We start from the raw sequence: 57,671 nt of genomic DNA on the forward strand, positions 1-57,671 counted from the left end.
CCCACTTTTACATGACCAGCTGAGCCGCTTTGTCCGCCCATAACGACGTTTCTGCCTAGTACTGTTGAGCCAGCAAGGCCAGTTTGTGAGACGATTAGGCAGCCATTTCCAAGCTCGCAGTTGTGGCCTATTTGAACGAGATTGTCTATCTTTGTGTAGTTTGCGATCATCGTGCTTTCAAAAACGCCACGATCTATAGTCGTGCAAGCACCGATCTCGACAAAATCGCCTAAAACCACATTGCCATTGTGGTAAATTTTCACATGCTCACCAGTTTTTGTATGCGCATAGCCAAAGCCGTCGCTACCGATGACGCAGTTTGCTAGCAGGTGGCACTCGTTGCCGATGACGCAGTCATTATAGATGACGACGTTTGGGTGGATGATACAGTTTTTGCCGATAGTCACATTATCGCCCAAAAATGCCCCAGCCATTACTACCGTATTTTCGCCTACGCTCACATTTGAGCCGATATAGACATTTGGCATTATCTTTGCACTCTTGGCGATATTTGATGGCTTTGGCTCGCAAAAAAGTGGCTTAGCATAATCTTTACTAAGCAAGGCAAATGCAAGGTGCGGGTTATCACACACAAGTGCGACCATACCAGCTGGCACCAAGTCTAAAAGCGATTTTGTCACCAAGATGGCTCCAGCGTTTGACGTACTTATAAATTTTGCATTCTTCTCGCCGTCGCAATATGTTAGCTCAGCTTTATTTGCATTTTTTAAAGAATTTAGAGCAAAAATTTCTATATCTTCTCCACTAAAAGTAGCATTTACTTTTAAGGCTATTTCACTTAGTTTCATCATATATCCATTATCACAGATCCGCCGCGTACGACGTCAACTGGGTTAAATTTCTTTATCGATTTTAAAAAGCTTTCTATCCTACTCGCATCGTCAGCCACCATGACAACGATGTAGTTTTCGTTTGTATTTGTAACGATACCGTTGTACGACTTTAGTATCGCCTCAAGGCCGGCGAAATTTTCGCCAAGTGGGATTTTCACAAGAGCCATCTCTTTTTCGACAAATTCGCCACTTTCTATGACTTTATATGTTGGTATTAGTTTGTGAAGCTGTTTTACGATCTGCTCTAAAACTCTCTCGTCGCCACTTGTTACGATACTTAGCCTTGAGAAGTTGCTCTCAGGTATTGGAGCAACGGTGAGCGTATCGATGTTGTAGCCCCTGCCCGCAAAAAGCCCAGAAATTCTAGCCAAAACGCCGTGTTCATTTAAAACTATAACCGAAATCGTTCTTCTGATACTCATTTTTCTTCCTTGCTCTTTAATATCATATTATAAATCGCAGCTCCAGCTGGAACCATAGGAAGCACATCCTCAAAGCGGTCGATCCTAACGTCGATCATCGCTGATTTTTTGCTATCGATCGCTTCTTTTAAAGCCTTTCTAAACTCATCCTTACTCTTGCAAACAAAACCAACTCCGCCAAATCCCTCAGCAATCTTTACAAAATCAGGCTGCAAGCTAAGATCAGTCGATGAGTAGCGTTTTTCATAGAAAAATGTCTGCCACTGACGAACCATGCCCAAGAAGTTGTTGTTTAAAATGATGTTTATAACGGGCATATTTATCTCATGAGCAGTCATTAATTCTTGGATATTCATAAGTATTGAGCCATCGCCTGTAAAATTTATAACAAGATTGTCTGGTTTTGCACATTTTGCGCCGATCGCTGCAGGGAGGCCGTATCCCATTGTGCCAAGTCCACCACTTGTGACAAGCTGCCTTGCTCGGTTAAACGGATAAAACTGCGCCACCCACATTTGGTGCTGACCGACATCTGTTGAGATTATTGCATCAGCTCCTGCTATCTTTGCGGTCTCTTCGATGACCCATTGTGGCTTTAAGACCTTGTCGCTATCTGTGTAGCCAAGTGGATTTAGTTTAGAATATCTATCTAAAATTTCTCTCCAAGGTGCGTAGTTTTCAGGCTTTGCATTGACTTCTTCATAAAGCTCAGTTAGCACGTTTGTAAGATCACCAACTATCGGATAGTGAGCGTTTATGATCTTTGAGATGGAGCTTGGATCGATATCTATGTGAATTATCTTTGCATGTTTGGCAAACTCATCCGTCCTGCCAGTGATCCTGTCACAAAATCTAGCTCCAAGCGAGATGAGAAGGTCACACTCACTAAGTGCCATATTTGAAGCGTAGCTACCATGCATGCCTGCCATGCCTAAATTTAGCTCATCTTTTGCATCAAGCACGCCAAGAGCCATAAGCGTCTCAACCGCTGGGATGCCAGTTTTTTTCATAAATTTACGTATAATCTCGCTTGCATTTGATGCGACCGCGCCACCACCGATGTATAGAAGCGGCCTTTTAGCTTCATTTATCGCAACTGCTGCTTTTTTTATCTGTTTTGAGTTGCCTTTATAGGTTGGCTTGTAGCTTGGGATAGAAATTTCTTTTGGATAGACAAAGTCACCAAGCCTTGATGTGATATTTTTTGGGATATCGATATGAACCGGTCCTGGACGGCCTGATCTTGCGATATAAAAGGCCTCTTTTATGATACGAGGTAGCTCTTCGACGCTATTAACTAAAAAGTTATGCTTAACACAGGGGCGTGAAATACCGACTGCATCGATCTCTTGAAAAGCATCTGTACCGATCATAAATGTTGGTACTTGACCGCTTATAAGCACGATCGGAATACTATCGCTATAAGCTGTTGCAAGGCCAGTGACTGCATTTGTAAAGCCAGGGCCACTTGTCACAAAAGCAACGCCAACTTTACCACTAACCCTAGCGTATCCATCGGCCGCATGAACGGCTGCTTGCTCGTGGCGAACCAAAACGTGCTTAAAATAAGTTTGTTTATATGTCTCGTCGTAGATATTTAAAGCTGCACCGCCAGGATAGCCAAAAACTATCTCAACGCCCTCTTCGTGCAAGGCCTCGCTTATCATCTGTGAACCAGAAATCTGTTTTATCATCACTTTAGCCTTTTGATAAATTTATCGCAGATTATATCCCAAAGCATTTTAAATCCATTTTAACTTTCTAGCGAATTTTAGGTATTGCTTTGATTTTATTGAAAAATTTTTAACCAGTTTAAAAGAATAATACAAAATATTTTACATAAAATTAAACATATTATTTTTAGTAAAATTGATAAATTTAAGTGAGCAAAGACTATAAAATTTTAAGAGCTAAAACTCATTTGTATAAATTTTTGGCTTAATTTTTTAATTAAAATAAGCCTAAAATTTTGCTTCATTTTTTATATCATTTAGCTTTTTAACGGCTTCGTCAAAGTCATCAGAATTTATAAAAATATTAATATTTTCATTTTTCTTATAGACTTTATCGTAGTATTTTGTGAGTAAAATTTCAGCTACTTTAGCAATGTCATTTTCATTAAATTTAGCCACAGCTTCATCTCTAGCTTTTTTATCGATAAATGGTGAAATTTTCTTCATACACTCGTCAAAAAAAGCTTTATCCACACTTTTATAGTCATCTACTATACAAGAAATTCTTTTTTCTAAACTTGCACTTACTTCGACATTTATGCCACTACGCATCGCCTCATAAAGACTTTTTGGCAAACTTAACGAGCCTATTCTTCTGCTCTCACCCTCAATAAAGCAAATTTTATCTTTTAGCGTGATGAGCTTTTCAAACAACGCATCTTCAAAGCTTTTTTGGCTTGGCTGCGCGCCATTTATAGCCCCAAAGACAGAGCCTAAATGATTTGCCATAGCTTCAAGATCTATTGACGGGTTTAGAGCCCTTATTAGCTTACTTTTGTAGCAGCCAGTATTGCCAAAAAGAGTGATAAATTTCGTGCTTAAAGGTCGATTTAGAAATTCTAAAACATGATTTCTATAAGCTTTATAGCCACCACTAAGTCTAAAAACTCTATATCCTATCATGCTTAGAACATAGCCAACAGAATTTGATCTAAGCCCGCCTTTAGCGCAGTAGATGCCAATAGCTGAACCAACTTTAGCTCTTTTATAAACCTCATCAATGATATTTTGTAAATTTTTGCAGATATACTTTGCCCCAAGACTCTTTGCAAGTAATCTATCGCTTTTATAGATCGTGCCTACCTCTTTATGTTCCGCATCATTTAAAGCATATAAATTTATGGCATCTTTTATGTGTGAATATAAAAATTCATGTGGCGATCTTGCGTCTATTAAAATTTCAAAAGAGCTTCTTTTCTCTAGCCACTGCTCTGCATCAAGCTCAAATAACGGCACTAAATGCCTTTTTTAGTTTCTCAAAAAGCGGATGAAATGGCGTGCCATTTACTCTAACATCAGAGATGGTGGTTATAAAATTTGTATCACCATTCCACCTTGGCACAAGGTGATAATGCACATGCTCAGCTATCCCAGCTCCTGCGGCCTTGCCTAAATTCATACCTATATTTACGCCATTAGCATAAAGCTCTTTTTTTAAAATTTCAACTCCAAGCCTTACAAATTTACTCATCTCAAACCAAGTCTGCTCATCAAGCTCTTCGATCTTGTCGGTATGCTGATTTGGTATTATCATAAAATGCCCTGGAGAATACGGATATAAATTCATAATCCCAAAACAATGTTTAGCTCGAAAAAGCACACCATTTTTATCATCATCATCTGAGTTTATAACATCACAAAAAACACAGCTATCTTTTTTAGCGCTAAAGTATTCGCTTCTCCAAGGGGCACAAAGGTGCTGCATTACTCGCCCTCCTTTATCTTTTTGACGGCATTTTTTATATCGTCTTGCCTCATAAAATGCTCTCCTATCAAGAAAGCATCTACGCCTATTTTGCTTAGCTCTCTAAGCTGTTCATGCTCGTAAAGCCCGCTTTCAGCGACTATTATCTTGCCATTTGGCAAAAGTGGTATGAGCTTCTCACAAAGGCTCATATCCATCGTAAAATCATCTAAATTTCTATGATTTATACCTATTATATTTGCTCCTGCAAAGATAGCCTTTTTCACATCACTCGCGTCGTGAGTTTCAACCAAAACTTCAAGACCTAAATGATGAGCGTAGTCTAAAAGCTCTTTTAGCTCATTTTGAGTTAACGCTTTTGCGATGAGCAAGATAAAATCCGCCCCATAAACAAGAGCTTCAAGAATTTGATACTTGTCAACGATAAAATCTTTTCTAAGGATCGGCCTTGATGCGTAGCGCCTAACTTGAGTGATATACTCGATGCTACCTTTAAACCAATGTGGCTCAGTTAAAATACTAAAGGCATTTGCGTATGGCTCGTATTCCTGAGCGATTTTTATAGGCTCAAAATCCTCTCTTATCACGCCCTTACTTGGGCTTGCTTTTTTAATCTCAGCTATGATTTTTATAGGCTCGTTTTGACTTGCTCTAAGCGCACTTAAAACATCTCTTGGCACGTATGGATTGTACGCGAGCGAGCGACCAAGCCACTCCTCAGGGAAGTCTGCTTTTCTTTTTTCAAGATCATCTTTAGTTTTTTTAATTATCTCATCAAGTATCATTTTTTAAGCCTTTTATTTAGATTTATTATACAGCGCTCTATTAGGTGCAAATGCTCTTTTGCCTCTTTTGAAGCTCTAAAATCAATATCTTTCATCGCGTGCTGTATAATGCCCTTTGCCTTTTTGCACTCACCAAGCTTAAAATATCCCCACGCTAGCGAATCCTCATAATAAGGCGACTCAGGCGAGATAGCAAGTGCCTTTTGCACAAGCTCTATACCCTTTCTAGGATCTATATCATGATCTATCAGCAAGTAGCCATAATAGTTAAAAAACATATCATTTTCTAGTTTTGGCACGCTAGCTTCAAATTTATCTAAAATTTCAGCCATTTTTTGTTCGTTCAAGTTGTCTTTATTCATCTCGTATTCGTAAATCGCGGCTTTTGCTAAAAAATTTAAATCCCTGCTATCGTTATAAATTTTAACAGCAAGTATATATGCATCACCAAAATTACTAGTCGCCGCATAAAGATCCATAAGCGCCATATCGTTGTAGCTATATTTTTTTAAAATTTCAATTGCTGCTTTGTAATTTTTATCATAGATAAAAAACTGCACGATCTTATCAATATACGAAGTGTCGTGACTTAGCTCATAGAGCTCCTCAAAGAGTTCGATCACCTTTGGGAAATTTCTTTGCTGGGAGTAAATTTCAGCCAAAAGCTCGCAAGTCTTTAGCGTGCAGCCTTGTTCATCTCTAAATTTTTCAAGATATTTTGTAGCGTCTTTTATCTTATCCATGCGATTTATCAAAATATCAACGATACGGAGCAAATTTTCTTCTTCTTGCTTTAGCGAGTATGCCTCTTCAAAGTATTTTAGCGCAGTCGTTGTTTCATTTTGCATCATACAAATAGTGCCAAGCATGAGTAAATTTTGGGCATTTGGCTCTTTTGTGGCAAGCTCTTGCATTAAACTTTTAGCCTCATTTAGCTTTGAAAGATTTACTAAATTTGCCACCTTTATACGGATAAAATCGCTGTCGTCTTTTAAGCTTTTTTCGCCTTCACTTATCAAAGCGTCTAAATTTTCATTTTTTGTAGCAAAGGCGAGTTTGATCGCCTCTTTTAAATAAGCTTTTTGATTTGTATCTTTAAAAATGTTTGAGTAAGCTTGAATGCTAGCATTCACATCTCCGCTATCTTGAAACAATAAAGCTTGCATTAGGCGTAAATTTATACTTTTATTATCGTCAGCCAAAAGTAGCTGCGAGTTAAAAAATACGCTCATAAAAAATACTAAAATTTTACGCCAATGCATTCTGCTTTTAGCTCCTTTAAATTTTTTTTAAAATAATTCCAAAACGGAAAAGTCCTACATTGCTGTGGCCTTAGCTCATAAACTGAGCAGTTTTTATTTTTTTCATCAAAAAATACACAAGCAAAGCCATCTTCATAAGGCTTCTCTTTTATGCTACACCTTAGCCCAACTCTTATTAAAAACTGCTTTTCAAACTCATCTTTACTCATATGAAATGCGGTGCAAAATTTTGAAATTTCTTCTTCGTTTATCCAAATGTAGCCACTCTCTCCCGTGCAACACTTGCCGCCACAGCTCTCGCAAAAGCTGGCATCAAACTCATAGCTAAAGCCTTGCACTCTCACGCTAGCTCCTGATAATCAACGCTGTTTGTATCAGCTTTTTTAAAAATTTCAATCGCCTCTTTTGTATGCGAGCCATTTTCACTCATCACTAAAGGCGGCAAAACTTTTAGCTTTGAGTTTGAATTATTTCTTACCTCAAACAGGGCCAAATTTGCTGGTTTATCAGCCTTTGTATGAATAAATTTTAGGCTTACTAAATTTAGCTTAAACTCTTTTAGGCACGCTACAATCTGACCAAGATCATCAGGTGCATAGCAAAAAAATGCCCTTTTGTGAGGCTTTAAATTTACACTTATAGCTTTTATAAAGTCTTTTAAATCCAAAGAGCTTGTGTATCTACTAGCCTTTATATGCTCATCTTCGCTTTGTTTCGTACCCTCGTGATAAAATGGAGGATTTGATACGATGAGGTCAAATTTCTCGCTATCTTTAAATTTTGCAAAGTCAGTATTTATAATTTCTGCTTTCAGGTTATTTTGGCTGGCATTAAATTTAGAAATTTCACCATTTATCTGCAAGATATCAAGCAAGCTTAGGCTAGAATTTTTAAAGTCGCGTTTAAGCAAAAGCCCAAGTATCCCACATCCTGCGCCAACGTCTAAAATCCTGCCTGAAAAATTTTTCAAACTTGAGCTTATAAAATCATAAAGTACCAGCGTATCGCTGTTGTAGCGATAGCCACTTTTTAGCTGAGCCAAGATCATCTATAAACCTTGATAATAAAGCCGCGCGTGACATCTTTCACGATCACTTCTGAGCTAAAGCTGATCCTTGCAAAATCGCCAAATTCCTCTTTTATAAGCTCGGCTGCTGCCTTTGCGCGCTCTTTACCAACGCCATAATTTACATAGTTGTTTAGCCTGCCAAGATCATCTTTTTTGATGCTTTGAGCCACATTTGATGGGATGACAAAATTTTTCTTATCTACGATCGGAATTATCTCATAAAGGTAGTTTGAGTTAAATCTTTGCAAAAATTCGCTCACTCTATTCTTACACATCACGCTAATCTTATCTTTTGCGTCCATGTCATCACACTCAAGGCTAGAGATCAAAACTAGCTTTGTTGGCGTCTCTGGTTTAGTTGTCGCCTGTAAGATACTTTTTAAATTCACATTTTCATTTTCAAGCTCATCTTGCCTATTTAAATTTTGCTCGATATCTTTTTGAAGTTCGATGATTTTGGCATTTACTGGACTTCCTTTTGCGCTAGATGAGCTAAGTTCGTTTATTTTAGAATTTAACCTTTCAATCGTCTTATTGCTCTCGTTTAACTTATGTTTTGCACTCTCTAGCTCATTTTGTAAGCTTAGTAAATTTTTACCACCACTTTTATTACTATCAGCAAAAAGAGCCGACGTATCGGCTATCTTTTTTTGCAAAATATTTATTTGCTGACGCAAAATTTCATAATTTTGCATATCGATCTTTAGCGTCCTTTTTTGAGCTTCTAGCTCACTTTGCTTTGCTGCTAGCATTTGACTTGTTCGCGTGAGATTATTTTCTAGCTCTTTTATCTTTTCATCTTTTAAGTTTATCTTTGCACTTAAATTTTTTAACTCACTGTCATTTAAACCAAGCTTTTGAGTCTGCAAAGAGATAGTTTGATTTTGCTCAAACAAAGTTTTTAAAAATTTATTCGTCTTTGCATCAAGCGTCTTTAGCTCATCTCGTGCATTTTTAAAGCTCTCTTCACTTAAATTTAGCTTTTTATTTAGCTCACTTAGACTTGCATTTGCATCTAAATTTTGCTTCTCTAGCTTTTTGTTTATCAAATTTATCCGTTCAAGCTCTTTTTTAAGCAAATTTATATTTTCATTTGCGAGTTTATTTTCCTGCTCGCTTTTAAGATTTTTTTCTTTTAGATCATTAAAACTTTTATGAAGTGCCGCAAGAGAGGCGTTTAGCTCTAAATTTTTACCATTATAGTTCTCAACTGCCAAATCTTTTGAGTTTAAATTTTTCTTTATCTCATCAAGTTCATAAATTCTATCTTTTAAGGCAGTCTTGCTTGACTCAAGAGCCTCCTCAAGATCAATTATCTTATTTGCCTTTTTGGAAAGCTCATCCTCCATAACACTCTTTTGCGTTTCAAAGCCATCAATTAGTGCATTTATCTCTTTTTCGTAGCTAAATTTTTGTGTCTTAGCATCACTCTTTGCTCGCTCAATCTCCTCTTTTAAAAGCAAAATTTCTCTTTTTTCGTTTTTATCTTTTTCATTTTGAGTATTTTCGTACTCTTTTATTAGCGCGTCTTTTTGAGCCAGTGTCGTATTTAGCTCTATATTTTGCTCTTTTAAAGCTGTGTAATTTGCCTCAGCCATCTCTTTAAATTTAGCAAAATTTGCTTCGATATCTTTTACCTTACTTTCATCGCCATTTTTTGCCTCATTTATCGCATTTTCAAGGTCTATTATCTTTTTTTCATAGGCTTTTGAGCTCTCAATCATATCAGCTTGAGCTTCATTTAGCCGTTTTGTGAGAGTTTGTATATTTTCAAAGTGTTGCGCTTCAAGCTCGCCTAGTGTCTTTTGATTTTTCTCAACTATCTCATTTTTTTCATTTTCGATATTTTTTTTCATCTCTGAAATTTTGCTTATAAAGTCTAAATTTTTCTCGCTGATATCGACATTATCAGTAGCTAAAATTTTATTTTTTTTACTTAGCTCACGAACTTGTTCTTGAAGTTCATTTACATCATTTGATAAATTTTGATCGTTCGTTTCAGTAAAATTTTGGATATAGCTTTTTGGAGTTATATATCCACCATATTCGTAAAGATCATCTTTGCTGATGTACTTTTGTCTCTCTTCTTCTGGCAAATTGTCAAAATTTATAGAATAAATCGTTTGATTAGTATCTTTTGGCGCTTCATCTTCTTTTGGAGATTTAAAAAACGATAGGCAAAAGCCAACTATCAAACAAAAAATAGCTAGTAAAATTTTATTTATCAAGCTTATACCTTGCCCTTTAAAATGTCTTTTATGACGTGATGAGCGTGATTTAGAGCAACGACTATTGAGCCACCATTTTTTAGCACGATGTCACCGCCCACATAAAGTCCTGGCACGCTACTTTGGTAGTTGCTATCAACTATTGGAGTGCCTTTTTCATCAATTTTTATCTGACATTTTTGTAAAAAATCAACCGGACTTGAGCCACCTATTGCATAGACAACTCTGTCATAAACGCGAATTTTGCCATTTTCGTAATGCACTCTAACTTTGCCTGATTCGTTATCTATCTCTTTTATATCGTGATTTAGTCTAACTTTTATCTTACCGTGCTTTTCTAGCTCCCAAAGCGCGCTTAAATTTGTCTCATTTACGCGGCTAAAATTATCTTTTCTATAAGCGATTGTGGTTTTATTGTATTGGCAAAGCTCGATCGCATACTCAACTGCTGAGTTTCCACCACCTACGACAAGCACCTTTTCGCCGTTCGTACAGCTATCAAGGTTAAAATTTACAACCGCGTTTAGTGAAGGCGGAATTTTATAATCAGGCTTATTTGGTCGTCCCATTTTGCCAATTGATATCATCACATTTTTAGCTTCATAGACGGCTTTTGAGGTAGTTACTTTAAAAATTTCTCCATCTTTTTTCACACTCTCTACTTCAGAGTTAAAAAAAGCTTCAATCTTTTCAGTATCAAGTAGCTTATCAAAATAATCAAGCGTACTCTCTTTCGTGCCATCCTCAAATGAAACTACGCCATGTATCGTACTATCTTGCCCTTTATACTCTTTATCTACGCGTTTATTATCTTTATAAAATTTTCTTATCGTTTGGCTGTGATTATCGCCTTTTTCAAGAAGCAAAACATTATTTAAGCCATTTCTTTTTGCCTCAACTACGCTAGCAATTCCACAGGGTCCGCCACCAACAACGATTAAGTCATAAACATTTACCATCTTCTTCTCCAAATTTTATAAATTTAAGCTTTTTTAACTAGATCAGCCATCAAAAATGCAAGCTCAAGTGCCTGATCAGCATTTAGCCTTGGGTCACATTGTGTTTCATATCTTTGCTCAAGCGAACTTTCAGTTATGTTTAATGCCCCACCCGTGCACTCAGTCACATCTTGACCTGTCATCTCAAGATGCACGCCACCAGCTCTTGTGCCCTCAGCTTTGTGAATTTCAAAAAAGCTTCTAACTTCGCTTATTATCTTGTCAAATTCTCTGGTTTTGTAGTTATTTGATGTTTTTACAGTGTTGCCATGCATCGGATCGATGCTATAAACGATATTTAGCCCTTCTCGCTTTAGCTCTCTTAAAATTTTTGGTAAATTTTCGCCTATCTTGTCAGCGCCCATTCTGATTATCACATTTAGTCTACCAGCTTCATTTTCTGGATTTAGTTTATTTGCAAGTGCGACGACATCTTCAGCCTTTGCACTTGGTCCGATCTTTACACCGATAGGATTTTTCACACCACTTAAAAAATGTACGTGAGCGTCGTTTATACCACGTGTTCTCTCACCTATCCAAAGCATATGAGCCGAACAGTCGTACCACTCACCGCTAAGACTATCAACCCTAGTCAATGCCTCTTCATAAGGTAGTAAAAGTGCCTCGTGAGATGTATAAACCGCGGTTTGATTTATGACTGGCGTATTTGCTGAAGTGATGCCACAAGCTGCCATAAAAGAAAGCGTCTTTGTTAGCTCATCAGCTAATTTTGCGTATTTCTCGCCGATCTCTGGCTTTTTAACAAAGCCTAAATTCCACTTATGCACTTGATGAAGGTCGGCCAAACCACCTCTTGAAAAGGCTCTAAGTAAGTTCATCGTAGATGCGCTTTGATAATATGCCTCTATCATGCGTTTTGGATCAGGTACTCTTGCCTTTTCGTCAAATTCAAAGCCATTTATGATGTCGCCTCTATAGCTTGGAAGCTTAATGCCATTTACCTCTTCAAAATCACTACTCCTAGGCTTTGCAAACTGCCCTGCCACGCGGCCCACTTTTACTACTGGATAGCCACCAGCAAAGGTTAAAACTATCGCCATTTGAAGTAAAACCTTAAACATATCTCTGATGTTGTTTGCATTAAAATTTGTAAAGCTCTCAGCGCAGTCGCCACCTTGAAGCAAAAATGCCTCGCCATTACAAACTTTTGCAAGTTCTTCTTTTAAACTTCTAGCCTCGCCAGCAAAGACCAAAGGAGGAAGCGATTTTAATTTTTCTTCGACCTCTTTAAGCTCTTTTAAATCTGGATAATTTGGTTGTTGCAAGATATTAAATTCTCTCCAGCTATCGCGGTTCCAAGTCATTTATTTTCCTATCTTTTTTGCCTTAAATTAGACGCTGATTATATCACGGCAAACTTAAAAAATAAAAGCCATTAATGGGCTATTAAAGATATTTTGCCTACAATCGCTACTTTAAATTTACCCAAAAAGGAGCAGAATTTTTTCATGATAAAAGGCATATTTTATTCGCTTTTGGCATCTGTTTTGTTTAACTGCATCTACTACATGTCAGTGCTCATGAACCCCATCAGCACGCAAGCTCTTGTTGGATACCGCATGATCTTTGCCATGCCTTTTGTCATCGCAGCCATTTTTTTGTTAAAACAGCAGCGAAATTTCAAATTTTTACTTCTAAAAATAAAGCTAAAACCTAAAATTTTACTAGTTTTACTAGCTACCTCGCTCATTGTCTCATTTCAGATGTGGCTCTATCTCTGGGCTCCAAGCAACGGATCAGCGCTAAAAGTCTCTATCGGCTACCTCATCATGCCAATAGTCATGGTCCTTTTTGGACGGATATTTTTTAAAGAGCACCTCTCTAAAACAAAGCTAGCCTCGATATTTTTTGCAGCCCTTGGCGTCTTTAGCACAGCTATACTAAGCGGCGGCATCTCGTGGGAGAGCGCTGTAGTTTTTTGCCTTTATCCAGTCTATTTTGCCATTAGAAAGTACTACAACCTTGCAAATTTCTCAAGCTTTGTTATAGAGATAATTTTTATGTTTTTATTCTCATTTTATTTTGCGCTCACAGCCGATATGAACTACGTGATGAGCCAAAATCCAAACATCTACTATCTGCTCATCTTGCTTGGTGCTATCAGCGGCATAGCCCTCATCGCCCAGATCCTCTCAAGCACGCTCGTGCCGATAAATGTACTAGGTTTGCTTACATATTTTGAGCCTATAATGATGCTTTTTGTCTCATTTGCTATCGGCGAGAGACTGGAGAAAAGCTCATACTTTTTAATGATCTGCCTAGCCATCTCGGTCACACTTTTGATGATAGATAGTATAAATTCTATAAAAGGCGACAAAAATACCAAGACTAAATGAGAGCCAAAAAGGCGTTATTCTCGCGCTTAGCGCCTTTTTTATGTGGGGGTTTTTGGCGGTTTATTTCAACCTCTTTAGCAAAGATGTCGATGCTTATGAAATTTTAGCCCACAGAGTCATTTGGTCATTTTTCTTAATGGCTGGAGTGCTTTATTTTAGTGGCAGAATGGGAGAAATTTTTACTTTACTTAAAGATATTCGTTCGCTAAAAACCTTATTTTTGAGTGGCATATTTATCACCACAAACTGGGGCGTTTATGTCTATGCGGTTAGCAATGGAAAAATTCTTGACACAAGCTTGGGCTATTTTATAAATCCACTAATAAGCATGCTCCTTGGCGTTATCATCTTTAAAGAAAGGCTAAATAAAAGCGGGATTTTAGCCATTTGTATAGTCGTTTTAGCCATTAGTGTACAAATTTATGCCCAAGGTGGATTGCCATTAGTTTCCATTATTTTGCCACTTTCATTTGGATTTTACGCAGCAGTTAGAAAGATGGCAAAGATTAGCGCATTTAACGGGCTTTTTATAGAGACATTTTTTATGTTCCCATTTGCACTTGCTTACGTCCTTTACATAGCATTTTTAGATAAAAGCCACTTTGGACTAAATGAAGACTCACTTTTAATGATTGCTTCAAGCATCGTAACCATCGTGCCACTTGTCGCTTTTAACGCAGCGGCAACAAGGATAAATTTAACAACGATTGGCTATTTGCAATACATCTCGCCGACCATCGCGATCCTTTGTGCGGTCTTCATTTACGGCGAAAATTTAGACGGCTACAAGGTCATCTCGTTTTGTATGATCTGGCTGGCACTTGCGATAATTAGCATAGATAAATTTAGAAAAAGGAGTAAAAATGAATAATGTGACGATTTATTTGCTGCTTGCGTTCTTTGCAGCGCTTATTTTATATTTTCAGATACAAAAACTAACTAGAAAGCTCGACGAAGAGGGGGCGGTGCCAGCCTATCAAAAGGCCACACAAGAGGTTTTAGAAAATTTAAGCAATGCTGAGAAATATCCAAAATTTTGCAACGTAATATTTAAAAAAATAAACGCTTTAAGGCAAGATATTTTATTTGAAAATGCGTTAAATAGTGAGTCTGAAAAAGATAAAGCATTAGATGCCCTAGAGCAAATAAGAGAAAAATTAGAAACTTTATCAAAGCAAGAGAATTTAAGCTGGGAGAGCGAACTCTTTGCGATCTTGGACGAGCTTGATGGCTTTATAAAGATAAATTTTAAAAACGGCGAAGATAGAGCTGAAGAGCTAAGAGACGAACTAAAAAAAGAATTTGATGGGTTGTAAAAAGATACTTAAAAAGTATAAGCTATAGAATAATGTGAGCAATCAAAAACTACAGGAGAGGAATATGATAAACGATGATTTAAAAAATAAAATTTTAGAAGGGTTTAAGTATTTTACAAATAGATACGCTCAAGATATAACTTATCGCAAAAACGACGAAACAACACGCCGCAAATTAAGTAATTTTTGTGAAAATTTAAAAATTTTTTCTAATAATATATTTAATGGCTTTGAAACCGTAGATCATGGGAAGTGGCAAAATAGCGGAAACATTTCAAAATATATATGGAATAGATATAAGCCCTTTAAAAACGAATCTCATTTGGTTATTTATTTTGCCGTTTTAGCAAAACCAAGTAATTTTTATATATCCATAGGACTAATTGATACAAAACTAAGCGATGCAGAAGAAAAACTAAAAGATGAAATATATAACTTCTTGGAGTCAGAATGCAAAAAGATACATATCGATGGTTTTAAACTTGATAAATTTGAATTTGAATTTGAAAAAAATATATTTTTTGCCATAGAAAATATAGAAACATTTACAGCTCTAGACTACACAAGCTTACTCAAAGCGCTAACAAATATATATCAGCTAGCATATGACAAATTTTATAAAAATATAGAAAACAATCAACATAATAATAGCGATAATGAAGGATATAAAATGACCGATAATGACAAAAAATTAACTTATCCCCTTAATCAAATTTTATATGGCCCTCCAGGAACTGGAAAGACATACACCACAGTAGTAAAGGCTATTGAGATAATAGAAGAAAGAAAAGTTGATATAAGCGAAAACAGAAATGATCTAAAAAATAAATTTGATGAATATATACGAAGTAGACAAATAAAATTTATAACATTTCACCAAAGCTATGGATATGAGGAATTTGTTGAGGGCATAAAGCCTCTATTTGATAGTGAAAACGAAGATGGCGATATAACTTATGAAATATCAAAAGGAATTTTTTATCAGTGCTGCGAAAATGCTTTGCTTCTTAGTAATTATAAGGGCAAACTTAGGGATTTTTGCGATATGCCAAAATATGAGCGACAAAAGTTTTTTAATGAAAACACACCAAAATATGCCATCTTTATCGACGAGATCAACCGCAGAAATATCTCTAAAATTTTTGGGGAGCTCATAACTCTTATAGAGCCGTCAAAAAGGCTCGGAGCGACTGATGAGATAATGGTGGAGCTACCATACTCAAAAGAAAAATTTGGAGTGCCGTCAAATTTATATATAATAGGCACGATGAATACGGCGGATCGCAGCATAGCCCTTATGGATACGGCACTTAGAAGAAGGTTTGAATTTGTGGAGATGATGCCAGAATACAATAATCTAAAAGAAGTTGCTGGCATAGATATCGGACAAATGCTAAAAACGATAAACGAACGCATAGAGTATCTTTACGACAGAGACCACACGATAGGACATGCTTATTTTATAAATGTGTCAGACATGGAAACGCTTGCAAATGTCTTTAAAAACAAAATTTTACCGCTACTGCAAGAGTATTTTTATGACGATTGGGAAAAGATAAGGCTAGTGCTAGGAGATAATCAGAAAAACAAAGATCTTCAGTTTGTTAAAATCAAGAAAAATATGGCTACAAAAGAATTATTTGGACTAAAAATCGACGATATAGACGATAAAGTACTATATGAGATAAGCGATCAAGAAACTTTCAACAACCCTCAAAGTTATATAAAAATTTACGAACAAAACAAAACGCAAGAGCAATGACCAAATACTTAATAGAGTTTGAAAAATTTCGCCCGGAAGACGACCAAGACCTATTTAAAGCCGTAGATAACTTTACTAGAGAAAATTTTGCCACAGTAGAGTTTTTAAAGCCCGGTAGAGACAAAAAGGGCGATTTTTTACAAGCTCAAAACTACGTCGGTATCATCCAGACAAAAAGCGGCGATAGCCTTGAGATACTTCCAAAAATCCATGATAACGACAATGGCAGCAATAAAGAAGCGGTAGAAAATTCTAAAAGAATTTTACTGAGAATGTTAAAAACTTTAAAAAACCATCCATTTAAAAATATAAACATAGCAAATTTAAAAAGCCTAAATTTACCGCTTTTTGAAATTTTTATATCGATGTTCCTAGATGAAGTATCAAAACTCATAAAAATAGGCATAAAAAGCGACTATGTGGAACTGGAAGATAATCTAAAATTTTTAAAAGGAAAGCTAAAAATCTCGGAGCAAATACGTAAAAATATCGTGCATAAAGAGAGATTTTACGTTTACTATCAGGAATTTTCCATAGATAGAGCCGAAAGTCGCCTCATAAAAAGTACGCTCGAGTTTTTATACAGGCGCTCAAAATCAAGCAGAAATCAACGGCTTATCAGGGAATATTTATTTATTTTTGATGAAATTTCATCTAGCTCTGATATAAACGCGGACTTTAGCCGGTTAAAACTAAATCGCCAAACAAAACACTATGAGCAAGCGCTTTTATGGAGTAAGATATTTTTACAAAATAAGTCGTTTAGTCCGTATAGAGGTAACGATGTGGCTTTTGCTTTGCTGTTTGACATGAATGCACTCTTTGAAAGCTATGTTGGAAATTTTATAAAGAAAAAGCTTCCCGGCGTCATACTGCAACACTCCGAAAAGCACCTCGTAGAAAATCCAAAGAGCTTTAGACTAAGGCCTGATATATTTTTAGAAGATAAATTTATAGCCGACACAAAATGGAAGATCGTAAAGTCAAAAGATGATATCTCACAAGCCGACCTATATCAACTCTACGCTTACGGTAAGAAATACGAGTGTGGTAGGCTTTATCTTGTCTACCCAAGAATAAGTGGTGTTGACCAAAAAGCTATGAAATTTAGATATGAAAACAATATGTGGCTTAATGTTTTATACTTTGATTTAGAAAAAGACGAGATTGCTAGAAATTTACTAGTCTAAAGTACTTTTTAAAGTCTCTTAAAATTCCACTCTAATTTTCTATTTCTTAATAAGTGGATTGCAACTCATCAGAGCAACCATTAAAGCTTCGCTTTTAGAGCCATTATCCTCTTATATGAAGCATCGATTCGCTCTTTGCTGATCTTTTTCTCGTTTACTGCATCGACTATGATTTGAGCGACTAGATCGGCCGTTCTTTGGTTGTTTATCTTAAACTCGCTAAAAAGTAAGATATCGCCTCCAGCGTTTATAAATTTCACCACCTTTTGCGCCAAAGCATGGTCGCCAACGCCTTTCATCAGCATATCATCGCTGATAACCACGCCATTAAATTTAAGTTCATTTCGTAACATATCGGTTATTATTTTTTTAGAAAGTGTGGCTGGATTGTCCTCGTCGATGCCTTTTACAAAAAGGTGTCCGATCATGATGATCTGCGCTCTACCAGTGCTTATGGCGTCTTTATATGGTAGCAGCGCATCCTTGCTTAGCGTGACCTCGCTCTTATTTTTATGCGAGTCCTCTTTTGAGCTGCCATGCCCTGGAAAGTGCTTAAGTGTCGTTAAAATGCCCTGCTCTTTAAATGCGTCCATAAAAGCATCAGCATAGATCACTACCTTGCTTGCATACTCGCTAAACGCCCTTTGTTTAGCGGCGATGATCGGCGAGTTTTCGTCGTGTAGATCGACCACTGGGGCAAAATTTAGATTTATACCGCACTCTTTTAAATTTATAGCCATTTTTGAGTAGAGATCATATGCGCTTTTGATATCAAGCGTACTTGCGACCTCGTATGCACTAGGATATGGGCCATCAAAGCTCTTATCCTTCATACGGCTTACATTGCCGCCCTCTTCGTCTATGGCGATGAAAATTTTAGGGCTTTTTTCTTTGATAGCTTTTATGCTTGCTTTTAGCTGGGCTTTGTTGGTGATGTTTCTGCCAAGTAGCATTACTCCGCCAAATCTCTCGTATCCAGCGTCGCTTAGCATCGCACGAAATACAGCATCCTTTGTGCTAGCTCCATTAAAGCCAACCATTATCATCTGCGAGACCTTAGCTCTTAGGCTCACTTCTACGCCATTAAGCTCCAGAGCAAAAATGGCTACAAAAAATATAAATTTTAAAGCTTTCATCTTCTTCCCAAAAGTGATTTTACGCTCTCAAAAACATCTTTGCCATTTAGCATATTTTCAACCTCGCTAGCAATTGGGACATATATACCTCTCTCTTTAGCGATCTTGCTAATAGCCCTTGCAGTATCGACGCCCTCTGCCACTTCGCCAAGCTCATTTAAAATTTTTTCTAATCTCTCGTGTCTTGCGATGCCAAGACCTACGCGGTAGTTGCGCGAGAGTATCGATGAAGCGGTTAAGAAAAGATCGCCTGCACCGCTTAGCCCCATAAATGTCTCATCTTTTGCGCCAAAAAATTTGCCAAATCTAGCCATCTCGACAAGCCCACGTGAAATGAGACTTGCTCTTGCGTTGTTGCCAAGACCAAGGCCGTCACAGATGCCGCCAGCTATGGCGATCACGTTTTTATACGCCCCGCACACTTCAGCACCGATCACGTCATCAGAGGTGTATGCTTTCATGTAGCTTGGGAAAAATGAGGCAAATTTTGAAGCTAAATTTTGGTTTTTAGAATTTACCACCAAGGCGCAAGGCAGCTTTTGCATGATCTCTTTTGCAAAGGTCGGCCCTGAAAGAAAGGCTAAATTTTCTCTATCAACAAAATCCTCGTAAATTTCATTTAAAAATTTAAGATTTGCCGTGTCTATGCCCTTGCTAGCGACTAGGATCTTTTGACCTTTGTTTTTGTAGTTTTGCTTTAGCCATAAATTTGTAGCTTGCGTTGGGATCGTGCAAACTAGGTATTCGCACTCCAAAGCTTCATCCAAGCTTACAAAATTTGGCATCTCTCTTGGCGTTCTTGAGCTGATAACACACTCATTATTTTCGCTAAATGCGTAAAAAAGCGCACTGCCCCACTTGCCAGCTCCGATGACTGCTATACTCATTTTAGCCCTTTTTTAGCCTATTTTGGCCTTTAAAAGCTCATTGACCTTGCCTGGATTAAAGGCACCCTTGCCCTCTTTCATCACCTGACCGACAAAAAAACCAAACATCTTATCTTTACCGTTTTTATACTCTTCTACTTTATCGGCATTTGCAGCTAAAATTTGATCTATGATCGCGATGATCGCTGAGTCGTCGCTCACTTGTTTCAAGCCAAGTTTTTCGATGACACTATCGACGTCCGCATCATTTTCCATTAGATAGTCTAGCACCTCTTTTGCAGCCTTGCCGCTTATCGTTCCATCTTCTATGCGCTTTAGTAAATTTATCATCTTAGCGCTGCTAACTGGGCTTGTCTCGATCGTTACGCCGTTATTTAAGCGGCCAAGAAGCTCGACTATTAGCCATGTAGTAGCAAGCTTTGGCTGAATTCCAGCGGCGATCAGCTCTTCAAAATATCTAGCCATCTCAACGCTTTGAGTTAAATTTAGCGCATCACTCTCTTTTACGCCTAGCTCGCTAACGTATCTTGCTACCTTTTGTTCGGCAAGCTCTGGAATTTTTATCGCTTCGTTATACATCTGCTCTGACACTTCAACAGGCAGCAAATCAGGGTCAGGAAAGTACCTATACTCCGCACTATCCTCTTTGCCACGCATAGATCTTGTCACTAAATTTGTCGTGTCAAACAGCCTTGTCTCTTGATAAACCTCTTCGTCATATTTGCCATCTTCCCAAGCTGCACTTTGGCGCTCCACCTCGTAATCGATCGCTTTTTGGATAAATTTAAATGAGTTTAGATTTTTTATCTCAACCCTTGTGTAAAGCTTAGTGTCGCCTTTTGGACGTATAGAGACATTTGCGTCGCAACGGAAGCTTCCCTCTTGCATATTTGCGTCACTGATGTTTAAAAAGCGAAGGATTGAGTGTAGTTTTTTAAGATAAGCCACCGCCTCATCACTGCTTCTAAGATCTGGCTCACTAACTATCTCAAGAAGTGGTGTGCCGGCTCTATTTAGATCAACCAGACTCTCGGTTTCTTCATGGATGTTCTTTCCAGCATCCTCTTCAAGGTGCGCTCTTGTTACGCCGATACGCTTTTTAATGCCATTTACATCGATTATTAGCTCGCCACCTTCTACGATAGGGATCTCAAACTGTGAAATTTGATATGCCTTTGGAAGGTCTGGATAGAAGTAGTTTTTTCTATTAAAGACTGATTTTTTATTTATCTTAGCGTTTATCGCCGTGCCAAAGCTGATAGCCTTTTTTATAGCCTCTTTGTTTAGCACAGGTAGCGCTCCAGGCAGAGCTAAGCAGGTCGGACAAACGTGAGTATTTGCCTCGTCGCCAAAGCTAGTCGAGCAAGAGCAGAAAATTTTAGTTTTTGTATTAAGCTGAGTGTGAACTTCTAAACCAATAACGACTTCAAACATATTTTTACCTTTAAATTTATGCAAATTTTTAAGGCGTATTTTAGCGATACTTTCTTTTAAAATATCTAAAAATGAGCGTTTTGACTGGAAAATAAAAAAGGTGATTTAAAAATTTAAATAGTTTTAAAAAGGAAAAAGCCATATAAAAATATGGCTTTAAATTTTAATGCTCGTGCTCACTAATAGCAACGGCACCAGCTAGATAAACGTAAGTTAGCATCATGAAAATAAATGTTTGCAAAACAGCCATAAGCGTTAAAAGTGCGAAAGCTGGAAGTGGAGCAAACCAAGGTGCAAGTGTAAGCATTGCTAGCAAGAATAGATCATCACCCTTGATATTACCAAAAAGACGAAATGATAGCGAAACTACACGTGAAAGATGCGAGATGACTTCAACTGGAAACATAATAGGAGCTAGAAATTTATTCGGCCCCATAAAGTGTCCAAAGTATTTAAAAAATCCATTTTTTCTAATGCCCTCAAAGTTGTAATAAATAAATACAACCAAAGCCAAAACCAGAGTTAAATTTAGACTTGATGTTGGTGACTCAAATCCAGGAATAATACCTACAACATTTGAAAAAAATACGATAAAACCGATAGTTGCAACAAGTGGAAGATATTTCCTAGCTAGTTTTTCACTGCCTAAAGTATCTCTTCCCATCGATATAACGCCCTCCAAATAAGCTTCAACTATATTTTGAAGACCTCTTGGTACAAGCTGCATCTTACTCCTTGCTATATAAGCAACTATGATAACAATCAAAGCTACAAGCAGAAAGTGAAACGCATATATAAAGGCGTGGGAGCTATTTAGGAAATTTGAAAATAGAAACAAATCTTTCATTAATTTACCTTGGATTTAGAATTTTGCGTGATTGTAACAAAATTATTGTTAAAACATTTTTAATTTTAAACTCTGAAATAATCGAAAATCAATTTACAAATGGTCACTGCTACTACCACTAGAAACATTGTTCTAATAAATTTTACCTCTTTTTTAATGACAAGATTTGATCCAAAATATGCTCCTAAAATTTGACCAACTGCCATCAAAAGTCCAACAGCCCAAAGCATCTGTCCGCCGGCTATAAAAATACCAAGAGCAACGATATTGCTAGTAAAATTTAAGAGTTTCGTATGAGCGACAGCTTTTTTTAAATTTAGCCCAATTAATGCCACTATCGCAAATGTCCAAAAAGAGCCTGTTCCTGGGCCAAAAAAACCATCATAAAAGCCAAGTATTAGCCCAAAAACTACATAAAATAGCTTTTCATTCATCTTTGCAGCTCTATCATTTTCACCGACTTTTGGCATAAAAAGCGTGTAGATAAAAATAGCAATCAGTAAAAATGGGATAATTATCTTTAAAAAATTTGTATTTAAAAATAGGATAACCACTGCTCCAATGATAGCTCCAATAAAAGTAAAAACAATACCTACAAAGCACTCTTTATAATTAATTAATCCCCGTTTTGTGAAATTTAGAGTCGCTGTAAAGCTACCAAAGACACCTTGAAGCTTATTTGTGCCAAGTGCAAGGTGTGGTGGCACGCCCATCGCCATAATAGCTGGAAGCGTTATAAGCCCACCTCCACCAGCGATAGAATCGATAAAACCACCTAAAAACGCAGCTACAAAAAAAACGACATAGCTAAGTAGATCAAATTCCATTTTTTGCTCTTTTGATAATTGAAATAAAAGCAGATTGTATTTTATTTGTACTTATCTTTTTGTAAATTTTTTATATTTAAAATGAGGGATTTTTAAAATTTATAAATTTTAACGAGCCTTTGGATCTAGCTCAAAGACTCGTTTATTAAAGTGACTACTTAATAACGCCACAAAGCATTCTAGCACCGCCACCGCCAAGTGCTTTTGGGTTGTCGCTGTGATTATCGCCACCAACATGAACCATTAGTGAGTGACCTTTTAGCTCGTCAAGACTTTTTATCTTTGGAGCTAGTACTGGATAGTTCGCATTGCCCTCAGCATCTACATAAAGTGCTGGCAAATCGCCTTTGTGGCCTTTGTCATCCCATGCAAAAGAGTGCATTTTTGTGCCAGCTGGATCCCAGTGACCGCCTGCTTTCATGCCAAGGCCTTTTTCAGTCGCACCACAGTCAGCATTTTCATGGATGTGGAAGCCGTGAAGTCCTGCAGGAAGGCCTTTTAAATTTGGAAAAAACGCAACGCCGTAGTTTGTCTTAACAGCTACTACTTCGCCGACACTCTTATCGCCCTTCTCGCTTAGTTCATTAACAGGTATAACTAGATGCTCTCCAGCTTTTGCATCAAAGTGATGACCTTCGTGAGCAAAAAGCAAAGTTCCTAAAACTGCACTTAGTAAAACGATTTTTTTCATACAAGCTCCTTATGGATAAAATTGTATGGCAAGTCTACCCTAAATTTAAAAATTTAGCAATAATTTTTATTGATTAAGATTTTTTATGATAGTTTCTAGCTCTTTGCTCTGCCCTATTCTATAAAGCGCAAAGTCGTATTTTATCGGATCAAACTCGTCAAATTCTCTAAGTTTTTTTGTAAGATCCATGACTGCTTTGAAATCATAGCTCTTTCTGTTTATAAGTCCTAAATTTAAAGAAACTCTATGTGTATGCACGTCAAGCGGTATCAAAAGCTTATCTTTTGGCAAATTTTTAAATAGTCCAAGGTCAATATCACTATCCCTTACCATCCAGCGAAGATACATATTATAGCGTTTATATGGACTTTGTGGCTCTTTATCAAAACTCTTACCAAAGAAAAACTCATATCCATCTGAGCGGTAAGAATTTAGCTTATATATAAATTTGATAAGTTCATTTACGCCATCTATCATTTCGCCATTTTTTGCTAGACCTTGGTGTAAAATTTCCTCTATCTCGCCCTCTTTTTTAAGGCGTGAGAGAGTGATAAAAATTTCTCTTACGTCATTTTCATTTTGAAAGCGGTATTTGAAATTTGACAGATTTTTCTTGATATTTTGCTCGCTCTCATCAAGCAAACTAAAATTAAGCGAATTTAGAAATTTCACTATCATTTTTGCGTTACCATAAGCAAATAACGCACAAATGAGCGCTATGTTTGGCTCTTTAAATTTAGTAGCTACTTGAAGTGGATCTGGGGCTTCAAACAGCCCCAAATTTGTATTTTTGCTAAGTACGTGTGAGTCTAAAAGACTCTTTAGCTCACTCATTGTTTTAATGAAAGAAGCGTGTCAAGCATTTGATCAACTGTTGTGATGATCTTTGCCGCTGCGCCGTAACTTGCTTGAAAGCGGATCAAATTCGTAAGCTCTTCGTTCGTATCTACGCCACTTGTTGATTGAAATTCCTCTTCAGCTGTCTTTTGCAAAGATGTATTTGTATCGTGGATCGTATTATTCGCCTCTGTATCACTCGCCATGTCAGTCGTAAGATAACGGTAATATCCCTCGATCGTCTCATCTCTATCAAGCGCTATACCACTTGAGTAAAAGGTCTGCTTTTGATACTGAAGCTGGATCATTTTATTTGCAACTTCATTATTTCCGATAACTGGCTTTGAGTAGGCACGAAGCTTTGTGTGGTCTTGGGTAAAATTTTGATTTATGCCGATACTATTTGAGTCAGTACCTGAAAAAAATCTATTTATGCCAACAGCACCTGGGAAATTTGTGCCGTGATCGACTATCGATATACTATAAAGCCCTTGAGCTTGTTTTGGAATGAGAGAAAATGTGCCTTTTTTTGTATTTTTATCATAAAAATATGACGCCTCAAAAAAGTCATCAACGTCATTTAGCATATTATTGTCTTTATTGTCATCTGAGTTTGAGTTAAAGTCTTTGACGATAGAGTTGCCATATCTCGTATCATTCATCGTCGTCGTACCATTTACATTTATAGTTTTTCTGGCAACGACATTACCTTTGTTATCATAAACAATAGCTTCAAAACTTCCGTTTCTTATACTATTATCATGATTCATCAACGTCTTATCGCCTTCTAAATAACTTATCGGATCTGAGTTAGAAATTTCAACTGCAGATTCGGCATAGATATTATTTGTACTTGTTATCAAGGTTTTACTAAATGTATTTAAATTATCAATGTATTTTTGGATCGTTCCATCGCTAAATTTATCATTATCTAGCTCATAGTTTCTACCCCTAAGATCAAGTGCAGCTCCGATTTTACCGCCTGTAATCTTTTCTTCCATTGGGATTCTTCTGCCATCTTCTCTTTCATAATAAATTTTTGTATATCGTCCACTTTCGGTTGAACTCATAGAAATTTCATGAAAATTTACACCATCAACGATACTTACGCCACCAATGTTTAGATTGTAGTATTTTCCTTGATCTGTTATTCCTGTATCTACCCTAGAATTGCTCTTTAGATCGCTTTTATAAACCGCTGTATTTACCAGCTTTGACATAGCAAGCTCAAGCTCATCACGTTTATCACGAAGATCATTTGCATTTATTTTTATACCAGCGTCCGCGCCTGATTCTATTCTTTGGATTTGCTTATTGATATTTGCTATTTGCCTGCCTAGAGAATTTATCTCATTTATATTTATTTTTATCGTTTCATCAATCTTTTCATGCATATCATAAAGCATCTTTGATGAGCGGTTGATACTTGCAGTCAATACACTTGCTTTATTTATCAAATTTACTTTCTGAGCACCTGCATTAGGGTTTGAAGCAAAGTTATTCCACGCGGAAAAATACTCCTGAATATCCTTTACCATTCCATTATCTTTTAGATCAGGAAAATATTTTGTAGCTTCTTGCAAAATTCTTTGTTTATAGGCTGTGTTTTCTAAATTTGACGATGAGTATTTTAGTCTTGAGTAGGCAAACTCATCATGAAGTCTTGTTATAGTATCTACTTGTGTACCTGTGCCAACTCCGCCAGGGACTGTATTCATCGCTGGAGATGCAGATTGGACAACACGCTGCCTTGTATAGTAGTTGCTATCGGCATTTGCGATATTATTTCCGGTTGTACTTATTTGAAGCTGGGCCGCATTTAGCCCCGAAACACCCGTGCCTAATGACATAAAGATATTAGCCATTTTTTAAACCCTTGATTTATAAAAATTATTATCTATGCTGTTTCCATCTTGGCCGTACTCACTTGCTTTAGTACCAAAAATTTTTTCATTAAGTGAGTCAAAAAATTCTTTAACAGCAACGACATGCCTTGCATATTCTTTATTAACTTTATGTAAATTTTCAAGCTTTGAACGCATAAGTACAAGCTTTGATTTCACTTCATCGTCTAAAACACTAGCAAGTGTAGTCGTACCGCTCTCTTTTGATACCTTTAAAAGCTCTTTATCTAGTGCTCTTTTGGTATCTTCAAATGCACGAACTAAGGCATTTTTTTTCTTTACACTCTCATCAACGCTTGAGTGCTTTGCCTCTTTTATATTTGCGATATCTTGTATAGTTAAATTTATAAGCTCATCAAGCTCGCCTATAGCCTCGTCCAAAAGCTTTTTTATCATTTAAAGTCCTTAATTACAGCAGCGCATCAGCCACAGCCCTAGCCGTTTTTGAGATATCAACCTGATAAGTGCCATTTGCTATGGCATCAGCTATCTCTTTTAGCTTTGCGTTTTCGTTTGTTCTTACTTCTTTACTCTGAGTTTCGACCTTGGCATCGCTATTTTTATTTAGCGTATTTGCCTGAAAATTTGGTCTTTGGTTCAAAGGCCTTATCATATTCATACCTCTTAAAATAAAATGTTTATATCACTACATCGGCAGAATATAAATTTACTTAAGAGTCTCTCTTTAAAAAATCGTACAAAAGTTCTGAAAAACCAAGATTTCCACTCAATGCTTTACTCATTGCATCGTTATACATTGACCTATAGATATCGCTACCAGCAGCCTTTGGATATAGCGAGTTGTGCTCATCTTCTTTTAAAGCAATATCAAGCACAGCCTTTACCATATAAGCCTCAAATGCATCAGTTTGCTCTTTTAAAAGAGCATCTTGTTTAGCATTTGCGTTTTTTATCTTATTTGTAGAAATTTCATTGTATGAATTTAGCGCTAAGGTGTTATCTATTTGCATTATATTATCTCCAAATCAACCTGTATCGCACCAACTCGCTTTAAATTTTCAAGTATCGATATAATATCGCTTGGTGTTGCTCCAAGCTTATTTAAAGCTCTTGTTACGTTTGCAACGGTTGTTTTCTCACCTGAAATTTTAAGTAAATTTTGACTAGGTGCGACAGACGTATCACTTCCTATATTTACATCGTTTTGCGCTGCTTCATCGTAGCTATTTGGCTCTATTTTTATTGTGATTGCACCATGCGTTAAGACAACTGGGCTAACCACAGCATTTATGCCACTTACTATCGTGCCAGTTCTCTCATCAACCACTATCTTTTCATCTGGTTTATACTCTACATCAAGGTCAAGCACAGCGCTTGCAAGCTCGATAATACTAACATCATCTGGCTTTTTAACGATAACCGTTCTTGGATCGATCGCCTTTGCGGCATCATCAGAGATATTTGCATTTATAGCATTTTGGATATCAAGAGCGGTTTTAAAATTTGTATCTTTTAGGCTTAGTCTTATGCTATCTTGATTATAAATGTCATAAGTTACTTCTCGCTCAACCAAAGCTCCATTTAGAATAGAGCCAACGGTTGGGTGGTTGCCCCCTGATCTACCCATGCTTTTTCCGCCGATGCTTAAAGCACCCTGAGCCAAAGCGTAAATATCACCATCAACGCCTTTTAGTGGCGTCATGAGAAGAGTACCACCTTGCAAACTTTTTGCATCGCCAATGGATGAGATCACAACATCAAGCTTATCGCCATGTCTTGCAAATGCAGGAAGCTTAGCTGTTACCATAACAGCAGCTGCATTTTTTGACTTGATATCATCTGGATTTATCTTTACGTTTACGCCTTGAAGCATGTTTGATAGAGACTGTATCGTAAATTTTGACGTTGAGCCATCACCTGTGCCGTTTAGCCCAACCACAAGGCCGTAGCCTATTAGCTGGTTATCCCTTACACCAACGATGTTTGCAAGCTCTTTTATCTGCGTAGCAAAGGCTGAAGTAGCTATCACTGAAACTGCTACAAAAGATAAAAATTTTTTCATATTTTTTCCTAAAATTTAGCTATTTTAGGTTTTTAAAGCAAAAGATGTTCCAAATTTTTATAAATTATTGGAAGTAAGAGAGCGAAGTAGCTCCAAATTTTTTAAATTTTACAAGTTTAAATGTAGAGATTTCATCGCTAAATTTAAAGTCACTGTTGTGCTCAAAAACTATCATGTAAATTTTCTCTTTTTTTAGCTGTGAGATTAAATTTACAAGCTTTTCATAGATATCATCAAAGCCAGCTCTTATGTCAAACGGCGGATCAAGATAGAGCAAAACCTTACCACTTTGAGAATTTACAAGATTAGGCAAGACAGAAAAGGTATCGCCATTTATTGCTTTTAAATTTGAGCACTCTAGGCTAGCAAGATTGCTTTGCGTGATCTTAAAAGCAGCTCTGTCTTTTTCGATAGCAATAGCCTCACATGCTCCGTTGCTAACGGCCTCGCTTGCCATCACGCCGCTTCCACCAAAACCCTCTATAAATGTAAGTGAGTAAATTTCATCTCTAATGACGTTAAAAAAAGACTCTTTTACGATGCTTTTTGTGCTTCTAGTCGTGCTTAGGCTTGGCAGTTCAAGCCTTTTACCTTTAAATTTACCACTTGAGATTTTAGTGTAGAGTTTCACTGATTTGCCCTTAAGATTTCTAGTAGATCAGCTTTAAATTTATCTATCAAAAGTGAAATTTTCTCTTCTAAGCCCTTTTCATTTTTAGCTTCATTTAGCTCATTTGCTTTTGAAATTTGCATAGCTGAGTAAAATTCTTCAAGTGTATCAAGAAGTGTTGTCTTAGTAAAAGGATGAGAAAGATGAGCATTTTTACCTATTATAAATAGCGGTTTTTTTGTCGCGATCTCGCGGTCACTCACTACAAAATCACAATCCTTATGATGAGCAGCCAAATTTCCACAAAAAAGCAGCAGTGTCTTTTGAAGCAAAATACACTCGCACTCAAATGAAATTTTCATATCTCTTCCTATAAATTTTTGCTCGATTTTAGCCTAAATAATCAAAAATTTGTATAAACACTAAAGGATTTTAAAATTTTACCGATGTAGAAGCTAACGTAAGTTTTAAGGAGTAAAACTATGGAAATCTTTAAGGCAGCAGCAAATCAGGTACTAGATACGAGCATGAGCACATCTGCTCAGCGTCAAATAGATAGCAGACCTATCGAGCATTCTGATGTTAAATTAAGTGCTGATAAAAACAATGAAACAAAAGATGTTAACGAGCTAGACGGACTTAGCAACGAAGAGCTTGCCAAAAGAACAAGAGAGGTCACTGACAGACTAAACTATCAAATGCAGCAACTCGATACTAATGTAAGATTTGCTTACAATGAGAAGCTAAATTTAATGGTCGTGCAAGTAAAAGACGCTAAAACTGGCGAGGAGATAACACAACTTCCAAGCAAAGAAGCTATAAGAATAAGCGAGTATTTCAAAGAAAGCATCGGAATACTTTTTGACAAGGAGAGTTAAAAATGGCAGTAGGTAACGTAACAAATTTAGGTATCGGCACAAAAAATAGCGGACTAAATGACGATCTTATCAAAAAGCTAAAAGAAGCAGACGAAGCAGGACAGATCAAGCCTTTAACAAAAAGACTAGAGAGAAATGACCTAAAGCAAAAAGACCTTGCAGCGCTAAAAACTCTAGTTAGCAACGTAAACGTAAGTGGCAAAACACTTGGCGGAGAGGCACTTTATCTAAAAAGAACTACAAACAATGCTGGCAAAAGCGTAACAGCCTCAGCAGCAAATGGCGTTAGCGTGCAAAATTTTAGTATCGATGTGCAAAAACTTGCTCAAAAAGATACATTTCAAAGCTCAAATTTCAAAAACGCTTCAAGCTTAGTAGGTGCGACAAATAACGGCTCTTTTGACGTTGAGATCGATGGACAAAAATTTTCTATTAGCGTAACTAGATCAACCACATATCAAGATATTGTAGACAAGATAAATGATATCAGTGGCGGCAAATTACAAGCTAGAATTTTAAATGTTGGCGGAGATAAGCCAAATCAAATCATGCTTCAATCAGGCAACACTGGTGCTACACAGACTATTAAATTTTCAAATGATACGGCTGGCGTTTTAGATAAGCTTGGCTGGGATAGTACGCAGTTTCAAGATAAAGATGCAAATGGCACTCTGCTAACAAATCCTGATGGCACACCAAAGATGACATCAAATTTTGAAAAGAATAGAATTTTAAAGGCACAAGATGCGGAATTTACATATAACGGAGTAAATGTAAAAAGAAGCAAAAATACCTTCAACGACTTAAGGCCGGGAATTTCTATTACATTAAATGAAACTGGTAAAACAAACGTAAGCGTCTCTCAGGATACAAAAGAGGTAATAAAAGCGGTTGAAGAATTTATCAAAGACTACAACCTAATGACCATGAACCTTGGTATAGCCACAAAATATGACGAGGAAAAGGGAGCTGGCACCTTCCAAGGCGTTAGCGAAATTTCAAGCTTAAGATCAAACATTGGTCGTCTTGTAAATGGACAAGATAGCGAAGGCAAAGCATTAAGCAAATATGGCATAGTGCCTGATAAAGACGGACAACTTCAGCTTGACCTAAACAAGCTAAATGCAGCTCTTAGCAAAGATCCTGAAGAGATTCAGAAATTTTTCATGGGATCAAGCAAGATCGAGCCAATAAGCTATATGGGAGCATCGACTGTTAGCACTGGAGCACTAGACATAAAAGCTGGTGATCTTACGATAAACGGCAAGTCAGTTACATTTTCAACTACTGCTACTGCCACAGCTGAAGAGAATGCACTAAAACTTCAACAAGCCATAAATGACGCTGGCATAACTGGAGTTACAGCCAGTCTTGATAACAGTGGCAAAAGAATCGTCTTAAAAAGAAGCGATGGCGAAAATATCGAGGTAAAAGGTAAAAATTCAGCCTTAACGGCTCTAGGTATGAATGAAGCCACTATAAATCCAGTAACGAAAAAGACAGATGGGCTATTTACAAAGCTAGCTAAAATGCTTGATGGTGTCGTTGGTAAAAAAGGCACGATGGTTGCTATGCAAAATCAGTTAAAAGACGAAAACGAGTCGATCACAAAAAATAAAGAGAGCACACAAAAGCTTTTAGATGAGAAATATACAACAATGCAAGAGCGCTTTATCAAGTATAACGCTATCATTGCAAGCTTAGAAAATCAGTTCTCGACACTAAAATCAATGATCGATGCAGAGATAAATAGCAGAAAATAAGAGAGAAAGATGAATCAAAGTGCATATAGTGCATACGCACAGTCTAGTTTTGGGGGCATTGAGTCCCCAACTAAATTAATAGAAATGCTTTATGACGGAATTTTAAAATTTATATTTCGTACAAAAAAGGCGATAGAAGCTGGAAATATAGAGAAAAAAGTTTATTATATAAATAGGACAAACGCTATTTTTGTTGAGCTTTTAAATTCGCTTGATTATTCTCAAGGCGACGTAGCCCACTATCTTAGCGGCCTTTATACAAGACAGATGCAGCTTCTTGCTATGGCAAATATACAAAACGATATCGCAGCCTTAAATGAAGTAACCAATGTCGTAAAGCAACTATCTGAAGCATGGAGAGAGGTAACTTCAGGTGAATAGTTGGATCAATGAATTTAAATTAGCATTGATAAACGAAGACACGAGCAAGATAGCTGCTTTATCACAAAATTTTAGTGAAGATATGTTTACAAGCCTAGCTTCAGCACAAGAAGCACAAGCACTAATTGGCGGCGCAATAGAGCTTTTAAAAAGCAAGTCTTCACATATTCAAAATGAGCTTATAAAACTACAAAAAGCGCAAAAATACGTAACAAACTAATCAATTTTTATAAATTTAAAGGCACGGCGTTAAGCCGAGTTCTGTCTTGAGCGATCATTTATCTACGCTTGCTTTTACAAACAAGCTCTAGCGAAGGGTTTTAATATAAGACCAAAACCATCCCTTCTTGCTGCAGGTTGGGTTTATATGGCCACGCAAGTTACCAAGCGTGCCGGTGGGCTCTTACTCCGCCGTTTCACCTTTACCGCCGAAGCGGAAGTCTACTTTCTGTTACACTATCCCTTAGGTTTCCCTAGCCATCCGTTAGATGGAACCTTGTCTTATCGCAGCTCGGACTTTCCTCTTTTTCAAAACAAAAGCGATCGCTTACCGTGCCAGAGCGAAATTATAGCGGTTTTGGCTTAAATTTATAGCTTTAGCTTTTATCACAACTACACTTACTTCTTCTAAGCCATATGATTTTACATACAAAAAGCGACTTTATAGACAACCATTTGAGCAAAAGTCTAGCTTACGTTTTATATAAATTTTTACTAGTCAAATAGCTGTATTTTTATATTAAAGTGCGATAAATTCTGCATTATTTATAGGACGCAAATCACAAGAATTGCCAAATTTTTTCATTGTCTCGCGTGTAGCTTCTATAAAAGGTTCGCAACCAAAGTGTGGCACTATGAAAAAATCCACCAAATTTAAGCCTGTAAAATCACTCACGTTTACGCTATTTTCATCCATAGGCGTAGCATATCTCGTATCTGGTGCCGCTACGACCGCACCTGCTGACTCACCGATATAAATTTTGCCCGCTTTGACTGCATTTTTTATAGCTTGCCAGACGCGCGATTTTCGCAGCTCGTTAAGTAGATAAAATGTATTTCCACCGCTAACGTAAATGATGTCGCACTGACTAATGGCAGATAAAATTTCATCGTTGCAAAATAGCTCATCTTTCTCAGATACTGGCACAGCTAAACTCTGGGCGCAAGAGACGTCAAGGCGTCTTAGCCTTGCGCCAAAATTTTCTAAAATTTCCACCGCTTCATCTACGTAAAAATTCACCTCTTCAAATTTTGCTGCCGTATCGATAAAAGCAACATGCTTACCTTGAAAATCTACCACTTCATTGATCTTGCTCGCAACCTCCGCGAAATAAGAGCAAAGAAAAATATTCGCCATTTTTAATCCCTTTAAAATATAAATTTGCAAACCCATTATATCCAAACGAGCCTAAAAACGCTTATATTTCACGTCGCTCGCATCTTGTTCCACGGATAAATTTTAGCGATTTAAGATATGGATCTTGGTATAAAAATTTGATAAATTTTGCCTCAAATTTGAGCTTAAAACGACAAGGTAAAGTTTTTGCACCACTTGGTTTATAGCTTTTAAAGAGCATTAGGCGAGGCGGATTTTGATTTACAAAAATTTAAATGTGAAAGTTAAGGTGTAGTCTTGCGAGATGGTTTTAAATGTTTTATGTATCACTATGCTCGTAGTTAAACAAAAGAAGTAAATTTCGTCCAAAAATAAGGCATACAGCCTATCGCAGAGCAAAATTTATACTCTGCTTGCAGTTACCGGCATAGACACAAAAATCATTTAAAAGCGCTCGCAAGACAAGCCGCCGCCCTACTCAAAGATATTTTTATGCAAGATTTCTTCTAGCACAACAGTCGCGTAGCTGCCTTTTTGCAGCGTGAAATTTATCGTAAAGTGCGCCTTTTCCTCGTTGTATTTGTAGCTCGTATCCTCCAAATAACACCACGCAAAGCGCCTAGATCCCGTCATTTTAGCTTTATATTCATTTGCCTGCGCGAAAATTTGATCCTCTACCGCCCTAGCTGCGCCCTGCGCCTCATACGCCTTCGTGCCCGCTATCAGCCCGCAGCTAGTGATATCTCTAGTATCAAAGCGCGCGCCTTCTGCGTTCAAATCCTCGCACAAAAAGCACTTACCGTGCGGGTAGTGCCCCAAAACTTCGCCCTCAATTAGCTTAAAAAATCTCTTTTGAGATTTTAAATTTTTCAAAATCGCGTTATCAAGATACGGGTAAATTTGAGCTAGCTCAGAGAGGCTAAAATCATGCGCGAACCTCGAAATCTCCACGCGTTTGCTAAGCCAGCGATTAAAAAGATCGCTCTGATATGCCGAGATCAAAAAGTCGTTTAGCTTTACATTTTTGCTCTTTTTGCCGTTTATCGTCCCATTTTTAAGTAGCTCAAGCCCAGTTTCGGCATTGTCGCCAAATTTACCAAAACGCTGATAGCCAAAGTAGTTTGCATAGCCCATTTTATCGATACTAACAAATGCTTGCTCTAGCTTTTTGGCATTACTTGGTAGCACCTTTTTTAAGCGGATGAAAAAGCTATTTCCCTTTAGATGTCCGATGCGAAGCTTATTTTTATGCACATTTAGGCTTAAAATTTTCATCTTTTCGTTGCTAAAATTTGCCAGAGCCGCTTCAAATTTACGCGGCATAGAGATAAACTGTGTCGTCATACCCTGCTTGTCCTTTAGCCCAGCGTAGCCAAAATCACGCATCTTAGCTCCTGTAACCTCGCTTAAGACATGCAAAGCCTCCTGCGTTGTCATATCTTTTTTAGAAATTTCAACGATCAAGTGCTCGCCGTCACCGCTAAACTCGTAAAGTGGTATCTCGCGCACGACAAAATCATCTGAATTTTTAGAAAAGTAAGCCTCGATGGGTGCATGAGTGAGTGCATAAAGTGGCTTAAAAGTGGTGGTTTCTTGCATTTTGTTTTAACCTTTTATTTGAAATTTTTGCAAAGACGCTAATCTTTGTCCGTGTTTTTGCGGCGATCCTTTTGATGGCGTTTAAATTTTTAGGACTAAAAGTAAATAAAATTTCATACTCTTCGCCGCTACTAAGCTCAAATTTACTTAGCTTTTTTATAAATTTAACACCCTTTTTGCTAGCCTTTAAAAGCTTAACAAGATCGGCATTTAGCCCATCTGAGATATCCATAGCTGAGTTTACAAGATGAGCTGCTTTGTAGAAAAATTTATCTCTTAAAGTAGGCTTTTTAAAACGTGAATTTTTTGAAATTTTAGCTAGCCTTAGAAGCGAATTTAGCCCCTTTTTGCTACCTCCAAGCTCGCCAGTAAAAGCCACCAGATCTCCGTATTTTGCATTTTTTCTAAGCACAGCTTTGCCATTTAGCCCACCAATTACACTAACGCTTATATTTAAAATTTTGCTACTTATCGTGTCGCCACCGATTATCTTTACGCCAAACTCCTCGCAAGCTCTGTTTATGCCACTACTTAGCTCTTTAATTTGCTGCGGCGAAAAATTCTTTGGCAAGCTAAGTCCAAGAAGCGCAAATTTTGGCCTAGCATTCATCACGATCGTATCTGAAAAATTTACGATCATCGCCTTGTAGCCGATCTCTTCAAGGCTTAGCCAGCCATGCTTAAAGTGCGAGTTTTCAGCAAAGATATCCTTGCTAAAGACCTGCTTGCCAAGCACGGCCGCATCATCGCCAATATAAGCGTTACCAAAGCATTCAATCGTGAAATTTTCTTTATCCATCGGGCCATTATAATGAAACTCCTTTTAATTTTAGGATAAAATAAGCCAAAAAGGAGTCAAATGCAAAAAATAGAAATTTTTAGATTTAATGCAAAAAAGGATATTTTGTCGTATTTTAAACCATATTTTTTAGAAATTTTAGATTACGCAAACCTTGACGAGCTATTTTTGCATGTTAAAAAAATTGATCCCTATTTTCAGCCAATAACTGGCTTTGTGAAAGTAAATGATGTCGTAGTGAACACTGCTGAACCATTAGTAAATTTATATGAAAAATTTGCAGACGAGCTTGTGATTTCGCCACTTGATGAAAAAAGAGCGGTTTTAGATCTTGAGATAAACGATGATGACTTTTGGAAGAAATTTAAGCCATTTGATAAATTTTGCGATCAAGCAGACAAAGAATTTTATGCAAGCTTAAAGCCATATTTTTATGCTGATTTTGTGAGAAAATACGAGCCAAATTTTATAGGTGCAGCGGCCATCATGCTAGCTCATCATCTTTATAAAAAAGAAAAAAATGATGAGATCATGAGGCTTATCAACAATGAAAATGGTATTTTGATAGCTTACAAGATTGATGATTTTATCTTTGGTGGAAGCGAAATTTATACCGAATCGATTAGGTTTTTTAAAGAAATTTTAGGGATAAAAGAGGATGAAACCTCAAAAAATGAGCTTGAAAAGATAAAGAGCTTGGATAAATTTAAAGAGTTTAAAATAGCCGTAAGCGATAAAATCCCTGCAAATTTAGATAAATTTAGAGCAAATTTTATAAATCTAAACATCAAAATTCCTTGTGGATTTGAACTTTTAAAAGTAAATGAAAAGCTTGCATTTGCACTTGCAAGCAAGACCATTTTTAATGCGTTTGATAGCGGGGCTGATTTTTTACTAGCTAGCAATGATGCTGAGTTTTATATGTTTGACACGCTTTCAAAAAAGCTTGAAAAATTTACAAACAGAAGTTTGCAGGATTTTTATATTTTAAGAGTTAGCGAACTGATCGAGTTTGAAAATGGCAAAATTCCAGCAAGCCTAAAAGAGCATACGCTAAAAGTAAATCTAGTCTAAAACTAGAGAATTTATTTTTGTAAAGTCGCATTTTGCTCGCTTAAGGCTTCTTCTTTTTCGTCTTCTTGTCTTATCTCATCGTACCTTGCTTTGGCGTTTTCATAAACACCAACTGGTAGGCTTATGTTTAAATCATCCCTTAAGCTCATCACGTCATCACAAGCATTTTGGTAGCCAAGGTCGCAGCTTTTCATATAATAACTCACGCCAAGCTCGATATTTGAGTGCTTTTTTAGATCTCCATCCATTTGCTCATTTATCTCCTCATTTACAAACATATCGCCCAAAGCCTCGCATGAAAGCACATCCTTTTGCTCACAGCCATCATAGAAAATTTCATACGCAGCTACGTAATCTCCAGCATTTAGCGCCTCAATACCTCTGTCATAATCATCAATGTCAAAGCTAAATGCTAAATTTAAAGCTAGGATTAAAAAAACTATCTTTTTCATATAAAGCTCGGTGCATCGTTTGAAAATAGTATGAGATCGCCAGCACGCGTATCTTGAGCTAGAATTTCTTGCATTTTATTTTTATCCTTTAAGATGATGATCTTTGGCTTTACGATGTGCTTTAGTAAAACTTCAGCATTTAGCGAGCTTGTGATGACGACAAGGTCAAAAATTTCATTTATCACCTTGGCTAAATTTGCATTTTGCTCCGCATCGCTCTCGACGATACCAGGCGTTAGCAGCACTTTTCTGCCAGCGTAGGTGCTTACAAGCTCGTAGCTTGCGCTCATACCTGAGAAATTTCCATTAAAGCTATCGTCAATTATCAGCTTGCCGCCAGCCTCGATCTTGCTTAAGCGGTGCTCGACGTTTTTTATCTTAGATAGCGCTCTATCTACCGCCTCATCGCTCATTTTTAGGTATTTTGCCACCTTGATGCAAACGGCTAAATTTGTAGCGTTAAATTTGCCAAGTAGCGGCGAAGCATAGTTTTTGCCATCAAGCGTAAATGAAATTCCATCTAAATTTGCATTTATATCTTTTAGGCTCTCATCGTAAATTTCTAAATTTTGGCTTGGCTCTTTTTTTGTCGAGCTATGTAAAAATGCCATTTGCAAACGGTTGCTTTGAAGTGCTTCAAGCTTGGTAGAGCGGATATTATCAAGTGTTTTAAAATACTCAATGTGTTGCGCGCCGATCTCGCCAACGATGACGATTTGCGGGTTTAGAAATTTTGTGATCTCTAGGATGTCGCCCTTTAGCCTAGCGCCTGCTTCTGCGATGTAAATTTGCGTTTGCTCGTTTAAGTTTTCATTGATATCTTTGATGATACCAGCCATTGTATTTACGCTGCGAGGCGTCTTGTAGCAGACGAAGCTATCTTTTAAAATTTCAAATAAGAAATTTTTGATACTCGTTTTGCCGTAGCTTGCTGTGATTAGGATGATCTTTAACTCTTTATTTGCACCCAGTTTTTTAAGCGCCTTGTTTTTAAAGCCTTGAAATTTTATCTTTTCTAAAATTTCACTAAAAAATAGGCTCACAACCAAGACAAAAAGTGGCATAGGAGCCAAAAACGCCTTGTGAATGATGAAATTTAGAGCGTAGTTTAGGATGATAGCGCAAGCAAGGATCACAAAAAAGTGCTTGATCCTGGCGGTAAAGACTAGCTTTTTATCAAGTTTTTTGTGCCAAAGATAAAGAGCTGGCAAAAGAGCAAAGTAAAAATAGATAAAAAACCACTTGCCAGTCGTGTAAAAAAGCACCAACGGCACAATAAAGAAAAAGACGTGCCAAGCGGGCTTTGTGAAGTGAAAGAGCACGCGCTCAGGCCTATATGAAAACCACTGAAAGCAAGTAATCACATAAAAAGCGAGCGCAAAGATAAATAAAACTGTGCTTATGCTTAAAAATATATTCATCTTATCTCCTCGATCCCGCTCTCATCGTCATCTAGAACAACATTTTTTGCTTCATTTGGCTCAAATTTTAGCCCTTTTTCTATCTCGTCACTTATGAATTTAGCGTGAAGTAAAAAGAAAAAATGATCACCATTAAGCGGAAAAAATGAACTATTTTTTATGAGCTTATGTATGCTCTCTCCGCTTGTTATAGGCGTTGCCTTGTCATTTTCTCCCCAGAATATCAAAGCCTTGCCGCTAAAGCTAGCAAAATTCTTCGTAAAATCCTCATCAACTACGTTTTTTAGGGTCTCATACATCACTCTGCTCATACCGCTCACATCTTTTGTGGCAAAGAATTTATAAAATTTTCCAAATCCAAAAAGCTTAAAAATTTTAAAAATAACGATCTTTGCGCGCACAATAAATGGCTTTTTGACAACTATGCCAGCTGAGCTTAAAAGCACAAGATGTGGCGGTTTTAGAAGCGTTGCGACCTTGCCACCAAAGCTATGACCTACGATGATATCTGGATTTATGCCAAGCTCACCACAGAAATTTTCAACAATTTTTGCATAATCACTTGTTTTTAACGGATCAGTAATTGAGCTTTTACCAAAGCCTGGCATATCGATATAAACGTGACACAGCTCGCTCAAATATGAGCCAAATGCCTTTTTCATTATCTCTTTATTAGCGCCCCAGCCGTGCAAGAAAAGTACTATTTTTTTACATTTTGGATTTACGATCTCGTAGTTTATATCAAACTCATTTGAGCCGTACTTTACCGCCCTACTCGCCATCGTTCTCTCTTTTTTTTGCAGTATAAATGCTCTCAAGCACGCTCACTGCTTCGCAAAGGCGCTCATACTCTTCCATATTTAAAAGCACTGCTTCAAATTTATTATTTTTAACAATGACCGCTCTTTTTAATTCATTAGCTCCCACACGAGAGAGCACTGAACTAAAATTTCTAACTACTTCAGTTGCTGTATAAATTTCGTCTTTTGTAAAAGTTACCATTGTCGCTCTTTGTGTAAAATTTTACGTAAAATATCACAAACTACTTTATAATCTACTAAATGGCCTAAATTTTTCCGCGACCTTTTACTGAAGTGATCGAGTTTATAAAGCTATAATCGATCTTTATATTACGCTCTCTTGGAAGTGAGTTTGCAAGAGCATTTAAAGTGCTCTCAAAATCCTCGAATAGATAGTTTGCAAGGCTTCCTGGATTTGGATTTATCTCGTTTAGATATACCTCATCATCGATCACAAAAAAATCACATCTAATGATCGCTCCGTCAAAGCCGCAATCATAAATTTTAGAAAAATTAAATTTGAGCTTTTGTTTTAGCTCCTCAGAGATATCGGCCTCTTTGACCTTACTCTCGTTTGAAAAGCTAAGATACTTTTGCTCATAATCTAAAAATTCTTTCTTTTTTGGCTCTTCGATGATAGAAAATTTTATCTTTCCATCTATCTTACAGCCTGCAAGGTTGTACTCTTTTACTCCCTTTATAAAAGGCTCGACAAGCACATCTTTATCGAACTCAAATGCCACGTCTTTTGCATAAGCTAGCTCGCTGGCGTCATGCACTATATTTACGCCGATGCTACTTCCAAGTCTTGCTGGCTTTAAGATAATAGGATAGTGAAATTTTGGCTGGCTCTCACGAGTTAGCATCTCATAGTCAAGCGCCTTTACACCAGCTTTTTGTGCTAGAAATTTAGTAAGCTCTTTGTTGTAGCTAAGTGCGCTTGCTTCAAGCCTTGGACCTATATATTTGACCCCGTAAAAGTCAAAAAGTGCCGCTATCTTGCCATCTTCGCCGTCCATGCCGTGGATCAAATTTATAATGACGTCGCACTCTACTTTTTTATCACCAAAGAGAGAGTGTATGAAAAATCCACCTTTAGATAAAATGAGCTTTTTTGAATTTTTGTATTTACCAGAGCTAAAGAAATTTGCTCTCATATCTTTTTCTTCGATAAGATAAAAATCTCTATTTGCGTCGCAAAATATAAATTTTAGCTCTTGTTTTAGGACATTTTTTAAAACTATCGCACTAACTATGCTTATCTCATGTTCATAGCTCTTTGCTCCAAATATTACACCTAAATTCATCTTTTTAATCCTTATCCTAATTTCTTTAATGCTTCTTTTATAAGATCGCTCGTATTTTCACTCTTGCACTCAGGCAAAATTTTCACTATCTTCTCACGTTTAAAGCCAAGTGCCTCAAGTGCCAAAAGTGCCTCATTTTGGTAGCTTGGCACACTCTCATCACTTATTAGCTTTGCGTCGCTTAGCTCAGCTATGATGCGTCTAGCAGTCTTTGGTCCGATACCTGGCACACTTTTAAAGGTATCTGCATCGCCGCTTATTATGGCATTTGTAAATGCTTGTGAGCTTAGACTTGAACAAACTGCCATAGCCGTGCTAGCTCCGATGCCATTTAATTTAATAAGCATCTCAAACATCTTTTGCTCATTTGCATCCAAAAAGCCATAGAGTAAATTTGCGTCCTCTCTTATGATCTGCGTTATGGCAAGCTCGACCTTTTCGCCTTTACTAAGTTTTGCTGAGCAAAAAAGCGAGATAAAAATTCCATAGCTTATGCCGCTATTTGTTTTAAGTATCACAAATGCGGGATCTTTTTTGCTTACGATACCTTCGATCGCTTTTATCATCATTTAACCTTTTATTCTTAAAAATTTGTATCTGTGTAGTCTTCTAATTTATTTGACTTTTTGATCTTATACTCAGCCTCATCGCCATCGCCGATCTTCTCTAAAGTAATGGCATGAGCGGTTTCATTTTGCTTTGAGATATAAGTGACATTTTGTGGAGGATCAACGATAACAAATCTAATCTCATTTAACTCAACCCAGTTGCCTCTATTTATCACTTTTGCAGAAAATATTCCATTTTGCATGATCTCAAGCTCATCTTTTAAAGTAGCTAGCAACTCTTTTTTATCTTTAAAAATTTTTAGCAAAGTGTTGTATTCATTGACTAGACCTTGATACTCTTTTAGCTTTTTCATGAAGGTAACTGGTGGTATCACTTTAGCTTTTGAGAGCTCTTCTACCTTTGCTTTTATGGTATAAATCGAGTCCTTATTTTCATTTATGACATTTTTCTTTGTTTCAATATTTTTTAGAAGCGAAGCAAGCTCTGCTTTTGTATATTCGATCTTATTTAATTGCTCTTGCGTAGCCTCAGCACTCTCAGGCATTTTGCTAGTATCGATTATAAATTTATTGTCAGTGCCTCTTAAATATCTTACGTCTATTAAGTGTGAAGCTGTGATAGTGCAGTTTGAGCCAAGCGTATTTATTTGGATATTTTGAGCAGTTATAGAGCCACCAACAACGCTATTTATCTTAACTCTTTTTGCTACGACATTTCCGCCTTCTAGCCTATCTATCTCGACATTTTCAGCTTCAACCTTACCGATGTGGATAGAAATTTTTGCATTTTTTGCATAAATTTTAGCCTTTTGGTGTGTTTGACCGCCGATTATTACTTCATTTGCTTTAACCATCGCATTTGCACCGACGTTTCCTTTAACCTCGATCTCGTCAGCCTCCACGATGATGCCAGTGCCGATGGCATCTTTTATAGTGTCAGTTTCCCTAACCACCAAAGTCACATTTGTATCAGTGCCTGCTTGAATAGAGCCAGTTGTTTTAAAATTTGCCTCATTTATCTCTATGCGCTCTTCAATATCAAATGAGCCATTCTTCTCAACTACATATCCTGATTTTTTAGCGATATATATTATGCTATCGTCATTTTCTACTCTCTCTATATTTTCGCTTATAATTATCTCTTTGCCAGTATCTTCTTTTGGCTTTTCTACTGCTAATAATTTACCTCTCGCATCACGGCCATTTTGCCCTTCGTGAGACTTTTTCTCTTCCATTATCACTTCATCTTGTGCCACGCCAAAAACAAAACCTCTATCAGCGTAATCAACCTTATCTTCTTCTTTTATCGCATCAAGTTTATCTTTGTAGTAGTAAAGTATCTTTGCATCGGTAGCTTTTTTTGGATTTATACCTTGTGTTATATTTAGCATGTAATCTTTATCAAGTTCGCCCTTTACATGCACAACTGAGGCGATTTGTTTTAGCTCGTCTTTTAGTTTGCCTATCCTTATACCTATTAAAATTTGAGCTTTCATAAGCTGTTTGGCGATATATTCAAAAAGTTTATCTTCGTAATGCTGTTCGTATTCACAATCTTTTGTAGCTTTTACCTTTGCGACTACTTTTGTAACTGTTGAATTTACACCGATTTCTATCTTTGGAAGCTTTGGTACAGCATTTAGCCTAACATCAAAAAATTCCACATCATAGACCTGCTCGATCTCTAGTGTCTCGTCAAGATAAAAAGCATTATCATCAAAAAAGTCTAAATTTTCTTCAGGGACAAAAACTGGCTCTTCATTATCTTTATTTTTATAATAAGTCAAAATATCTAAAATTTTAAAATCTATAAATTCTACCGGTACGCTGTGTTGCTTGCTTAATTCTTTAAGCGATATATAAGGTGTTGAAGTTTGAATTTGCGTTGGCGGTAAAAATCTCTCGTTTTCTTGCACGTTCTCGCTCAAAATTGATCCATTTCACATAAAATTTGGCTCTTATTATCGCCAAAATTTTATTAAATTTGGGTTATGTAAGCTTTAAAGCATCTTTTGTTACTATTGCGTTTTCAAATTTAATTTAGGTGAGCGATGTTTATAAAAGGTTTTTTTTCAAACTCAGTTGGCATTATGGTTTCAAGAATTCTTGGACTTATAAGAGACCTTTTAACAGCTTCTATCCTTGGAGCTGGCATATTTAGCGACCTCTTTTTTATAGCATTTAAGATACCAAATTTATTTCGCCGCATCTTTGGTGAGGGTGCCTTTACGCAGGCATTTTTGCCAAATTTTGCAAATAGCAAGAAAAAAGCGATCTTTCAGGCTGAAATTTTTATCAAATTTTTACTTTTTATAGGCGTATTAACGCTTCTTGTAAATTTATTTACGCCCTACTTTATAAAGATCATCGCAAGTGGTCTGAGTGAACAAAATGTCACAGACGCAGTGCCACTCGTGCGTATAAATTTCTACTATCTAGCCCTTGTTTATATCGTCACTTTCATGGGTGCGCTGCTTCAGTATAAAGGGCACTTTGCAACGACTGCATTTTCTACTGCACTGCTAAATTTAGCCATGATCGCTTCACTACTTTTGGCTCGTGGCAAGAGCGAGAGCGTGGTCGCACTTTATCTTAGCTTTGGCGTCGTTGCAGGCGGCATTTTGCAGGTTTTGGTGCATCTAATCGCTATGAAATTTAACGCCTTAAATAAAATTTTCTGGGGCGGACTAAGTGGATATTTTAAGGGCAAAAGAGCGCAAAGCAAAGGCTTTTTTATAAATTTCTACCACGGTTTGCTTGGCTCAAGTGCGATGCAGATAAGCGCTTTTATGGACACTTGGCTAGCTAGCTTTTTGGTAAGTGGCTCGATAAGCTACCTCTTTTATGCAAATAGAATTTTTCAGCTCCCACTCGCCATCTTTGCGATCGCGCTCTCTCAGGCACTTTTCCCAAAGATCACTAGGCTTTTAAAGCAAAAAGATGAGGCAAATGCCCTAGTTTGGACGAAAAAGAGCTTTTATCTACTACTTTGCGCCCTGCTAGCAGCTACGATCACAGGCGTCGTGCTAAGCGAGTTTATCATCTGGCTCTTGTTTGAGAGAGGGAATTTCGTAAGGGTAAATACCATTGAATGCGCCAAGGTGCTAAGCGCTTATTTGGTGGGGCTTACGCCATTTGGACTGGCTAAAATTTTCTCACTTTGGCTTTACGCAAATATGAAGCAAAAAGAGGCGGCCAAAATTTCTATCATCTGCCTTGTGATAAATTTGATCCTAGCTGTCATTTTGATGCAGAAATTTGGAGCTGCTGGCCTTGCATTTGCAAGCTCACTTGGGGGATTTTTGCAGCTTATTTTATACATTAGAGCCTTTGGTGCTAAGCGATTTTTAGCTATAATCGAGCCTAAATTTATAGCCGCTATCGCACTTTTGGCGGTTTTGCTCTATTTTGGTTTAACATTTTTAAAGGATATATTTAATGCGAATTTTTGATACTTCTAAAAGAGAAAAGGTTGAGTTTAGCCCTATTAAAGATGGTGAAGTTAGCATCTATCTGTGCGGCCCAACGGTCTATGACGACGCGCATTTGGGACATGCAAAGTCAGCCGTTAGCTTTGATCTTTTAAGAAGGGTCTTAAAAGCGCTTGGCTACAAGGTCAAATTTGCAAGAAACTACACCGACATCGATGATAAAATTTTAAACAAGATGGCACAGACTGGCCAAAGCCTAGAAGAGATCACAAACAAATATATAGCGCACTACGAGAGCGACATGGGCGCTTTAAACGTGCTTGATCCAGACTTTAAGCCAAAGGCTACGCAGTGCTTGGAGGCGATCATTAGCTACATCAAGGTGCTTATGGATAGAGGTGTGGCGTATAAGACGAGCGATGGAATTTACTTTGATACGAGTAAAGATAGTGGATATTTTAGCATTAGTGGCAAGGATAATAACACCGATCTAATCGCACGAGTGGCAAGTTTTGGCGAGAAAAGAGATGAAAAAGACTTCGTGCTTTGGAAATTTGACGAGAAATGGTACGAGAGCCCATTTGGCAAGGGTCGCCCTGGCTGGCACACCGAATGTGTGGCTATGATAAGAGAATTTCTAAGTGACAAAGAAAATGATAAATTTGAGATCGACATCCACGCTGGCGGCATCGACCTACTCTTTCCGCACCACGAAAACGAGGCAAGTCAGTGCAGATGCGCCTATCATAAAAATTTAAGCAAATACTGGATGCACAACGGCTTTATAAAGGTAAATAACGAAAAGATGAGCAAGAGCCTAAATAACAGCTTTTTCGTAAAAGACGCCCTAAAAAACGTTCATGGCGAAGTGCTTAGATATTACTTGCTTACGAGCCATTACAGAGCTCATTTTAACTATTCGGATGAAGATCTAGTGGCTTCAAAAAAAAGACTTGATAAAATTTACCGCCTCAAAAAAAGAGTTGATGGCGTGCAAGCTGGCATGGCAAATGAGAGCTTTAAAAATGAGCTACTTGAAGCACTAAGTGATGATCTAAATGCTTCAAAAGCGCTTGCAAGTGTCGATGAGTTTGTAAAAACGGCAAATGAAAGGCTTGATACAAATCCAAAAGATAAAGTATATAAGGCTGAAGTAGTGGCAAATTTAGAGCTAATAAGTGAATTTTTAGGCATTGCTAGTACAAATTATGTTGAGTATTTTCAGTTTGGCGTAAGTGACGAGCAAAAAGAGCATATCCAAAAACTTCTTGATGAGCGCTCGGTAGCTAAAAAAGAGAGGAATTTCGCAAGGGCTGATGAGATAAGAGATGAGCTAGCAAAGATGAATATCTCTATCATGGATACGCCAAATGGCGCAGTTTGGGAGAGAAATAATGAATAATTTTGGCTTAAAAGATGTGCTAAAGCGCTTTGGTCCATATTTTAAAGACTATATCCCACACTTCATTTTTGCCATCATCGGCATGGCTCTAGCAAGTGGCGGAACAGCAGTCAGTGCATATCTAGTGGAGCCAGTACTTAATAAAATTTTCGTTGAAAAGAACGAAACATTGCTTTATATGTTGCCATGTGCGATTATTGCCATTTATGTGTTAAAAAATATAGGTACATTTATGCAGGCTTATTTTACCGCATATATCGGTCAAGATACGATTAGAAGATTTCGTGAAAAGATGGTTGAAAATTTACTAAATTTGGACATGAAATTTTTTAATGATTTTAGAACAGGCGAGCTAATAAGCAGAACTACGAACGACATAGAGCGCATAAGATCTATTGTTTCAAGCATCATACCCGAGCTAACAAGAGAGTCAGTCACCATTATAGGGCTTCTTTGCGTCGTCATCTATCAAAGTCCAAAGCTGGCATTTTTCGCCCTTGTAGTCATGCCAGTGGCGATCTATCCGATCTCGCGCCTTGCTAAAAGGATGAAGAAAATTTCAAAGCAGTCACAAGAAAAAACTTCAGATATCACCTCTGCGCTTAGTGAAATTTTTACAAATATCGAGATAATCAAAGCAAATAACGCCCAAGAATACGAGCATTCACGCTTTGTTGATGAAAACAACAAATTTTTTAGGCTAAATTTAAAAAGCGTCAAGATCGAGCAGCTAGTAAGCCCACTAATGGAGACCATAGGCTCAATAGGCGTGGCAGCGGTTATAATAATAGGCGGTAAAGACGTCATCGACGGGCATATAAATATGGGCGCATTCTTTTCATTTTTAACAGCGCTTTTTATGCTCTACACCCCGCTAAAACGCATCGTAAATATCTACAACAAGATGCAAGATGCCATCGCAGCAAGCGAGAGAACGTTTTTCTTGATGGATAAGGTAAGCCAGATAAAAGATGGCCAAAAAGAGCTAAACGAAGAGATAAATTTGATCAAATTTAACGATGTCCGCCTAAGCTACGGCGACAAAGAGGTCCTAAAAGGGATAAATTTAGAGGCAAATAAGTCAGAATTTATAGCCCTTGTTGGCTCAAGTGGTGGCGGAAAAAGCTCGCTTATGAATTTGCTTATGAGATTTTACGACGTAAATGGCGGAGAAATTTTGATAAACGGCACAAATTTAAAAGATATCAAAATTCACTCACTTCGCCAAAATATCGGGCTTGTAACCCAGCGTGTCTATATCTTTAACGACACGGTTGCTAAAAATGTCGCTTACGGCAGAGAATTTAACGAAGATGCCGTAATAAACGCACTAAAACTAGCCAATGCCTATGAGTTTGTAAGCAAGCTAGATAACGGCATAAACACTATCTTAAATGAATTTGGCACCAACCTCTCAGGTGGTCAAAGACAGCGCATCGCCATAGCTAGAGCGCTTTATCAAAATCCACAAATCCTAATCTTTGACGAGGCTACTTCAGCGCTTGATAACGAGAGCGAAAAAGAGATCACAAAAGCGATAAATAATCTAAGAAGCAAAAAGATCATCTTTGTCATCGCTCACCGCTTAAGCACGGTTGAAAATGCCGATAAGATCGCAGTTTTGAGTGATGGCAAGATCATTGATAGTGGAAGCGACGAGGAGCTTAGCAAGAGAAATGAAATTTATGCAAAACTTAAAGGCAAAGCCTTAGTTTAAGGCGATTTTTGCTAAGATTTGCGTAAATTTTTAGGCATTTTAAAGAGGTCAAAATGAGCTTAAACTACGAAACTTTAAAATCTATATTTTTTAAATTTGATCCAGAAACTGCCCATAAAATCGCAGAACTTGCAATGATCGGGGCAAATAAAATTTTTCCAGGATCATTAAGCTTTGTAGCAAATAAGTGCGTGGTCGATGACAATGCGCTAAAACAAAATTTATTCTCAAGCACTTATCACAATCCAGTTGGCATAGCTGGTGGCTTTGATAAAAACGCCACAATGTTTGAAGCACTCACGGCTCTTGGCTTTGGGTATTTAGAATTTGGCACATTTACTCCAAAACCTCAACCTGGCAACGATAAACCAAGACTTTTTAGGCTTATAGACGAAGAGAGTATCCAAAACGCGATGGGCTTTAACAACGATGGCTGTGAGGCTATTAAAAATAGAGTCAAAAAACTTTATCCTTATACTTTGCCAATTTGGGCAAATATCGGCAAAAACAAGGTCACACCAAATGAAGATGCGATAAAAGACTATGAAATTTTAGTAAGAGAATTTAGCGAAATTTGCGACACCTTTGTCATAAACGTCTCATCGCCAAACACGCCAAATTTAAGAGCCTTACAAGATGAGAGTTTCATAAAAGAACTTTTTAGCGTCATTTTGCCACTTACTAAAAAACCAATCATCTTTAAAATCGCTCCTGATATGAGCCACGAAGATGCGATCAAGCTTTGTAGCTGCGCGGTAGAAAACGGCGCTAGTGGTGTGCTTGTCTCAAATACAAGCGTTGATTACTCACTCTCTCACTCATCAAATCTAAAAGATTTTGGCGGACTAAGTGGCAAGGTGATAGCTAAAAAGTCAAAAGAGATATTTAAAGCCGTGGCAGATGAGCTTTATGGCAAGACGACGCTTATCGCGTGTGGCGGCATAGATAGCGGTGCAGAGGCATATGAGCGCATAAAAATGGGAGCAAATCTAGTGCAAATTTTTACAAGCTTTATCTTTAAAGGTCCGATGGTCGCAAGAGATATAAATTTAGAAATTTTAGAGCTTTTAAAGCGAGACGGCTTTGCCTCTATTAGCGAAGCGGTCGGCATAGATGTTAAAAAATAAAAGGCAAAAGATTGATAAAATTTAATAAAACAAAACTAGAAAACGGACTTGAAATTTATCACGTACCAGTAAATCCTGGCTCAAAAGTGATAAGCGTCGATGTCTTTTACAAAGTTGGCTCAAGAAACGAAGTGATGGGCAAAAGTGGTATCGCCCACATGCTAGAGCATCTAAATTTCAAATCAACTAAAAATTTACGTGCTGGGGAGTTTGATGAGATCGTAAAAGGCTTTGGTGGCGTAAATAACGCAAGTACGGGCTTTGACTACACCCACTACTTTATAAAAGCTTCAAATGAAAATTTAGACAAAACGCTTGGTCTTTTTGCTGAGCTTATGAAAAATTTAAGCCTAAAAGACAAAGAATTTCAACCAGAGCGAGACGTAGTGCACGAAGAGCGCAGGTGGCGAACAGACAACAATCCTATGGGATATCTCTACTTTAGGCTCTACAACCACGCATTTATCTACCATCCATACCACTGGACGCCGATAGGCTTTATAAAAGATATCGAAAACTGGAACATTAGCGACATAAAAGAATTTCATGCTACTTTTTATCAGCCCAAAAATGCTATTTTGATGATAAGTGGCGACATCGGCAAGGATGAGGCATTTAAAATAGCTAAGAAAAATTTTAACAGCATAAAAAATAAAAGAGCCATCCCAAAACTACACTGCAAAGAGCCTGAGCAAGACGGCGCAAGAAGGGCTATCGTCTATAAAGATAGCCAAACGCAAATGCTAGCGATCGCTTACAAAATCCCAAATTTTAAACACGCTGATCAAGTGGGGCTAAACGCGATAAGCGAGTATCTAGCCACTGGCAAAAGCTCTATTTTGCAGCAGCGCCTAGTCGATGAGCTAATGCTTGTAAACCAAATTTATGCTTACAATATGAGCTGTGTTGATGAAAATTTATTTATATTTTTAGCAGTTTGCAACCCAGATGTCGAAGCAAACGTAGTTGAGGCTGAAATCTTAAAGATCATAGATGATTTAAAAAATAAGCCAATCGACAAAGAAGATGTTTTAAGAGTTAAAAATTTGATAAAAACTGATTTTATTTACTCATTTGAGAGTGCAAGCAAGGTTACAAATTTATATGGCTCATACCTTGCTAGAGGCGATATAAAGCCACTTTATGAGCTTGAAAAAAATATCGATAAGATAGATGCCAAGCTTTTAAAAGAGATAGCAAATAGATATTTTAATGAAAAAACCAGCACAACAATAATTTTAAAAAAGGAATAAACGTGGAAAATTCGCTTCAAGGTGCGATGACCGCACTCATTACGCCATTTAAAAATCAAAAAGTAGATGAAGTCAGTTTTGAAAAGCTAATAAAAAGACAGATAAAACACGGCATAGATGTCGTTGTGCCAGTTGGAACTACCGGCGAGAGTGCAACACTAACACATGATGAGCATAGAATTTGTATCGAAATAGCCGTAGATGCGTGTAAAGGCACAAATGTAAAAGTACTAGCTGGTGCTGGCAGTAACGCGACTCACGAGGCTATTGGTATCGCTAAATTTGCTCAAGCTCATGGCGCTGATGGCATCCTTTCAGTTGCACCTTATTACAACAAACCAACACAAGAAGGACTTTATGAGCACTACAAAGCCATTGCAAATAGCATTGAAATTCCCGTGCTTCTTTACAATGTTCCAGGTAGAGTTGGAGTGGATATCTTGCCAGCGACTGTTTTTAGGCTTTTTAAAGAGTGTAAAAATATCTACGGCATCAAAGAGGCTACAGGTAGTATAGATAGATGCGTCGATCTACTGGCTCACGAGCCAAATTTAGTAGTCATTAGCGGTGAAGATGCGATCAACTATCCTATCATATCAAATGGTGGCAAAGGCGTTATCTCAGTTACTGCAAATCTCTTGCCAGATCAAATTTCAGAGCTTACACACCTTGCGATGAACGAAGAGTACAAAAAAGCAAAACTAATAAACGACAATCTATACACGATAAATAAAACGCTCTTTTGCGAAAGCAATCCGATACCAATCAAAGCAGCGATGTATCTAGCTGGACTCATCGACTCTTTAGAGTACCGCTTGCCACTTTGCGAACCAAGTAAAGAAAATTTTAAAAAGATAGAAGAAGTAATAAAAAATTACGAAATAAAGGGTTTTTAATGAAGGACACACTAAACGAATTTAAAGGCAAAACGCTAGTCATCAGTGGCGGCACTAGAGGTATCGGTAGAGCCATAGTTGAAGAATTTGCAAAAGCTGGTGTAAATATAGCATTTACCTACAACTCAAACGAAGAGCTTGCAAAAGAGCAAGCGAGAGAGCTTGAGGCTACTTATAAGATAAAAGCAAGAGCTTATGCACTAAATATTCTCGAGCCAGAGACTTATAAAGAGCTATTTTTAAAGATAGACGAGGATTTTGATAGGATTGATTTTTTCATCTCAAATGCTATCATCTCAGGTCGTGCAGTAGCTGGCGGATACACTAAATTTATGAAGCTAAAACCAAGAGGCATAAACAATATCTTTACAGCAACAGTAAATGCCTTTGTCGTAGGCACTCAAGAGGCTGCAAAACGCATGGAAAAAGTGGGTGGTGGTAGTATCATCAGCCTATCATCAACTGGAAATTTAGTCTATATCGAAAACTACGCAGGTCACGGCACAGCAAAAGCAGCCGTTGAAGCCATGGCAAGATACGCTGCGACCGAGCTTGGCGAAAAAAATATCCGCGTAAACGTCGTAAGTGGCGGTCCTATCGAGACAGACGCACTAAGAGCCTTTACAAACTACGAAGAGGTGCGCGATATGACAGCAAAGCTTAGTCCACTAAACCGCATGGGACAGCCAACTGACCTAGCCGGAGCATGTCTATTTTTATGCTCATCTAAGGCTAGCTGGGTGACTGGGCATACATTTATAATAGATGGCGGCACGACTTTTAAATGAGAAAATTAAAATTTTAAGCATAAAGGCATATTTGTGAGTTTAAATTTACCAAACGCATTGGCATTTTTTAGGATATTACTGGCTCCACTTATGTTTTTTATGCTTGTAAATGCGCCAGGAATTTTTACGCAAATTCACATAAGCTGGATAAACTACTTCGCAGCTCTTATTTTTGTGATCGCCTCGGTGACTGACTTTTTTGACGGCTACATCGCAAGAAGCTGGGATCAAAAGACCAAGCTTGGCGCTATCCTTGACCCACTAGCAGACAAGATGCTAATTCTTGCTGCATTTTTGGGGCTTATGATGCTTGGCAGAGCGAGCGCTTGGGCTGTTTATCTCATCTTAGTGAGGGAATTTTTTATAACTGGCTTTCGTGTCGTGATGGCAAGTGATGGTGTCGAGGTCGCTGCATCAATGGCTGGCAAGATAAAGACCGTTTCGCAGATGTTTGCGGTTGGATTTTTACTGATGAGCTGGCCAGGCGGAGAGCTTTTGCTTTGGATTGCTGTTGCACTTACGCTTTATTCTGGGTTTGAGTACATTTTTGCCTACGTAAAAGCGATGAAAAAGAGCTAAAATTTCTTTTGTTTGTAAGACCCAAAGTTTTTACTTGCAAAATTTATATAAATAATAAAAACTTCATTTTCTAAATAAGTAAAATTAAGTTAAAAATTTCTCCTAGCTAAAAAATTTAGCTAAACGCCGTTTGAGAGTAAATTTATAAATTTTGGCTAAAATCTCATCAATTTTTCAAAAAAAGGTAAGTTTTGAAAGGCATTCTCTTCACGCTAGCCCTGCTTTGCCTTGGGCTTTATGCGTATTCGTTTTATTTTTTAGTGACCGTTTTAGCCATTAGTTTTCTCATATTTTTTCACGAGCTTGGCCACTTTTTAGTAGCAAGAATGCTTGGCGTCAAAGTAAATACCTTTAGCGTCGGCTTTGGCGAGAAAATTTACACCAAAAACGTTGGCGGCACCGACTACTGCCTAAGCGCGATCCCACTTGGCGGATACGTGCAGCTAAAAGGGCAAGACGACACCGACCCAAAGGCTAAAAACTACGACGCTGACAGCTACAACGTGCTAAGTCCCATAAAGCGCATTTACATCCTATTTGCTGGGCCATTTTTTAACTTTATCCTAGCTTTTTTTATATACATTTTGCTTGGATTTATCGGTGTTGAGAGGCTTGCGCCAAGTGTCGGCCACATAGCTGAAGGCTCGGCAGCTGCGAGCGCTGGCATAGCAATAAACGATAAAATTTTAGCGATAAATGGCATAAAAATAAACGAGTGGAACGAGATTAGTAAAAATGTGAAATTAGAGCCAAGTACCATTTTGATAGATAGAAACGGCTCAATTTTAAGCATAAATTTAACACCAAAAATAGGCGAGACGATAAATATATTTAATGAAAAGATCCAGCACCCACTAATCGGCATTAGGTCAAACGGCGAAGTGATAAAAATTTATCACACAGGCCTTAGTAGCCTAAAATTTGCATTTTACGAGACAATCGAGGCATCAATGCTCATCTTTAAAAGCCTTGAAAAGCTAATCATTGGAGATATACCACTAAAAGAGGTCGGCGGTATCCTACAAATCGCCGATGTCACCTCAAAAGCCGCTCAGATCAGCGTTAGCGTCCTACTACTCATCACAGCGCTCATCTCTGTAAATTTAGGCGTATTAAATTTATTCCCCATCCCAGCACTTGACGGCGGCCACATTTTATTTAACATTTATGAGCTAATCTTTAGACGTGAGGTAAATGAGCGAGTACTCACAACGCTTACCTACTGCGGTTGGGCGCTACTGCTTGGTATAATGGTGCTTGCGACCTTTAATGACATTATGAGATTAAGCGGAGGTTTATAATGATAGTTTTAAAAGAGCTGTTAGAAAAGATAGGAAATTTAAGCAAAGATGTGACACTAATCGCCGTTAGTAAAAACGTGACATGCACTGAAGTAAGAGAGCTTTACGCACAGGGGCAAAGAAATTTTGGCGAAAATAGAGTCCAAGAGCTAGCCAAAAAAGAGCTAGAACTGCAAAATTTTGCTGACATCAAATGGCACATGATAGGGCGCTTGCAAAACAATAAAATCAATCAAATGATAAGCCTAAAGCCCACACTTTGGCAAAGCTGTGATAGCTTTGAAAGAGCTGTAGAGGTCGATAAAAGACTCGACTACAAGCTTGATACCTTGCTTCAGATAAACTCGGCTGATGAGGATACAAAGCAAGGTGTAAGTGTAGCAAATGCGGCAGAAATTTATGAGCGTATCCAAAGTGAGTGCAAAAATATCAATCTAAGAGGTGTGATGAGTATCGGAGCGCATGTGGATGAGCCAAAAGAGATTCAAAAGAGCTTTGAGCTAACTTATAAAATTTTTGATAGCCTAAAGCCAAAAGGTGCAACTATCTGCTCGATGGGTATGAGTAGTGACTTCGAGCTAGCGATAAAATGCGGCTCAAATATGATTCGCCTTGGGACAATGCTTTATTTATAATTTTATCGCTTTTGCATGCTCTTGCTGCTAACGAAGTAGATTACTGCTGGAACTATGTAAATTTCTGCCCAAAGAGACTTGAGAAAAAATTAGAATTTAATATTTAGCGTCAGCTAAAACTAGAGCAAAAAGTACTTTTACGCCAGCTTTTTCTAGAGTATTTCTAGCCTCAAGTATCGTTGTGCCAGTGGTTACAATGTCATCTACTAAAATAACTGGCGCAGTGATCTTTTTTAGGATTTTAAAATTTCTTGGGTTATTTTGCCTAAATTGTAAATCCCTGCCACTATAGCTGATCTTACTGATTGCATGCAGTGTATGAAATATGGGCTTTAGATTTTTAGCCCTTAGTGCATTTGCCAAAATAGCCGTGTGCGAGTAGCCAAAATGAACTCTATCATCTATTGGCAAAGCATAGACTTGCTCCGGAAAGCTAAAGCTTTTAGCAAATTGATTAAATGCAAATTTAGCTAAGTTTTTATATATAAAATATCCGTGCATTTGGTGCTTGGAGTGGATGAGTTCTTTTATTTCAGAGTAGCCGTAAAAGCTATAAATTTTAAAGCCCTCTAGTTCTCTTACTATCGGGCTTGGCTCGCTTAAAATTTGTGAGCAAATTTTACAAAATGTATTTAGCGTAAAGCTCTTGCAAAACGCACAAAACATTAGCTATTTAAAATAGCAATTGCAGTGCGTTTGATGGCATCATTTATGATCTCAGTTAAAAATGATTTAAATGCTCCACCTGTGGGAATCAACTCAAATTTGGTTTGATTATTTGAAATATTTTTAACGATACTTTGATCGCCTTTTTGGATCTTAAGTGTAATCTTAATATTGCCTTTTGTATTATCAGTGCCGTATCCGCTCATATTTGCTTCAAATTCGTTGATAAAAATTTCAACCACGACTCCACCCATACCATTTATATTTGCACCGCGCGCCATAAGCTCTTTTTTGAGCGAATCGCTAAAATAAGTAGCAAGATCGTTTTGAAGCACGACATATTCTTTTACAGTACCTTTACTATCAGTGATCGTAGCAATGGTACTTTTGTTTTTGCGGTTGTCATGCACTGCGCTTATATAGGACTCAAAGCCGCTATTTTGTTGGCTCGCAGCAGCCTTATATGGATCAAATGCGACAACACTTTGACTTGGTGCACAACCAGTTAAAAATAAAACAAAAAGTCCAAAAATAGCTAAAAATTTAAATTTATTCATCGTTTTTCCTTTTAAAGTTTAGTGATCTCATCGGCTACTTTTATCGCAGCTTGTTTAACTAAAAGGGCGATAAAAAAGTCAAACTGACCAGACTCTGAAGCCTCTAGCTTCTCCACATGGTGTCTAGTCGAGATAGGTAAGGTTTTTTTGAAATTTATATTTGAAAGAATAAGAAGCCCATTTAGATGTCCATTTAAAATTTCTGAACTTCCCGAATAGCTTCCTTTAAGCTCGTCAAATCTAAAATCAAGCCTGTATGTATAAGGCGATGTTTGAGTATCGACAACAACGATTCCACGAGAATTTAACTCACGCTGCAAAAACATGTAAAAAAGCACCTCAAGGCGTGGGTTTGAGTTAAAAACTGCAGTATTTCCTTCAACACCTGTGTAATATATCGATCTTGCACTACTTCTAGCATCGACGATCCTGTGGAAATAAACCTTTTTTAATCCAACATTAGTATCGATCATGTTTTTTTCCAAGCAGCAGTTTATTGCTACATCACTTTTGTATTTAACACCATTTATAAAAAGACCATCGCCCCTGCCTTTACAAGCGCTGCAGTCAGCCGGTATCCTCATAACCTCTTCAAAATACATCTTATCTTCGCTGTTTATGCTCGCACTTTGCACGCCATCTATTCCCTCACATGAGAGGCAAAGACTGGCTTTTGCCACACAGCCAGTTAGAAAGATAGCTGCAAAAACTGCCAGTAATGTCATTCTTAGCATTTTACTTCCTTTTGCTCTTTTTGTTTTTTGCGGAGTTTTTTCACGCTCTCGCCTGCGATACCATAGTTATTCGTATCGATCTCGTCGATAATGACAACGGTATTTTGAGCGCTTCTACCTAAAATTTCGCTTATTAGCTTTGTAACTCCGCTTATCATCTTCTCTTTTTGCTCCACACTTGGGCTATCACCCTCTCTTGTCACACAAATTTTCACAAATGGCATAGTGCTCCTTTTTGCAAATTTAGTATTTAAATTTTAATCAAAAAATAAGAACCGAATACGGCAGTATCGTTAGCTCACAATAAGGCGAGATATTTTGTGATGATTTTGAAAGCTGTTACGTGAAATTTTGGTGCGGATAGAACATGCAGTTCATCAAGCCAAAAATTTCACTAACTCTTTCAAAAGGGCACAAAAGATAAGCCTCTAGTCTATTTTTAAGACCGAGAGGAACGCCTCTTGTGGTAAATTTACCTTTCCAATAGCTTTCATACGCTTCTTACCCTCTTTTTGCTTTTCAAGCAACTTTCTCTTACGCGTGATGTCGCCGCCGTAGCACTTGGCTGTGACGTTTTTACCCATTGATTTTACGGTTTCTCGGGCGATTATTTTATTGCCGATGCTAGCTTGTATCGCCACTTCAAAGAGCTGACGTGGCACGATCTCTTTCATCGCCTTTACAAAGTCCCTGCCCTTTGTCTGCGCCTTACTCTCAGGCACGATGATAGAGAGCGCATCGACCGTCTCGCCAGCCACTTTTACATCAAGCTTTACTAGATCGCCCACGCGGTAGTCGCTAGGCTCGTAGTCAAAACTAGCGTAGCCTTTGGTGCTTGATTTTAGCTTATCGTAAAAGTCCATCACGATCTCGTTCATCGGTATGTCATACTCAAGCAAAACGCGGTCAGTCGTGATGTAGTCCATCTTTGTTTGTATACCACGGCGGTTGTTTAAAAGCGTGATGATGTTGCCCAAAAACTCGCTTGGCGTGATGATAGTCGCTTTCACATATGGCTCAAGGATTGAGTCTATTTTATTGACTGGTGGCAGCTGGCTTGGGTTTTGGATTTTTAAATTTAGCCCATCAGTTTGGATGACTTCGTAAGTCACGGTTGGCGCTGTGGCGATTAGATCTAGGTCAAATTCGCGCTCCAGCCTCTCTTTTACCACTTCCATATGAAGCAGCCCCAAAAAGCCCACTCTAAAGCCAAATCCAAGCGCGACCGAGGTCTCTGGCTCGTAACTTATCGAGCTATCATTTAGCTTTAGTTTATCAAGTGCGTCACGCAGATCTTCAAATTTATCAGTTTCGATCGGATAAAGTCCA

Annotated in this window: 61 protein-coding genes and 1 other RNA gene (1 of these 62 running past the window's edge); 20 read left to right on the forward strand and 42 right to left on the reverse strand. The window is 37.6% G+C overall.

Features of this window, described 5'->3' with window-relative positions; all coding sequences use genetic code 11:
• The 12 genes from lpxD to A3854_RS01750 all read right to left on the reverse strand — a co-directional run.
• The coding region (lpxD, locus tag A3854_RS01695) for a UDP-3-O-(3-hydroxymyristoyl)glucosamine N-acyltransferase (RefSeq protein WP_084041051.1) at positions 1-809 on the reverse strand (809 nt) is incomplete at its 3' end.
• Complete coding sequence (ilvN, locus tag A3854_RS01700) at positions 809-1,270, reverse strand: acetolactate synthase small subunit (protein WP_223154204.1); 462 nt, start codon at positions 1,268-1,270, stop codon at positions 809-811. The genes ilvN and lpxD, both read right to left, overlap by 1 nt.
• A 2-nt stretch (positions 1,271-1,272) precedes the next feature.
• On the reverse strand, positions 1,273-2,967 hold the full coding sequence (locus tag A3854_RS01705; protein ID WP_257639854.1) for an acetolactate synthase large subunit: 1,695 nt from the start codon (positions 2,965-2,967) through the stop codon (positions 1,273-1,275).
• A 270-nt stretch (positions 2,968-3,237) separates the two neighbouring features.
• A complete protein-coding gene (gene mnmH / locus A3854_RS01710) occupies positions 3,238-4,245 on the reverse strand; it encodes a tRNA 2-selenouridine(34) synthase MnmH (RefSeq protein WP_084041053.1) in 1,008 nt (335 codons plus the stop codon).
• The gene (locus A3854_RS01715) at positions 4,232-4,714 is read right to left on the reverse strand and encodes an HIT family protein (protein ID WP_084041054.1); all 483 of its coding nucleotides are present in this window, start codon (positions 4,712-4,714) and stop codon (positions 4,232-4,234) included. Before A3854_RS01715 ends, mnmH begins: the two co-directional genes overlap by 14 nt.
• A complete protein-coding gene (trpC, locus tag A3854_RS01720) occupies positions 4,714-5,499 on the reverse strand; it encodes an indole-3-glycerol phosphate synthase TrpC (RefSeq protein WP_084041055.1) in 786 nt (261 codons plus the stop codon). Before trpC ends, A3854_RS01715 begins: the two co-directional genes overlap by 1 nt.
• Complete coding sequence (locus A3854_RS01725; protein WP_084041056.1) at positions 5,496-6,761, reverse strand: tetratricopeptide repeat protein; 1,266 nt, start codon at positions 6,759-6,761, stop codon at positions 5,496-5,498. Before A3854_RS01725 ends, trpC begins: the two co-directional genes overlap by 4 nt.
• The gene (locus tag A3854_RS01730; protein WP_021091298.1) at positions 6,740-7,105 is read right to left on the reverse strand and encodes a YkgJ family cysteine cluster protein; all 366 of its coding nucleotides are present in this window, start codon (positions 7,103-7,105) and stop codon (positions 6,740-6,742) included. The genes A3854_RS01725 and A3854_RS01730 overlap by 22 nt, the downstream gene beginning before the upstream one ends.
• Positions 7,102-7,809, reverse strand: coding sequence for a tRNA1(Val) (adenine(37)-N6)-methyltransferase (locus A3854_RS01735; RefSeq protein ID WP_084041057.1), 708 nt, complete (start codon positions 7,807-7,809; stop codon positions 7,102-7,104). The genes A3854_RS01730 and A3854_RS01735 overlap by 4 nt, the downstream gene beginning before the upstream one ends.
• On the reverse strand, positions 7,806-10,058 hold the full coding sequence (locus A3854_RS01740) for a vesicular transport factor Uso1p (RefSeq protein WP_084041058.1): 2,253 nt from the start codon (positions 10,056-10,058) through the stop codon (positions 7,806-7,808). The genes A3854_RS01735 and A3854_RS01740 overlap by 4 nt, the downstream gene beginning before the upstream one ends.
• Before the next feature lie 2 nt (positions 10,059-10,060).
• On the reverse strand, positions 10,061-11,017 hold the full coding sequence (locus A3854_RS01745; RefSeq protein ID WP_084041059.1) for an NAD(P)/FAD-dependent oxidoreductase: 957 nt from the start codon (positions 11,015-11,017) through the stop codon (positions 10,061-10,063).
• Positions 11,018-11,040: 23 nt separating this feature from the next.
• The gene (locus tag A3854_RS01750; protein WP_084041060.1) at positions 11,041-12,381 is read right to left on the reverse strand and encodes a class II 3-deoxy-7-phosphoheptulonate synthase; all 1,341 of its coding nucleotides are present in this window, start codon (positions 12,379-12,381) and stop codon (positions 11,041-11,043) included.
• A 144-nt stretch (positions 12,382-12,525) separates the two neighbouring features.
• Between A3854_RS01750 and rarD (A3854_RS01755) the strand changes: the two genes are divergently transcribed.
• The 5 genes from rarD (A3854_RS01755) to A3854_RS01775 all read left to right on the forward strand — a co-directional run bounded on the left by rarD (A3854_RS01755) (position 12,526) and on the right by A3854_RS01775 (position 17,681).
• Positions 12,526-13,413 carry an EamA family transporter RarD gene (rarD, locus tag A3854_RS01755; protein WP_021091407.1) on the forward strand — a complete coding sequence of 296 codons (888 nt, stop codon included), beginning with the start codon at positions 12,526-12,528 and terminating at the stop codon, positions 13,411-13,413.
• A 16-nt stretch (positions 13,414-13,429) separates the two neighbouring features.
• Positions 13,430-14,284 carry an EamA family transporter RarD gene (gene rarD / locus A3854_RS01760; protein WP_257639855.1) on the forward strand — a complete coding sequence of 285 codons (855 nt, stop codon included), beginning with the start codon at positions 13,430-13,432 and terminating at the stop codon, positions 14,282-14,284.
• Entirely contained in the window at positions 14,277-14,729 is a 453-nt protein-coding gene (locus tag A3854_RS01765; protein WP_084041062.1) for an MmcQ/YjbR family DNA-binding protein, read from the forward strand. Before rarD (A3854_RS01760) ends, A3854_RS01765 begins: the two co-directional genes overlap by 8 nt.
• A gap of 64 nt (positions 14,730-14,793) precedes the next feature.
• Complete coding sequence (locus tag A3854_RS01770) at positions 14,794-16,491, forward strand: McrB family protein (RefSeq protein WP_084041063.1); 1,698 nt, start codon at positions 14,794-14,796, stop codon at positions 16,489-16,491.
• The gene (locus tag A3854_RS01775) at positions 16,488-17,681 is read left to right on the forward strand and encodes an McrC family protein (protein WP_084041064.1); all 1,194 of its coding nucleotides are present in this window, start codon (positions 16,488-16,490) and stop codon (positions 17,679-17,681) included. The genes A3854_RS01770 and A3854_RS01775 overlap by 4 nt, the downstream gene beginning before the upstream one ends.
• Positions 17,682-17,761: 80 nt before the next feature.
• On the opposite strand, the gene A3854_RS01780 is transcribed toward A3854_RS01775, so the two are convergent.
• From A3854_RS01780 to A3854_RS01845, 14 genes are all read right to left on the reverse strand, one after another.
• Positions 17,762-18,817 (reverse strand): glycoside hydrolase family 3 N-terminal domain-containing protein, encoded by a 1,056-nt coding sequence (locus A3854_RS01780; protein WP_084041065.1) that lies wholly within the window; start codon positions 18,815-18,817, stop codon positions 17,762-17,764.
• Positions 18,814-19,704, reverse strand: a complete 891-nt coding sequence (locus A3854_RS01785) for an NAD(P)H-dependent glycerol-3-phosphate dehydrogenase (RefSeq protein WP_084041066.1) — start codon at positions 19,702-19,704, stop codon at positions 18,814-18,816. Before A3854_RS01785 ends, A3854_RS01780 begins: the two co-directional genes overlap by 4 nt.
• A gap of 12 nt (positions 19,705-19,716) precedes the next feature.
• Positions 19,717-21,138, reverse strand: coding sequence for an Asp-tRNA(Asn)/Glu-tRNA(Gln) amidotransferase subunit GatB (gene gatB / locus A3854_RS01790; protein ID WP_084041067.1), 1,422 nt, complete (start codon positions 21,136-21,138; stop codon positions 19,717-19,719).
• Between the two features lie 163 nt (positions 21,139-21,301).
• The gene (locus tag A3854_RS01795) at positions 21,302-21,985 is read right to left on the reverse strand and encodes a F0F1 ATP synthase subunit A (protein WP_084041068.1); all 684 of its coding nucleotides are present in this window, start codon (positions 21,983-21,985) and stop codon (positions 21,302-21,304) included.
• A gap of 65 nt (positions 21,986-22,050) precedes the next feature.
• Complete coding sequence (locus tag A3854_RS01800) at positions 22,051-22,812, reverse strand: TSUP family transporter (RefSeq protein ID WP_084041069.1); 762 nt, start codon at positions 22,810-22,812, stop codon at positions 22,051-22,053.
• A 154-nt stretch (positions 22,813-22,966) separates the two neighbouring features.
• Positions 22,967-23,503, reverse strand: a complete 537-nt coding sequence (locus A3854_RS01805) for a superoxide dismutase family protein (RefSeq protein WP_084041070.1) — start codon at positions 23,501-23,503, stop codon at positions 22,967-22,969.
• 66 nt (positions 23,504-23,569) lie between these two features.
• On the reverse strand, positions 23,570-24,337 hold the full coding sequence (locus tag A3854_RS01810) for a TIGR02757 family protein (protein WP_084041071.1): 768 nt from the start codon (positions 24,335-24,337) through the stop codon (positions 23,570-23,572).
• Entirely contained in the window at positions 24,334-26,205 is a 1,872-nt protein-coding gene (gene flgK, locus A3854_RS01815; protein ID WP_084041072.1) for a flagellar hook-associated protein FlgK, read from the reverse strand. Before flgK ends, A3854_RS01810 begins: the two co-directional genes overlap by 4 nt.
• Before the next feature lie 3 nt (positions 26,206-26,208).
• The gene (gene flgN, locus A3854_RS01820; protein ID WP_021091397.1) at positions 26,209-26,640 is read right to left on the reverse strand and encodes a flagellar export chaperone FlgN; all 432 of its coding nucleotides are present in this window, start codon (positions 26,638-26,640) and stop codon (positions 26,209-26,211) included.
• Positions 26,641-26,653: 13 nt separating this feature from the next.
• The gene (locus A3854_RS01825) at positions 26,654-26,857 is read right to left on the reverse strand and encodes a flagellar biosynthesis anti-sigma factor FlgM (protein ID WP_072594307.1); all 204 of its coding nucleotides are present in this window, start codon (positions 26,855-26,857) and stop codon (positions 26,654-26,656) included.
• Positions 26,858-26,915: 58 nt separating this feature from the next.
• Positions 26,916-27,215 carry a rod-binding protein gene (locus A3854_RS01830; RefSeq protein ID WP_054196705.1) on the reverse strand — a complete coding sequence of 100 codons (300 nt, stop codon included), beginning with the start codon at positions 27,213-27,215 and terminating at the stop codon, positions 26,916-26,918.
• Positions 27,215-28,267 carry a flagellar basal body P-ring protein FlgI gene (locus A3854_RS01835; RefSeq protein ID WP_084041073.1) on the reverse strand — a complete coding sequence of 351 codons (1,053 nt, stop codon included), beginning with the start codon at positions 28,265-28,267 and terminating at the stop codon, positions 27,215-27,217. Before A3854_RS01835 ends, A3854_RS01830 begins: the two co-directional genes overlap by 1 nt.
• A 64-nt stretch (positions 28,268-28,331) precedes the next feature.
• Positions 28,332-28,898 carry a 16S rRNA (guanine(966)-N(2))-methyltransferase RsmD gene (rsmD, locus tag A3854_RS01840; RefSeq protein WP_084041074.1) on the reverse strand — a complete coding sequence of 189 codons (567 nt, stop codon included), beginning with the start codon at positions 28,896-28,898 and terminating at the stop codon, positions 28,332-28,334.
• A complete protein-coding gene (locus A3854_RS01845) occupies positions 28,895-29,239 on the reverse strand; it encodes an ornithine carbamoyltransferase (protein ID WP_084041075.1) in 345 nt (114 codons plus the stop codon). Before A3854_RS01845 ends, rsmD begins: the two co-directional genes overlap by 4 nt.
• 120 nt (positions 29,240-29,359) lie before the next feature.
• Here A3854_RS01845 and A3854_RS01850 point away from each other — a divergent pair, with 120 nt between their 5' ends.
• The 4 genes from A3854_RS01850 to A3854_RS01865 are packed head-to-tail and all read left to right on the forward strand — an operon-like array spanning position 29,360 to position 32,119.
• Positions 29,360-29,755, forward strand: coding sequence for a FlaG family protein (locus A3854_RS01850; protein WP_084041076.1), 396 nt, complete (start codon positions 29,360-29,362; stop codon positions 29,753-29,755).
• A 2-nt stretch (positions 29,756-29,757) separates the two neighbouring features.
• Positions 29,758-31,518 (forward strand): flagellar filament capping protein FliD, encoded by a 1,761-nt coding sequence (gene fliD, locus A3854_RS01855; protein WP_084041077.1) that lies wholly within the window; start codon positions 29,758-29,760, stop codon positions 31,516-31,518.
• A gap of 9 nt (positions 31,519-31,527) precedes the next feature.
• Positions 31,528-31,899, forward strand: a complete 372-nt coding sequence (gene fliS / locus A3854_RS01860; RefSeq protein ID WP_084041078.1) for a flagellar export chaperone FliS — start codon at positions 31,528-31,530, stop codon at positions 31,897-31,899.
• Entirely contained in the window at positions 31,892-32,119 is a 228-nt protein-coding gene (locus A3854_RS01865; RefSeq protein ID WP_084041079.1) for a hypothetical protein, read from the forward strand. The genes fliS and A3854_RS01865 overlap by 8 nt, the downstream gene beginning before the upstream one ends.
• A gap of 14 nt (positions 32,120-32,133) precedes the next feature.
• Here the strand turns inward: A3854_RS01865 and rnpB are convergent.
• From rnpB to A3854_RS01885, 4 genes are all read right to left on the reverse strand, one after another.
• An RNA gene (gene rnpB / locus A3854_RS01870) (RNase P RNA component class A) lies at positions 32,134-32,458 on the reverse strand.
• A gap of 180 nt (positions 32,459-32,638) precedes the next feature.
• Positions 32,639-33,256: a Type 1 glutamine amidotransferase-like domain-containing protein gene (locus A3854_RS01875; RefSeq protein ID WP_180378631.1), complete on the reverse strand. Its 618-nt coding sequence runs from the start codon at positions 33,254-33,256 to the stop codon at positions 32,639-32,641.
• Positions 33,257-33,709: 453 nt separating this feature from the next.
• On the reverse strand, positions 33,710-34,834 hold the full coding sequence (gene truD / locus A3854_RS01880) for a tRNA pseudouridine(13) synthase TruD (RefSeq protein WP_084041081.1): 1,125 nt from the start codon (positions 34,832-34,834) through the stop codon (positions 33,710-33,712).
• Positions 34,812-35,633 (reverse strand): thiamine-phosphate kinase, encoded by an 822-nt coding sequence (locus A3854_RS01885; RefSeq protein ID WP_084041082.1) that lies wholly within the window; start codon positions 35,631-35,633, stop codon positions 34,812-34,814. Before A3854_RS01885 ends, truD begins: the two co-directional genes overlap by 23 nt.
• Positions 35,634-35,693: 60 nt before the next feature.
• On the opposite strand from A3854_RS01885, the gene A3854_RS01890 reads away from it, so the two are divergent.
• On the forward strand, positions 35,694-36,707 hold the full coding sequence (locus A3854_RS01890) for an HdrB C-terminal domain-containing protein (RefSeq protein WP_084041083.1): 1,014 nt from the start codon (positions 35,694-35,696) through the stop codon (positions 36,705-36,707).
• An 11-nt stretch (positions 36,708-36,718) separates the two neighbouring features.
• Here the strand turns inward: A3854_RS01890 and A3854_RS01895 are convergent, their stop codons facing one another.
• From A3854_RS01895 to A3854_RS01925, 7 genes are all read right to left on the reverse strand, one after another.
• The gene (locus A3854_RS01895; protein ID WP_084041084.1) at positions 36,719-37,159 is read right to left on the reverse strand and encodes a hypothetical protein; all 441 of its coding nucleotides are present in this window, start codon (positions 37,157-37,159) and stop codon (positions 36,719-36,721) included.
• On the reverse strand, positions 37,156-38,580 hold the full coding sequence (locus tag A3854_RS01900) for a Mur ligase family protein (RefSeq protein ID WP_084041085.1): 1,425 nt from the start codon (positions 38,578-38,580) through the stop codon (positions 37,156-37,158). Before A3854_RS01900 ends, A3854_RS01895 begins: the two co-directional genes overlap by 4 nt.
• A complete protein-coding gene (locus A3854_RS01905) occupies positions 38,577-39,362 on the reverse strand; it encodes an alpha/beta fold hydrolase (RefSeq protein WP_084041086.1) in 786 nt (261 codons plus the stop codon). The genes A3854_RS01900 and A3854_RS01905 overlap by 4 nt, the downstream gene beginning before the upstream one ends.
• The gene (locus tag A3854_RS01910) at positions 39,352-39,582 is read right to left on the reverse strand and encodes a type II toxin-antitoxin system Phd/YefM family antitoxin (RefSeq protein ID WP_021091404.1); all 231 of its coding nucleotides are present in this window, start codon (positions 39,580-39,582) and stop codon (positions 39,352-39,354) included. Before A3854_RS01910 ends, A3854_RS01905 begins: the two co-directional genes overlap by 11 nt.
• 64 nt (positions 39,583-39,646) lie before the next feature.
• Positions 39,647-40,687: a D-alanine--D-alanine ligase gene (locus A3854_RS01915; RefSeq protein WP_084041087.1), complete on the reverse strand. Its 1,041-nt coding sequence runs from the start codon at positions 40,685-40,687 to the stop codon at positions 39,647-39,649.
• An 11-nt stretch (positions 40,688-40,698) separates the two neighbouring features.
• Positions 40,699-41,253: a Holliday junction branch migration protein RuvA gene (gene ruvA, locus A3854_RS01920; protein ID WP_084041088.1), complete on the reverse strand. Its 555-nt coding sequence runs from the start codon at positions 41,251-41,253 to the stop codon at positions 40,699-40,701.
• Positions 41,254-41,270: 17 nt separating this feature from the next.
• Positions 41,271-43,184, reverse strand: a complete 1,914-nt coding sequence (locus A3854_RS01925; RefSeq protein ID WP_084041089.1) for a flagellar assembly protein A — start codon at positions 43,182-43,184, stop codon at positions 41,271-41,273.
• A 123-nt stretch (positions 43,185-43,307) separates the two neighbouring features.
• Between A3854_RS01925 and murJ the strand changes: the two genes are divergently transcribed.
• From murJ to A3854_RS01975, 10 genes are all read left to right on the forward strand, one after another.
• Positions 43,308-44,708 (forward strand): murein biosynthesis integral membrane protein MurJ, encoded by a 1,401-nt coding sequence (gene murJ, locus A3854_RS01930; protein ID WP_084041090.1) that lies wholly within the window; start codon positions 43,308-43,310, stop codon positions 44,706-44,708.
• On the forward strand, positions 44,695-46,089 hold the full coding sequence (gene cysS / locus A3854_RS01935) for a cysteine--tRNA ligase (protein WP_084041091.1): 1,395 nt from the start codon (positions 44,695-44,697) through the stop codon (positions 46,087-46,089). Before murJ ends, cysS begins: the two co-directional genes overlap by 14 nt.
• Positions 46,082-47,806 carry an ABC transporter ATP-binding protein gene (locus A3854_RS01940; RefSeq protein WP_084041092.1) on the forward strand — a complete coding sequence of 575 codons (1,725 nt, stop codon included), beginning with the start codon at positions 46,082-46,084 and terminating at the stop codon, positions 47,804-47,806. Before cysS ends, A3854_RS01940 begins: the two co-directional genes overlap by 8 nt.
• 53 nt (positions 47,807-47,859) lie before the next feature.
• Complete coding sequence (locus tag A3854_RS01945; protein ID WP_084041093.1) at positions 47,860-48,933, forward strand: quinone-dependent dihydroorotate dehydrogenase; 1,074 nt, start codon at positions 47,860-47,862, stop codon at positions 48,931-48,933.
• A gap of 11 nt (positions 48,934-48,944) precedes the next feature.
• Positions 48,945-50,186: a M16 family metallopeptidase gene (locus A3854_RS01950; RefSeq protein WP_084041094.1), complete on the forward strand. Its 1,242-nt coding sequence runs from the start codon at positions 48,945-48,947 to the stop codon at positions 50,184-50,186.
• A gap of 26 nt (positions 50,187-50,212) precedes the next feature.
• Positions 50,213-51,082, forward strand: a complete 870-nt coding sequence (gene dapA, locus A3854_RS01955) for a 4-hydroxy-tetrahydrodipicolinate synthase (protein ID WP_219336927.1) — start codon at positions 50,213-50,215, stop codon at positions 51,080-51,082.
• On the forward strand, positions 51,082-51,870 hold the full coding sequence (locus tag A3854_RS01960) for an enoyl-ACP reductase (RefSeq protein WP_084041096.1): 789 nt from the start codon (positions 51,082-51,084) through the stop codon (positions 51,868-51,870). The genes dapA and A3854_RS01960 overlap by 1 nt, the downstream gene beginning before the upstream one ends.
• Positions 51,871-51,903: 33 nt before the next feature.
• On the forward strand, positions 51,904-52,449 hold the full coding sequence (gene pgsA / locus A3854_RS01965; protein ID WP_084041097.1) for a CDP-diacylglycerol--glycerol-3-phosphate 3-phosphatidyltransferase: 546 nt from the start codon (positions 51,904-51,906) through the stop codon (positions 52,447-52,449).
• Positions 52,450-52,640: 191 nt separating this feature from the next.
• Complete coding sequence (gene rseP / locus A3854_RS01970; protein ID WP_084041098.1) at positions 52,641-53,750, forward strand: RIP metalloprotease RseP; 1,110 nt, start codon at positions 52,641-52,643, stop codon at positions 53,748-53,750.
• On the forward strand, positions 53,750-54,385 hold the full coding sequence (locus A3854_RS01975; protein ID WP_084041099.1) for a YggS family pyridoxal phosphate-dependent enzyme: 636 nt from the start codon (positions 53,750-53,752) through the stop codon (positions 54,383-54,385). The genes rseP and A3854_RS01975 overlap by 1 nt, the downstream gene beginning before the upstream one ends.
• 96 nt (positions 54,386-54,481) lie before the next feature.
• Here the strand turns inward: A3854_RS01975 and A3854_RS01980 are convergent, their stop codons facing one another.
• From A3854_RS01980 to lepA, 5 genes are all read right to left on the reverse strand, one after another.
• Positions 54,482-55,051, reverse strand: coding sequence for a ComF family protein (locus A3854_RS01980; RefSeq protein WP_084041100.1), 570 nt, complete (start codon positions 55,049-55,051; stop codon positions 54,482-54,484).
• Positions 55,051-55,608: a YajG family lipoprotein gene (locus tag A3854_RS01985; RefSeq protein WP_084041101.1), complete on the reverse strand. Its 558-nt coding sequence runs from the start codon at positions 55,606-55,608 to the stop codon at positions 55,051-55,053. The genes A3854_RS01980 and A3854_RS01985 overlap by 1 nt, the downstream gene beginning before the upstream one ends.
• Before the next feature lie 11 nt (positions 55,609-55,619).
• The gene (locus A3854_RS01990; RefSeq protein WP_084041102.1) at positions 55,620-56,342 is read right to left on the reverse strand and encodes a hypothetical protein; all 723 of its coding nucleotides are present in this window, start codon (positions 56,340-56,342) and stop codon (positions 55,620-55,622) included.
• Complete coding sequence (locus tag A3854_RS01995; protein WP_084041103.1) at positions 56,336-56,566, reverse strand: 2-hydroxymuconate tautomerase family protein; 231 nt, start codon at positions 56,564-56,566, stop codon at positions 56,336-56,338. Before A3854_RS01995 ends, A3854_RS01990 begins: the two co-directional genes overlap by 7 nt.
• A 204-nt stretch (positions 56,567-56,770) precedes the next feature.
• Positions 56,771-57,671, reverse strand: the 3' portion of a protein-coding gene (lepA, locus tag A3854_RS02000) for a translation elongation factor 4 (RefSeq protein WP_084041104.1). Its footprint extends 890 nt past the window's final position; only the last 901 of its 1,791 coding nucleotides appear in the window; its start codon lies beyond the right edge, outside the window — the gene reads right to left on this strand; the stop codon is at positions 56,771-56,773.

The sequence above is a fragment of the Campylobacter concisus genome (assembly GCF_002092845.1).
Taxonomy (GTDB): Bacteria; Campylobacterota; Campylobacteria; order Campylobacterales; family Campylobacteraceae; genus Campylobacter_A; species Campylobacter_A concisus_AQ.

Excerpts from the sequence above, each read along its gene's own strand:
- A3854_RS01770 (WP_084041063.1), top strand. The coding sequence starts at position 14,794 with ATGATAAACGATGATTTAAAAAATAAAATTTTAGAAGGGTTTAAGTAT.
- A3854_RS01945 (WP_084041093.1), top strand. The coding sequence starts at position 47,860 with ATGAGCTTAAACTACGAAACTTTAAAATCTATATTTTTTAAATTTGAT.
- A3854_RS01995 (WP_084041103.1), bottom strand. The coding sequence starts at position 56,566 with ATGCCATTTGTGAAAATTTGTGTGACAAGAGAGGGTGATAGCCCAAGT.
- A3854_RS01725 (WP_084041056.1), bottom strand. The coding sequence starts at position 6,761 with ATGCATTGGCGTAAAATTTTAGTATTTTTTATGAGCGTATTTTTTAAC.
- fliD (WP_084041077.1), top strand. The coding sequence starts at position 29,758 with ATGGCAGTAGGTAACGTAACAAATTTAGGTATCGGCACAAAAAATAGC.
- A3854_RS01780 (WP_084041065.1), bottom strand. The coding sequence starts at position 18,817 with ATGAAAGCTTTAAAATTTATATTTTTTGTAGCCATTTTTGCTCTGGAG.
- flgN (WP_021091397.1), bottom strand. The coding sequence starts at position 26,640 with ATGATAAAAAAGCTTTTGGACGAGGCTATAGGCGAGCTTGATGAGCTT.
- A3854_RS01805 (WP_084041070.1), bottom strand. The coding sequence starts at position 23,503 with ATGAAAAAAATCGTTTTACTAAGTGCAGTTTTAGGAACTTTGCTTTTT.
- A3854_RS01835 (WP_084041073.1), bottom strand. The coding sequence starts at position 28,267 with ATGAAAAAATTTTTATCTTTTGTAGCAGTTTCAGTGATAGCTACTTCA.
- A3854_RS01775 (WP_084041064.1), top strand. The coding sequence starts at position 16,488 with ATGACCAAATACTTAATAGAGTTTGAAAAATTTCGCCCGGAAGACGAC.
- A3854_RS01985 (WP_084041101.1), bottom strand. The coding sequence starts at position 55,608 with ATGAATAAATTTAAATTTTTAGCTATTTTTGGACTTTTTGTTTTATTT.
- A3854_RS01940 (WP_084041092.1), top strand. The coding sequence starts at position 46,082 with ATGAATAATTTTGGCTTAAAAGATGTGCTAAAGCGCTTTGGTCCATAT.
- gatB (WP_084041067.1), bottom strand. The coding sequence starts at position 21,138 with ATGTTTGAAGTCGTTATTGGTTTAGAAGTTCACACTCAGCTTAATACA.
- A3854_RS01960 (WP_084041096.1), top strand. The coding sequence starts at position 51,082 with ATGAAGGACACACTAAACGAATTTAAAGGCAAAACGCTAGTCATCAGT.
- A3854_RS01785 (WP_084041066.1), bottom strand. The coding sequence starts at position 19,704 with ATGAGTATAGCAGTCATCGGAGCTGGCAAGTGGGGCAGTGCGCTTTTT.
- dapA (WP_219336927.1), top strand. The coding sequence starts at position 50,213 with ATGACCGCACTCATTACGCCATTTAAAAATCAAAAAGTAGATGAAGTC.
- murJ (WP_084041090.1), top strand. The coding sequence starts at position 43,308 with ATGTTTATAAAAGGTTTTTTTTCAAACTCAGTTGGCATTATGGTTTCA.
- A3854_RS01765 (WP_084041062.1), top strand. The coding sequence starts at position 14,277 with ATGAATAATGTGACGATTTATTTGCTGCTTGCGTTCTTTGCAGCGCTT.
- A3854_RS01875 (WP_180378631.1), bottom strand. The coding sequence starts at position 33,256 with ATGGCGAATATTTTTCTTTGCTCTTATTTCGCGGAGGTTGCGAGCAAG.
- A3854_RS01715 (WP_084041054.1), bottom strand. The coding sequence starts at position 4,714 with ATGCAGCACCTTTGTGCCCCTTGGAGAAGCGAATACTTTAGCGCTAAA.
- A3854_RS01890 (WP_084041083.1), top strand. The coding sequence starts at position 35,694 with ATGCAAAAAATAGAAATTTTTAGATTTAATGCAAAAAAGGATATTTTG.
- A3854_RS01850 (WP_084041076.1), top strand. The coding sequence starts at position 29,360 with ATGGAAATCTTTAAGGCAGCAGCAAATCAGGTACTAGATACGAGCATG.
- A3854_RS01885 (WP_084041082.1), bottom strand. The coding sequence starts at position 35,633 with ATGGATAAAGAAAATTTCACGATTGAATGCTTTGGTAACGCTTATATT.
- A3854_RS01750 (WP_084041060.1), bottom strand. The coding sequence starts at position 12,381 with ATGACTTGGAACCGCGATAGCTGGAGAGAATTTAATATCTTGCAACAA.
- A3854_RS01795 (WP_084041068.1), bottom strand. The coding sequence starts at position 21,985 with ATGAAAGATTTGTTTCTATTTTCAAATTTCCTAAATAGCTCCCACGCC.
- A3854_RS01845 (WP_084041075.1), bottom strand. The coding sequence starts at position 29,239 with ATGAAAATTTCATTTGAGTGCGAGTGTATTTTGCTTCAAAAGACACTG.
- flgK (WP_084041072.1), bottom strand. The coding sequence starts at position 26,205 with ATGGCTAATATCTTTATGTCATTAGGCACGGGTGTTTCGGGGCTAAAT.
- cysS (WP_084041091.1), top strand. The coding sequence starts at position 44,695 with ATGCGAATTTTTGATACTTCTAAAAGAGAAAAGGTTGAGTTTAGCCCT.
- A3854_RS01800 (WP_084041069.1), bottom strand. The coding sequence starts at position 22,812 with ATGGAATTTGATCTACTTAGCTATGTCGTTTTTTTTGTAGCTGCGTTT.
- A3854_RS01915 (WP_084041087.1), bottom strand. The coding sequence starts at position 40,687 with ATGAATTTAGGTGTAATATTTGGAGCAAAGAGCTATGAACATGAGATA.
- A3854_RS01905 (WP_084041086.1), bottom strand. The coding sequence starts at position 39,362 with ATGGCGAGTAGGGCGGTAAAGTACGGCTCAAATGAGTTTGATATAAAC.
- A3854_RS01810 (WP_084041071.1), bottom strand. The coding sequence starts at position 24,337 with ATGAGTGAGCTAAAGAGTCTTTTAGACTCACACGTACTTAGCAAAAAT.
- A3854_RS01830 (WP_054196705.1), bottom strand. The coding sequence starts at position 27,215 with ATGCAAATAGATAACACCTTAGCGCTAAATTCATACAATGAAATTTCT.
- trpC (WP_084041055.1), bottom strand. The coding sequence starts at position 5,499 with ATGATACTTGATGAGATAATTAAAAAAACTAAAGATGATCTTGAAAAA.
- A3854_RS01745 (WP_084041059.1), bottom strand. The coding sequence starts at position 11,017 with ATGGTAAATGTTTATGACTTAATCGTTGTTGGTGGCGGACCCTGTGGA.
- A3854_RS01900 (WP_084041085.1), bottom strand. The coding sequence starts at position 38,580 with ATGAATATATTTTTAAGCATAAGCACAGTTTTATTTATCTTTGCGCTC.
- A3854_RS01980 (WP_084041100.1), bottom strand. The coding sequence starts at position 55,051 with ATGTTTTGTGCGTTTTGCAAGAGCTTTACGCTAAATACATTTTGTAAA.
- A3854_RS01990 (WP_084041102.1), bottom strand. The coding sequence starts at position 56,342 with ATGCTAAGAATGACATTACTGGCAGTTTTTGCAGCTATCTTTCTAACT.
- truD (WP_084041081.1), bottom strand. The coding sequence starts at position 34,834 with ATGCAAGAAACCACCACTTTTAAGCCACTTTATGCACTCACTCATGCA.
- ruvA (WP_084041088.1), bottom strand. The coding sequence starts at position 41,253 with ATGATAAAAGCGATCGAAGGTATCGTAAGCAAAAAAGATCCCGCATTT.
- A3854_RS01975 (WP_084041099.1), top strand. The coding sequence starts at position 53,750 with ATGATAGTTTTAAAAGAGCTGTTAGAAAAGATAGGAAATTTAAGCAAA.
- A3854_RS01895 (WP_084041084.1), bottom strand. The coding sequence starts at position 37,159 with ATGAAAAAGATAGTTTTTTTAATCCTAGCTTTAAATTTAGCATTTAGC.
- A3854_RS01825 (WP_072594307.1), bottom strand. The coding sequence starts at position 26,857 with ATGATAAGGCCTTTGAACCAAAGACCAAATTTTCAGGCAAATACGCTA.
- A3854_RS01735 (WP_084041057.1), bottom strand. The coding sequence starts at position 7,809 with ATGATCTTGGCTCAGCTAAAAAGTGGCTATCGCTACAACAGCGATACG.
- rarD (WP_021091407.1), top strand. The coding sequence starts at position 12,526 with ATGATAAAAGGCATATTTTATTCGCTTTTGGCATCTGTTTTGTTTAAC.
- fliS (WP_084041078.1), top strand. The coding sequence starts at position 31,528 with ATGAATCAAAGTGCATATAGTGCATACGCACAGTCTAGTTTTGGGGGC.
- A3854_RS01910 (WP_021091404.1), bottom strand. The coding sequence starts at position 39,582 with ATGGTAACTTTTACAAAAGACGAAATTTATACAGCAACTGAAGTAGTT.